We start from the raw sequence: 57,671 nt of genomic DNA, 5'->3' as shown, positions 1-57,671 counted from the left end.
TAAATGTTGGCTTGATCCGCCCCTAATGTTGTCTGACTCTGCGATGCCTTATGTCCATCCTCAATGATTTTCGTACACTGCCGTTCCAGATTGACCACCAGCTGAATCAAGCTCGTGCCCGCCATAAAATCACCAACACTGAGTTCAAGGGAGTCAGAAAACAGCGCTCTCAAACGGGCAATGATCCTCATGGCTTTCAAGGAATCCCCACCGGATTCGATAAAGCTGTCCGTTAGGCTGAGGCGATGGTTGACATTCAAGACCTCACTCACAATGGACACAAACCGCTGTCCAACGTTTGGAGCCAGTGCCTCAAGGTGCTCGCTATCGTGTTGCTTGTTCTTATCACGGGTTAACTCGATGTGCTCCATCTCTCGGAGCCGATGCGTATCCAACTTACCGTTTTTATTTAAGGGCAGTTGGGACACAACAAAAAAGCGATGCGGCACCATGTAGCTCGGTAAATACTGGCGGATATGATGCCTTAAATCGTCTTTTGACACGTGTGAATGCAGGGAGAGATACGCGTAGATATCGGTTTCTTGTGCTTTTATGGCCACACAAGCAGCATGAAGCACGTCCGGATGTGACTGAATACACTGCTCAATTTCAGTCAGCTCGATTCGGTGCCCCCGAACTTTCACTTGCTGATCCGCTCGCCCCAAAAACTCAATGTCACCCTGCTCATTTGCCATGCCGAGATCGCCCGTAAGATAGACATGCTCTTTCAACCAAGGCAAATAAACAAACCGTTCTTCGCTTCTGACCTTATCACCGTAATACCCACGCGCCAACGCAGGGCCAGAGATAGCGATTTCCCCGATTTCGCCACTCAATGCCAGCCTGTTTCGTTCTACGACGACATATACCTGGGTGCGATTAATGCCCTTACCGATTGGCACCCTTGCATCACGGACATAACGATCCAAGTTATCGGGTTGCAACCGATAGCATGCACTGAATGTCGTGCATTCCGTTGGACCGTAAACGTTGTATAACGCTGGATAATCGCTGCCTTCGAGCCCCATATGAGTGGCAGCATCGAAAAAGGGCATGGCATTGCTCGCAACGAAAGCCTCGCCTCCAACCAGTAGATGCTTAATTCGCACAAGGCTTTGTGGACACTCTAACACCATAAGGTTGAACAGCCCTGTCGTCATGAACGCCACATCCAGCGCTGATCGTTCAATTTTGGTGGCTAAAGTGTGGGGATTGTTGATCTCTTCTTGGGTGAACACCACCACCGTTGCGCCGTTGAGCAAAGCGCCCCACACTTCAAACGTTAAGGCATCAAACGAAGGGTTTGCAAAATTGCCGATGCGCTTCCCAGATATCAGCGGTACGTAATTGGGTTGGTGCACCACACTTTTAATGCCGGAACTTAACACAGACACGCCTTTTGGTAACCCCGTGGAACCGGATGTAAAAAAGAGGCAAGCGAGAGTATCGGGATCGCTCATCACTGGCGTGTACTCGATGCCTTTTCCACACTGAACTTGCGACAGAGCTCGGCGAAACTCAGCCTTTACCTCGATCAGTTCCACAACGCTTTCCTCTGCCTCTTCGTTACGCCATGTCTCTATCTGTTCGGCATGGCTCAGTACCGTTTGAATATCGCACTGTTCAAACAGGTAACGCCTGCGGCTAACGGGCATACTTGGTTCAATGGGCACGTAACACGCCCCCAGCTTGATCACTGCGACCATGGTCGCAACCAGTTCCGCCGAGCGAGGGACGCACAAACCGACACGCGCCCCTTCTTGAATACCCAAGCTCGACAAAAACAAGGCTAACGCATTAGAAATGGCATCGAGTTCCGAATAGCAAAAGCTCCGCTCCCCATCTTCCACCGCGATTAGATTGCCGTGGTCCGTTACCACCTGCGTGAATTGTTCAATCATGCGATAACTCCTTCTCGATCATACGTGCAACGGCATCAATGTAAGGTGGCTCCAACAACGTTGAGTGGTCCCCCTGAATGGTTTCTACGCAGAAGGTCGATGCCACTTTGGCAGCCCAAAAATCGCGCATCAATTGTAGGTGTTCTTCGTCTTTATCATCGGTGGCTAGCACCAAAATGGTTGGGGCGTTCGACACGTCGAGAGTCAGATTCTTTAACGTCTCCAGGTGGTGGTTATACAGGCGGTGATAACGTTCAATTTGTTGGTCTTTAATGCCAGGGTACATGCCGTTGTAGGTGACGAGTTTCTGGCGAAATATCGCATTCGAAACCGGCTGGATTTTCGCAAGAGCTGCCCGATTTTCCGTGGCTTCACTGTCCAGAACCACCGCAGTTGAAAATGGGCATCCTCGCTCTTTCATTACCCGTGCCATCTCGAAAGACACGATGCCTCCATACGATGCCCCAACAAAAACATGGGGCGCATCTAATAGTGATTTCACTTGGTCTAAATAGAAGTGAGCCATGGCTTGGACATCGGGTAAAAAATCTTCATCTGTGTCTACGCCCTTGGCTTGAATGCCGTATACCCCATACTCTTCAGGCATGGCTTTAGCAAAAGAAAGGTAGCCAAATGCCGTGCCACCCGCTGGGTGAATGCAAATCACATTCTTGCCATTTTGGCTGGGGCGAAACTCAATCACACCATGAGCCCAATTCGACGATGGCTTAAGTGAATTAGATGACCTAGATTGATTAACTAGCTTTGATTGATTGACTAGCTTTGATTGACTGTCTGGCTTAGATTGATTCGTCCTCTCTGCGCGAACCAATCCCCCTAATGCCTCTATGGTTGGGTGATTGATCAATTCAGAAACCGGAATGCGTACCGCGAACTGCTTCTCAATAAAATGCATCACTTTGATCGCCGCAATGGACGACCCTCCGACATCGAAAAAGTTGTCTCGTATACCGATGTCTTTCTCAAGCAAAATTTCGCGCCATATTCGGTACAACGTCATTTCCACCTCGTCCCGCGGGGCACCGGTATTCACTTGTTTTTGATGGTTGTTTTCCACCAAGGTAACCAGCGACTTCGCGTCTATTTTGCCATTAGGCGTGAGTGGCATGTCCGCTACCACAGCCCACAGCGTCGGCACCATAAAGTGGGGTAAGCTGGCCTCTAAATACGCCTTCAAGTGCGCCAGCTCATCGTCGGAATCCAACGATGCCCTAAATTGAACTGCCGCATAGAGTTGTTTTTCTGTGCCTCGCTCTATCGTTCCAACATGCGCTGCATCGACACTGTTATGGGTCAATATTCGCAATTGAACCTCTGACAGTTCTAGCCTTTGCCCCCGAATTTTGACCTGATGATCCAGACGGGAAACAAACTCCAATTGCCCATCTTGGTTGTACCGCACCAGATCGCCCGTTCTGTAAAGACGCTCCACATGATTCGCACCAAGTGCTTGATGAACAAAGCGCTCTGCCGTTAAGTCACTTCGCCCAATATAGCCCTTTGCCAACCCAATCCCACCGACATACAACTCCCCAACTTGCCCCAGTGGCACCAATTGCTGACGACGGTTCAACACATACGCGGTGGAATTGGTTATCGCCCGCCCCATAGGGTAATCGGGGCGACGCTCGGTGATCTCATAGGTGGTGCATATTGTGGTGTTTTCTGTCGGTCCATATACATTCACTAAATGCTGAGGTTTTCCGTGTTCAAACATGGCATCGATGGTTTTCCGGTTCACAGATTCGCCACCAAATAGAAGGGATTCCACGTTAGCAAACAAATCCGGCTTCAACTCCACTAACTGATTCATTAACGCGGTCGCCATACACAATATATGGATGCTGTGCGTTGAAATCTGCTCGGATAGGCGGTTGACGTCTTGCACCTCATCGTCTTTCAACACCACCACGGTTGCACCGTTGATGAGCGCCCCCCAAATGTCAAAGCTTGACGCATCGAAAGAGAAATTACTGACTTGCCCCACCGTCTTCTCAGGCGTGATCGACACATAATTGGTGTTTTTCAGTAGGCGAACCACACCGCCATGGGTGACTTCGACCCCTTTGGGTTGCCCCGTGGATCCCGATGTAAAGATCACCATCGCGCTGTCATCGAGCTGGCGCTTCACACTGCCAAAGCCGCTAGGCTGTTCCCATGCATGCAAGGATTGGGGGGAGATGTCTATCACGTGGTAATGGGGGTTGCTTTCAAGAAAGTCCGCATGACCATCGGTCAGAATGCATTGTGTCTCCGACAACGAAGCCAACAATGCTATGCGCTCGCGTGGGTATTTTGCGTCCATCGGTACGTACAGCGCCCCGAGCTTTAATACCGCCAGCACACCTAAAATCATCTCTGCCGAACGCGCCACGCACACTCCCACTCGATCATTGTCTTTGACGCCTTTGGATTGCAAATGATGGGCAATGCGATCCGCCGCCAAACTGAGTTCGTGGTAACTCCAGCGTCTATCGCCTTCAATTAATGCGGTTTTCTCTGGTGTCGTCGTCGCAAAGTGCTCCACTAATTCGTGAATCGATTGGGTAGGAATCTCGGCTTGAGTATGATTCAACTCGCGTAAAAGGTAACGTCGTTCTTGTTTACTCAGCATTGGAATATCCCGCAATACCGAGCGCGGATGGCGGGAAAACTCGCATAAGATGTTTTCTAGATGCGTGACAAGTTGCCGCATCTGCCAATCCGAGAATTTGCTGCCATCGTAAGTGACTGATAATTCGAGTTGAGGCGCGGGTTCTTCTGCCTTGGATTGCGTTTTGTAGGCTTGAAGTGACATACCATAGTTGGTGTGTTCAACCGACTCAACTTCGGAAATTTGCCAACTGCCTGCATGTTGTGCATTCCGTGCTTCATCGCTGACGGGGTAGTTTTCCACCACTAAAATGCTGTCAAACAAGGGTTGGGAGGCTCTGTCTGCTTGCGCTTGAATGTCGAACAAAGGCAAGAAACTGAACGCTTCCGATTGCGCGTTTTGGACGTGCAGCGTTTGCAACCACAAGGTTAATGATGCAGACAGATCCACATCGACCACCACAGGTATCGTGTTGATGAACAGCCCCACCATGGATTCTGACCCAGCAAGTGCGGCGGGTCGGCCAGAAACAGTTGAGCCAAAGACCACTTGCTCACTCCCTGAATAGGTCGACAGCAGCAACGCCCAAGCCCCCTGCAATACGGTATTCAACGTGCTTCCCGATTGCCTTGCCAGTGCATCCAAACCTAGAGTTTGCTCTGAAGGCAAGTTCAGAGCCAATGTGTTCAATCGTTGATCGCCCTTAGTGCTGTCTAAAGACTCGCTTACCTGTTCTGAAAACGATTTGGATGGTAAGGGTGTAGGTGCTTCAAAACGGGAGAGCTTCGCCCGCCAATAGTCACGCGCACGTTGGTGATCTTGATGTTGCAGCCAATCAATGTAACGGCGATAAGGCTTGGCTGGCGGTAACATCGACGCAGAGCCACTTTCCAATTCCGCATAACAAGCGCGAAGCTCAGTGATGATGATGGGCAAACACCAACCATCCAAAAGGGCATGATGGGTAGACCAAATCAGCTTGCCTTGATCCTTGGAAAGCGGCACCCAGTGAAATTTCGTCAGCGTCGGTGACGACACATCAAAGCCTTCCGATTTTTCCTGACGGGCAATCGCATTCACCCTACTTTTCAACGCGTCAGCAGAATTACTCGCATCATCACGGCTTTCTGGGTCATATCGAGTTAAATCCGTCTGCTGCCAGCGCAGTATCCCTTCTTTGGCAACACGTTGATATCGCGTTCCTTCCTCAGAAAGGGCAAACGATGTTTTTAGAATATCGTGCCGATGGATAACAGCTTGCCACGCTAACTTAAGAAGGTCGGGATCAACCTTATCCAAGGTGAGCGTAAGTTGAGTGACATACGCTTCTTTGTCCAATTCACTGTGGAACAGCAAGCCTTGCTGCATGCCCGTTGCTGGATACACATCGGTCAATGAAAGGGAGGCGTTTGCATGATCGTTCTCCCAAGCATCGACATCACTTTGATGCAAGTCGGGCGTGCGAAAATCAGACGGGGTACGGCGCGTGTTTTTTTGCGCGACACAATGTTCAATAAGCTGCGTGAGGTGGTTTTGGAATCGGGAGGAAAACGCATCGACCTGCTGATATGAAAGACAATGAACATCAAAGTCGAGATCACATGACAGAACCCCCTCGCTTACACGGCAGTTAAACGCTAGCGCACGCGGCGTCATATGCCCTTGCGAGCCGTCTTCCACTCTGAATCCCGCTACGGCAGAAAAGGCAACATGACGTTTCTCCATTGAGTCTTGCGCTGTATCGTTTCCAAACTGCCCAAGGAAATTAAACAAGATGTCTGGCTGATTCGCACCGCCATCAAGCGAATTCGTGTAAGACTTGAGCCAGCTGTAGCCCATCCCTTTGTTTGGCACACGCCGAACTTGCTCTTTTATCGAGCAGATCAGATCGGAGAGCTGCTCAGTCTTTCCAGACAAGTTTATGGGGTGTATGGATGTAAACCACCCTACCGTTTCGCTTAAGTCGGCGTTGTGTCTATTCTTCGAAGACAAATGCTCGTTCAAGGACAGATGATCAGCGTGTCGTCCATGAGTTTCCAATGCGATGGAAAGGGAAACACCGCTTCCTTCGCCTGTTTTTTCTGCGTCACATTGGTTTTTTCGACCCAAGCTAAGCAGCAAGGCAGCCAATAGGAGATCTTGTGTATTGGTGCCATAAGCTCGGTGGGCAGAGTGAGTCAGCTTACGCGTTTGGCTAGCCTCAATATTAAATTCACAATGCGCCATTTTGGGTTTATCGGAACGGTTAAAACGCGGCTGAATCGCGGCTTCTACTCCTCTCCAATAAGGGATCGTGTCGGCACCACTTCCTTTGGTTATCCAATCGAGGTTGCGCTGCGACCAAGCGGAAAACGGCATGGTTTTGCTGCGGCGGAAATCATCAGGCTGAGACAACAGTGCTTGCAAGTCATCCAACAGAATTCGCCAAGACACGCCATCGATAATCAAGTGATGGGCAACAATGAACAGTTTGGTGCTGTCGTTCGAGGTATCGGTCATTTTCACAAACCGAAACAACGGACCTTGTGTGATATCCAGCTCGCTTATTGCGTGATTGCACACAGCGGCAAGTTCGCTTTGGTTCTCCACCGCTTTATAGCTTAATGCCTGTTGCAGCCACGCTTCGGTGACATCTTGGTGGATGGCACGCCATGCTTTTGCATTTTCACTCTTCGAATTGTCATCATCCAAATGAAAGGAAAGCCTCAGCGCATCGTGTTTGGTCACAAGAGATTGCACCACCGAAATACACTCGTCATCCGTTACCGCCCGATGCAACTCAAGCAAAACCGACTGGTTGAATCGCTGACAATGCTCTGCATTCTCAGCGTAAGCAAAAAATTCCTTTTGAATGGGTAACAACGGCATTTCACCATGAATAGGAAGAGTGTGAGCGAAATGAGAACCCTCCCCTTCGAACGTTTTATCACCGTCTTCAAGTGAGGCAACCTCAGCTAATGCCGCGACCGTCGGTGCTTCAAATAGCTGACGGACCGTATAGCGAACCCCTTCAGAAGCACAGCGCGACACACTTTGCATGGCAACGATAGAATCGCCCCCCAATGCAAAGAAGTTGGCGTTCATACCGATATTTTCCAGCCCAAGCAAGCCTTGCCACACCTGAGTGATAATGCGTTCCACTCGTGTGCTAGGTGCCGCGCCTTGAGGTGAGGAGTCTTGAGGTGAAAAGTCTTGAACATCGCCGCGATCCGATGAGGGGCGTTCTGACCATTGTATGGCTTGGGCGCTCGGTAAGGCAGCGTGATCAATTTTTCCATTCGGGGTTAATGGCCAAGCCTCAACGACAGCCCAAGCACGGGGCATCATATAATCGGGTAACGTGTGTTCTAGCTGTTTTCGTACCGAGAATAAGCACTCAGCGCCAGCTTCTTCCATTGACTCTGTAGAACCCACCGCTTTTGATATCGCGTCTGGCTGAATGTAGGCGTTGATACCAAGTACGCCTCGGTCATTTTTTTCTGCCAACACTTTGGCTGACTTTACCCCTGACAACGACGACATTAGGTGTTCAATTTCGCCAAGCTCGACGCGGTGCCCTCGTATTTTGACTTGATTGTCGGATCGCCCAAAGAATTCGAGTTCTCCCCGTGCGTTCAGCCGAACGGTATCACCACTGTCGTAATAGACGGTATCGCCGTTTTTTAATTTTCTGAACTTATCATGCGTCAGTTCCGGTTGGTTCACGTACCCTCTCGCAACCCCTACTCCACTCAAATACAAACGCCCTTTTGCGCCTTGTGGAACAAGGTGATAACCGTCATCCAATATGACGTAACCAACGCCTGCGATAGGTTTCCCTATCACATGTGCAGCATCACCTTTTTGGTAACGATGAACCGTAGAACAAACGCTGTTTTCCGTTGGACCGTATTCGTTGAAAAGCTGCGTTCGAGTCACTAACGATTGAATAAGGTGCGCGTCCGTGGCTTCCCCCGACACCACAATGCGTGGAATCACATCCCCTTTTGCAGACACATCCAGTGCTTTGAGCAACACCGGAGGAAGATACGCCACAGCGTAGCGCTCCGGTTGATAGAGTGCCGCCTGAAGTTTGGCGATATCAAACCGTTCCGCTTCCGAGACGATATGCAGCGGGCGGCCACTGGCAAGTGCCCCCCAAATGCTGGCGACCGACGTATCAAACGCAAAATTGGTGACGTAAAGGAAACCAGCGGAATCACTGATCTCTGGGTCATTCAAGTTTAAATACGCATTTTGATTTTGAATGTAATTTGCCACGCCTTGGTGCTCGACCATCACCCCTTTGGGTTGCCCAGTCGAACCGGAGGTGTAGATGATGTACGCCAACTGCTTAGGGGACAAACCAGCACACGCTAGTGCTGTCTGATGATGAAGCTTGTCACCCAAAAGTGATTCTGAATCGATGCGGATCAACCGACCTTCTGGCCAATCGGACAATGTGCGTTGAATGACGTCCTCTGAGGTTATAATGAAGGGGGCATGGCTGTCTTCAATGATTTGGGTCAGTCGTTGGCTTGGTTGGCTGGTATCCAAAGGCACATACGCCCCACCCGCCTTTAACACAGCGAGCATCGCGATGATCATCTCTGGCGATCGCGGCAGCGCGATGGCAATCGGGTCTTCCGATTTCACGCCTTTGCTGGTGAGCCTATTGGCGACCTGATTCGCTTGCGCATCCAAACGCTCAAAACTTATCTGACGATCTTCGTACACCAGTGACACACCTTTTGGGTTCTTTGTAACTTGTTTGTCGAACAAGGCTAACAGCGTGGTGTATGGGTGCGCTTGGTGTGTTTCAATGTTTTGTTGAACGTCTACAAGGGCGAGCGTATTCACCTCGGCTTGAGGTTCTTCGATGAGCTTGGTCAGCAACGTCTCAAAGGCCACCGCCATAGATGCGATGGTGGCTTGCTCAAAAATATCACTCGAAAAATTCCACGATAACGCGATGCCATCTTTGGATTGTCGAACCCCCAACGTTAAATCAAACCTAGCTTCGGTAGCACTTGGGGATACCGCTGTCGCCTTATTCAGACCAAAAGCAATGGTTTCATGGCTCTCTTGTTCCATCGAAAGCATGACTTGAAAAATGGGGCTGCAATTGAGCTGACGTCGGTGATTCACCAGCGAGATCATGTGCTCAAATGGCAACGACTGATGTTCAAAATCTTGCAAAAGGTGTTGATGATTTCGTTTGAGTAGCGAATCAAAATTATCGGACGACTCCACCTTTGCTCGAAGCGGTACGTTGTTGACAAAAAAGCCGATCAAAGTATCAAGCTCTGGTCGCTCTCGGTTCGCAACCGGTGTGCCGATGACAACTTCTTCCACACCCGCGTAACGCGTCAGCAAGACAGAGAACGCACTGTAGATAACGTTAAACAACGTCGTGTTGTGTTGCTTGGCTAACGATGTAAGATTTGTTGACCGTTCATGCCCAAACGAGCGTTTGAACGCTTTGCCTTGATAACTTGGTGCATCTGGACGCGCACAGTCTAATGGCAAGGCGTGTTGCTCCGGTGCGGATTCCAGCCTCTGCTTCCAGTAAGACTCTAATCGACGACGCGAACAACTTTCACGGCTGTATCGCGCCCGTTGCCACACCGCATAATCACGGTATTGCAAGGGCAAAGGCGCTATATCATCACTCGGGTGATTGGCACAAAATAAGAGATAAAAATGCTGAAGCTCTTTGAGCAATATGGATAAAGACACGCCGTCTGCCGCGATATGATGAACCACAATAAACAACCGACTCTTGCTGTTTTCTAATTTGGCGACCCCAACTCTGAACACTTCGCCTTTAGTCAGTTCAAAGGGGGCGTCGACCATTGCTCTTTCGAACTCACGCAGCGCCTTTGCTTTTTCCTGTTCTGTTTGATCAGAAACGTCCTCTGCGAAAAAGTGAAATGCTTCTTCGCCCACCGTGACCTGTTTGGCACTCGAAGGCACGTTTGCCTCTTCCACCACTCGATACGCCGTTTGGAGAACGTGATGGCGCTGAATCAACGCCAGACAAGCGCGTTCAAGCGCCTGCTGGTTGATGCTGTCGTTCACATCATATATCAAAGGGATCGCATAGAAACGCCCTTTTGCTTCCAGCGTATCTAACGCCCATAAACGCTGCTGAGAATAGGAAAGTGGTGCAACGCTTTCCGTCCTGTCGCCTTGAACAAGCGGTATGCAGTCGCTGTTCTCGTGATCGGGTGAATTCGTTCGTTGTTCATCAATGACCGCTGCCATTTGCTCAATCGAGGGTGCATAAAACAGGACTTTCAGCGATAAGCGAACGCCCAATTGTTCCTGAATCAGGCTGATCATTTTAATGGCCAGAAGAGAGTGCCCCCCCAATGAAAAGAAGCTCACTCCCACATTCTGGATATCTTGCTCAAGCAATTCCGACCATATGGCACAAAGGGAGCGTTCGGTATCCGATTTGGGTAACTTGGCATCGAGCCGCTGGCAAAACTGTGGAAGAGGCAAGGCTCGCCGATCCACTTTGCGATTGTCTGTAAGAGGAAACTGACGCAACACCACGATGAAGTTAGGCATCATATACCTTGGAAGTGCGCGTTCCAGCCTCAATTTCAACGCTTCTTCAAGTTCAACGTGATTGGCTTGGCTTTTGATGTAAGCCACCAGTATCTGCGGCTCCCCGACCGAAGGTTCATCGCCCGTGATCCGGCTTTTGGGTAAAGCCGTCACAAGGCTTTGCTCCACTTCTGGATGCTGCCTTAGGTGGTGATCGATATCGCCCAGTTCAATTCGAAAGCCATTCACTTTCACCTGAAAATCTTTACGCCCAACAATCTCAATGGTGCCATCTGGCAACCATCTCCCCAAATCGCCTGTTTGATATAAGCGGTGGTTCCCCGTTAGGAAAGGATCGATACGGTACTTTTCGTTGGTCAGCTCTGGTTGCCCAAGATACCCTCTTGTGACGTTGTCACCCGAAAGATACACTTCTCCAACACTGCCAATCGGACGGTGTTGGCGTAACTCATCCAAAACATAGTAGTGGTTGTTCGGGAACGCACGCCCTACGTGAATCCGAGGGTTATCAAGGGAGGCTTCACTCCCTGAACAGTACACCGTGGTTTCTGTTGGTCCATACAAGTTGTAAAACCGAGCCGTGGTTCCGCTGCTTAATAACGTGTCGTGCAGTTGCCTGCCAAGCGCGTCTCCCCCCGTCAGCATCTTCAAACCCTCGTAGGGCTGCCAACCGTCGTCGATAAGCATTTGCCACGTCGATGGCGTACCCTGCATCATGCTAATGCCGTGTTGTTGCTGGCATTGAGCAATCAACGATGGCGAACGTGTTTGTTCCCAGTTCAGCAGAACGACTTTCGCCCCAAGCATGAGCGGCAAATACATTTCCGTGACGTGAATATCAAAAGCGGGTGGTGCAATAGACGCAACCACATCCGTTGAATCCAATTCGACTGTGTCTTGTAATGAAAACAGAAAATTCGAGACGTTTTTGTGTTCCACCATCACGCCTTTTGGCACGCCAGTAGAGCCGGAGGTATAGATCACATACGCAAGATGGTCGGACTGAGACGCGATTCCCTGCTTGCTAGGGTTTGTGAGAGAAGATGGAGGGAGCTCTACCCAAAAATCAGGGTTACTTAAGTCCACCACCGTATGAACGGACCGAGCCGTTGTGCTATCCAATTCAAATGACTCTGCCACCAGCAACACTTCGACCGACGCCAACGACAAAATTTGATTCAGGCGTTGTTCGGGGTGGTTGGGGTCCAACGGTAAATACGCCGCCCCACTTTTGAGTATCCCCAAAATGCCGACCAGCGCCGTGGCAGACCACGCATCAATCAACCCCACGCATTGATCGTATTTCACCCCTTTCTCTATCAAGTAGTTTGCTAGGCCATTGGCTTTTTCATTTAAAGCTTGATAGCTGAGGGTTTCAACGTCTCCATTAGCATGAGACCATTCGCACGCAATCCGGTCGGGGGTTTTGGCGACCTGCTCTTCAAACAACGCAACAAACGTTTTGTGTGAAGGGTAATCTCGACGAGTGTGATTCCAAGTGGCGATCGTCTGCTCAGCGTTTATCGAAATCAGCGGCAATTGATGAATATTGGATTCAGGATTGGCCAATACACCTTGAATCAGTGCATTAAACGCTTCTTGCAATGATGTGATGGTGCTTTCATGGAAGAGGTTATCGGCAAACACCCACGTCGCCTCCAACACCTCCCCTTTATCCATCATATGAAGTTCGAGTTCGAAGTTGATATTGCTGCGCTCAACCACCACGTTTTCACAGGGTATGCCATCAATATCGAGTTGAAACTCTCCTTCCTCATGCAACGCGAACAGCACTTGCAATATCGGTGAAAAGCCGCTTCTTCGTTCATGCCCCAGCTTTTGAACGATGCGCTCGAAGGGCACATCTTGATGGCGAAACGCTTCGGCTATTTTGACTTTTGAATGCTTAAGTAAACTCAGAAATGTGTGGTCATCATCTAGATGAAAGCGAAGCGCTAAGGTGTTTACAAAAAAGCCTATAAGGCGTTCAGAGCCCTGCACCTGACGCCCAGCAACGGGCGTACCCGTGACAACATCGGATCGCTCCGTCCAGCGCCCAATCAACAGCGAAAAGAACGTTTGAAGCAAAGTAAATATCGAGACACCTTGTTGCTGTGCAAACGCTCTGAGTGTCGCGGTTAGGTGTTTATCCAAAATTTGTCGGTTAATGGTACCTGAAAATTCGGGGGTATCGGGACGAGGAAAATCGGGCGTTAGGCTGTTGAGCTCTTCGACGCCTTTCATCTGCTGAAACCAGTACGCTTCCCCTGCTTTCTGAGCCGCTGCTCCCTCACCTTGCTGCCATGCCGCGTAATCCCCGTATTGATAACCGATGGTGTGTGAGAGCTTACCTGAAGACAGGTACTCATTAAGGGCATTGAAAAAAAGTCGGTAAGACAAACCATCAAACACAATGTGATGGAAGACAAACAGAATCAGCGTGTTGTTTGTCTTTTTTTCGCTTCTGGTACTCACTCTGAATAACGGCGCTTCAGATAAAGTAAAGGGGCGGCTGGCTTCTTTCGCCATCCATTCCTCGTCTGTCATAGATTGGACGGAGCTTGCGGTATCCGCCGAATATTCAGAGATAGCGAACGGAACGTCTGGCGAAATCACCTGTTCGGGTATGCCATCGCTCACGCGGAAGTGCGTTTTGAAAATGTGGTGCTGGTCGATAATGGCATGAATCGCGTGTTCAAGTTGCTCAATATGTGGCTTACCAACCATTCGAAACGCGGTCGCCATATTGTAAGGGGCTTTCTCTCCGTATAACGTTTCTAAGTAAAACAAACGTTGCTGTGCAGACGTTAAAGGAAACCGTAACCTGCTGGCATCTTTCTTTGGAAGGCTGATGCTTTTTTTCGCGTGTTGCTGCAAAAACGCAATCACTTCAGATTTACTGCTGCGCAGCGCCGCGGCGAGTTCTTTACTCAGACCCTTCTTGGCTTTGTACTTTAAGGCTCCGTTCTCTAGATAGAGGTGTACACCCTGTGATTTCGCTAGCCGAATCAATTCGTGAGCCATTAGATTTCCCCCTCTTCCATGAGATCTGCATCACTGCTTTCCTCGTCTAAGTCACCACCGCTACCTGCGATACCATCAAACCCATCATCTTGAACCGCGAGAATGCTCTCAATGTAGCTGGCCAATTCACGCACGGTGCTGAATTCGAAAAAGTCACTCATTTGAAGCTCGACCCCTTGCTCCATTCGTATACGAGCAATCATTCGCATGGCTAACAGGGAATGCCCTCCGATCGAGAAAAAGTTGTCGGTCACACTGAGTGAAGGCAGCTCTAAGCATTCCAACCAGAGGGTAAGAATGGCTTCTTCCATCGCACTGCTGGCACTTTCAAAGGTGGTTTCCTCTTCAAACGGTGAAGGCAAACGACGTTTATCGAGCTTGCCTTGCTCTGTCAGTGGGAGAGAATCTAAGATCAACGTAGCACTTGGACGCATGTATTCAGGTAAGGTCTTTTTAAGAGACACACGCACTTTTCTTGCTAATTGACGTTCGTATTTGGTGCGGTTGCCTTTCCATGCCATCGCTTCATGCTCGGTTAGGGTCACGTAAGCGTATATCGCCCCTTGCCTAACGACCACAGCAGCTTGCGCCACCTCTTCAAGTTGTAAAAGTTGAGCGCTAATTTCGCCTAAAGAAACACGATAGCCCCGAACTTTCACTTCATCGTTCAACCGGCCGAGATACTCAAGTTCACCGCTAGGCAACCAGCGAACCCAATCCCCTGTTTTGTACCACCGAACATCAGACGCGAATGGCGACACATCCCCTTGAGAAAAGCGTTCTTGGGTCAATTCTGTTTGATTCAGATAACCATTGGCGACGCCCGCGCCCCCGACGAACAGTTCACCAGGCACACCAATGGGCGCCAACGCCCCATCTTGCATGACTGCCGCCATCGCATTGGCGATCGGTCGTCCTATAGGTGGCGCTGACGATGTCGATTTATCATCCCGTTTTGTTTTAGGAGTCAGCTTGGCAAATGTGGCGTCGATGGTGGTTTCTGTCGGGCCATACAAATTGTAAAAGTCAGCATCGAACCCCTCGGGAAAAACAACATCCCCTAACGCATCGCCTCCTACTAACAGATTGTTGAGCGAACTTGGCCACTGAAACTGGCTGGCACACGCGGCTTCCAGTAACCCTGTTGGCAAGCAGCTGTGTGTCACGTTATGGCGGTTCATGCCATCGGATAACGCCGAAAGGTTGTCCCTATCGTTATCGTCAATCAAAACCACTTGCCCAGCGGACATCAGAAGCGGAAAAACCTCGGCTAAAAAGGCATCGAATCCAGCAAAAGCGAGGCTGGTTCCTACGCTGTCTTCATTCAGTTTGAACTGGTCAATGTGCCAGCAGCATTCGTTATGAAAAGCAGACTGAGACACCTCAACGCCCTTAGGAACCCCCGTCGAACCCGACGTGTAGAGCACATAAGCATTAAGATTATCTTCAAAAATCGGCGTTCGCCAAACGCGGCTGGTGGTGTCTAGTCCAAAGCAAGGGGCAATATCCAGTGTTCGCGGGACCGACAGGTCGTTGCTAGGTTGATGAATCGCATCACGTCCATCAAAGAGCAGAACCGAGAGGTTGGCGTCTTGCGCCATAAATGCTTGCCGCTGAAGCGGCAAACTCGGGTCAATGACCACGGCACACCCACCCAATTTAAATACCGCAAGCATGGACGCAACCAGCGATATAGAGCGGCTTGCCGCAATCCCGACTCGTTCACTTGGCGCTATGCCAAAGGCATCCAGCTCGATGGCAATTTGGCTTGCTGTTCTATCCAGTTCTTCGTAGGTAATGGTTTGAGTTTTAGTCCGTAACGCTACGTTGTGTGGGAAATATTGAACGGCTTTTTCAATCGATGCCACGATGCTCGATTTACCATACTTGTGTTGGATAGGGTAAGATAACGCGCCCCCCATCCCCCACTCCTCAACCATACATTGGGATTGACTCGGTGTGATTACTGATAGGGAAGACAAAGGTTGAGACGCCATGGATTCATCGCTTTCACTCAACTCTAAAAACACATATTGAAAGCTGTCCAAAAATACGGCGATCTCTTCTGGTGAATACACGTCGCTTCGGTATTCCCACAAAAAGTGCACCTCTCCGTCTTGATTGAACGATTCCCCCCGTGGCACCACCAAACAATCCAAGTCGAATTTGGACGTTTCTGAGATCATGGTTTCGTCTTTGTACCAATTGAGATCAGGCAAAGGTTCCACATCGATAGGCGTATCGTGAAAGCCTAGAAGTACATTGAAAAATGGGTTACTGGCTACGGACCTATCTGGGTTTAACGCTTCGACTATTTTGGTGAATGGCAGCTCTTGATTGTCTTGCGCCTCATTAATCACTCGTTGGGTATCGGCAAGAAAATCGGAAATACACTGCGTCGAATCCATCGACTGGCGAAGCACTAAGGTATTCACCAGCATGCCAAGCGTACCATGCGAGTTTTGCCAATTCCGGTTTGCGAAAGCGGAACCAAACGTAAGATCTTTTTGCCCCGAGTATCGCCACAGACAGAGATACAATACGGCAGATGTAAACGCGAATGGCGTCATATTCAGCTGCTGACACCGACGCTCCATGGATCGCCATTGTGCTTGGGTAAACACCATTTTTTGATGCCCACCAGAAAAACCCAGAGAATGGGATTGCTTGCCAAATAACGCGACCCCTTGTGGGCAATCCTTCAGTTTGTCTTTCCAGTATTCAAGCTGTGACGTTGCTTCTGCTGACGTCAGCCATGTTTTCTGTGCGACATGAAAATCATAATATTGCGTGACGGGATCTGGCGACCATTTCTCGCCATCGCCTGCTTGGCTATTCGAGTAAGCGCGGTACGCTTCCATCATTTCGCGGGTAAACTCACTGCCGCTCCAGCCGTCGTGAATAATATGATGCTCTTGGTGAAGCAGTACGTGTTCGTTAGGGCTGAACCGGATTAACACAAACTTCGCAAGTGGCAACGTAGCGAGATCCGAAATCCCCGGCAACTCTTGCGCCAAAACGCGTTCAATGACGGCTTGTTTATCAGACGGATTCGGACCGTTTGAATCGATTTCGGATCGTTCAAAAACGGAGTCCGCGTCAACCACCTTGAGCGTCATCTCATAGCTTGGCAGTGCCGTTTGCCTAGGCTCACCGGATTCTTCTTTAAAAACGGTGCGATAAATATCATGACGTGCAAACAGTGCATTGAGTGCCGCTTCTAGTGCATGAGTGTTCAAATTTCCAGAAAAATGAAGGGCGGCTTCGGCTAAATACGCTTTGCTTTCGGGTTGCTGCTTCGACATGTACCACGCCACGAGTTGTTGGCTGGATAAATCAAACACATCGGGTCTGTTTTCGTGTCGAACTAAAGCTTTCGATATGGCTTCTGCTTTTTGGGATTGAGCCTTGCTTAGAATAAGGCGCTCAACACCAGAGAGAGAAGGATCCTCTCTAAACTCGCGCATGCTCAAGTTACAATGAAAAACGCGGTTTATCTGGTTGATTAACCGAATGGAGGCAATCGAGTCGCCCCCTTTTTGATAAAAATGATCATCATCGGCTAATTCTGACACCCCAAGTTCTGATAGGAACAGCGATTGAAGAACATTGCCATTCTGATTTGCGATCTCTATGGAATCCTGCTGGGCAAGAGGAAGGGTTTGAATCGCCACTCGGTCGACTTTTAAGCTTGCCGTGAGCGGCATGGACTCCAACCATTGAAACACCCTTGGAAGGTGGCTTTCAGGCAGCATTTCCATCAGTTGCTGGCGAACATGATCGGTTTCATCACTTGTGGTTTTTTTGTCTCCGGTGAGAAACGCCGCAAGATACTTATTTCCATCTGAATCAAGCTTTACCACAACACAGGCGTTATCTACTGCCTGAAGCGACTTGAGGCTTTGTTCAACCTCTTCAAGCTCAATCCTATTGCCACGAATTTTAACTTGGTGATCCTTTCGCCCAACAAAATGCAGCTCTCCCTTTGGATCCAATTTCACCAAGTCGCCCGTTTTGTACCAAGTTCGTCCGTCTTGACGTTGCACAAACGCCTTAGAGGTTTGGCTCGGATTGTTAACATAACCTAAAGACAGCCCAATCCCAGTTGCCCAAAGCTCCCCGACTTCATTGGTGCCAACAGGAACGCCATTTTCCCCAACAACCAGAACCTCGGTTCGGTCAATTGGCTTGCCCAAGTTTATAGGCTCAGCATCTTGCACCGAATGTAACGACGTACAAATAGACATTTCCATCGGACCATAACCATTAAACACGCTGCACTTTCGAGTCCATTGCCACAACAAGCTTGGGTCAGCAACGTCCCCAACCGAGGCAATGGCCTTTAACGCGTACGATCGACGAATGTCCAAATAAGGCAGCATGGCAGAAGGAAAAAGGGCATGCGTGATCTGCTTTTGAGCCACAAATTCGGCCAACGTATCCGGTGCCGTGCGGTCGTCTTCCGGAATGATCACTAACTTAGCACCGTTAGTCAGTGCTAAAAGCCATTCAAGTGTCGCGGAATCAAACCCTAACGAGGCGTAATGAAGCACAGTGGAACAGGAGTCCACCCCCATCCCTTTGCTTAGGGCAAAACTGGTGTTGAGTAAGCCAAGGTGTGTTAATGCCGCGCCTTTGGGGGCACCTGTTGACCCCGAAGTATGAAGAATGCACGCCACATCATGCATCGGTATGGCGTGCATTGGGATGGCGCTTTCTTTATAGGCTGAAGTGCTTTCAGAAACCTTTAGATTCTTTATCCATCCTTTTTTAATGGTGGGTCCAACGCCATGGTCAGATAAGTCTCCAAACTCAGTTTCTGCATCACAGATCATGTAATCACAGTTCGCATTTTTGTACATAAAACGCTTTCTGTCTTTGGGCTGATTGGGGTCGATAGGGACATAGACGGCCCCCGCTTTTAACACCCCTATCATGGCGATGATCATGTCGTTACGACGTGGAAGAGAAATACCAACAGACAATACGGGATTCGATGACTCTTTTCGGAAAGAATGAATGTGATAAGCAACGTTGTTGCTAAGAACATCAACCTGTTCATAGGTTAAAATTTCAACATTATCATCTAGAGCGAGCGCATCGGGAGAGTGACGCACGGTTTCATGAAATTTACTTATAATTGAATAGGTTACATTTTTTTTGTTTTTTTTATTATATGAAGTCATCTGCCACTGCCTATCTTTGATACAAAAATTTACATATTCTTATACAATAATTCAGAGGATTGTAAATATTTTGTTAATATTTATAATGATTTGCTCATAAACTGATCTCGCCTTACATCATTCGATTAATTTATACATATAAAACAATAAATTAAGTTAATTTCCTGGAGTGAAAACATGCAATCGAGCTCGTTCTGGTTCGACTATTTTGAAGAGAACCCTTTGGCTGATGACTTAGCAGACGACATCAGGCATAACGGGGCAATCAGCCGATTTTCTCGCCCAGATTGGCATTTACTGATGACACCTGTCGTATATCCCAACGATGTGATTAAAAAACAGACATATATGCTAAGCCAATTGTTTGCCATGATTGAGCACCTTCCTAAAATGGCTTTTGATGACCAAGTGCGAGATTTTCTGGTGGCGGTGGGGTTCCATGATGAAAACGTCATTACCTTGGCAGAACGGCTCTCTACCTACACTGGTTTGATTCCTTGTCGATGGGATATTTTGGACAATGGAACCGATTGGAAAGTCATGGAAGTGAATGTGGGGGGTGCCATCGGTGGGTTTGCTTATGATGGTATTCAAACATTATACGATGACGCATTAGCCCAAGAAAAACAGGACTCCCCTTCCGTCTCTGTTGACGAGTATTGGCAATCGCCCTATGCCCATATTGCACCCAAAGTTGAACAAGAAATGGCAGCACTCGATAAGCCACTGCTGGTTGTTGTGGATGACGCTCTTCAATTTACAGAAAGCCCTTTGGTCGCGAACAGCGCTTCTGGTGCTTTAAGTGCTCGCTTGAACCAAGAAATCGTTGCCATTCCCCATACTAAGCTGGGTGACATCATCGAGTCGCATGATGGTTCGGTATTGGTCTTCGAAGTGTTTACATTAAGTGACATCGCCCGCGCCTCCGACAATAGCTACTCACCTTACTTGGATGGTCTAGAGAGTGGGAAAGTACACTCTGTTATTCACCCGCTAAGCGAAGTGTTCATGAGTAAAGCCATATTGGCGCTGTTGAGGGAAGAGCGCGTTCTGTCAGTATTGTCCAACGAGCAACGTGACATCATTAACACGCTGATCCCCCAAACGTTTATTGTATCAACGGACAATCTCGATCAGCTGCTCGCTTTGAACAAGAATGACTGGGTGATTAAAGATGCCATTGGCTATGGTGGGCATGGTGTTTTTTGCGGTTGGGAATGCGGCAGCGAAGAATGGACAGCCTTGCTCAATAAAGTGGCTCAGGCAGAGTCACCAACCGCCATTATTCAGCACAAAATACGAGGCAAACGAGAGGCCGCCATTTCGATGACACCCAAAGGGGTGTTTGTTGAATCGAACGAAGCCTCGGTGTTAGGTGTCTTTATGTTAGGGGATGAATTTGGTGGGGGGTGTGTGCGCCAGTCCTTGTCGGGCAAGGGCGTGGTATGCACCGCCAATCACGCGGCGCTCGGTGTCATGAGAGTACAAAAATAAGGCTACATAACAGTCAGACTGTATAATGACGTTCCTAAGTTGCCACGTCTGCGGGTTCTGAGGCTTCGTTTAGCTTAGGGCTTCGGTAAAAGAACAAGGCTCCTATGGCAAGCACAATACACATCAGCCAAATGTTCACCAGTCCAATGTAAGCAGCGCCAAATCCGCACATAAGCGATCCAATGACCCCACCGATTCTCATTACCAAAGAATTCAGTGAATCGACTGTCGAACGCACACTGTCGTCGGTGGACTGGTGCAACAGTTGGCTGTACGCCGATTTGCCAAGATGATTGGTAAAGTCGTAACAGATAAAGAGGATCACGAACATCACCACGTTGCCAGATAATGCAAAAAGAGTGGCGGCGAGTAGACGAATGGTGACGCTGATCATCAACACCTTCCCCATTTGCTGCCCTAACTTATCGCATAACCAATTCGTCATTACCGCAGCCACGCTTCCTAAGTACAACGTGACGGCATACGTTAATCCATACACCCATTCCAATGGCTGCCCTGCTGATAATTCTTCAAATCGAACGGGCCAAAACTTTTCAATGGCGCTGCCGATGGGTATGGTCAGAAACATGGCAAACAATATTCGCCAAAGTACAGGATGCTTCGCGGCATTAAGTCCATTTTTCATTTGAGTCGGCACGCTGGCAAGCAACGCGAATGAAAAAGGCTGAAATTCACGTTGCTCTTTAATCCAAGCCCATGCAATGAGAAACACCAACCCCAAACACACCAATCCAATCCACAACGACACATCGTAAAGTTGCCGGGTGTCAAACCCTAATTCAACGCCACCAAACATAATGCCAGCACCGATCAACGCGCCAGTGGCGGCAAAAAAACTGCTTCGAGCACTCACTCGCGCAAACCCCGATTGCAGAGTCATATCTCCTTCACTTTCATTAAAGGTTTCAACAAACCAAGCGGTAAGCGTACCGGAGCTAATGGCAATACTGGCTCCCCACAAGAACATCGAAACCACACCACCAATAAAGCTTGGAAAGAACAAAAGCACTAAATAAGACAACATGCTAAATAACATGGCGATCAAGAAGACTTTCTTACGCCCAACTTGGTCGGCCAAACCACCGGTTGGCAGTTCAAGCAGCATGACTGTAATCCCCATTGTCGCCATGATCATTCCGATTTGAGGGATGTTCATCCCAAACCCCATGAGCAACGGCGTCATGATTGGAATAACCAAGAATTGGGAGACAAAAAACAGCCCCATGAAAAGACCATATCGATGACTAAGTTGAATTCGATTCATCCACATATCCGTAAATTGATGGCATTTTCCGCTCACTTTTTTCTATCCTTATATGGAAAAAAGTGACGTATAACGTTTTGATGATGAAGGTAATTACGCTTAAAAATGCATAACAACACCAATAGAGAATAACGCTTTGATCACAGTTAAAACAACACTAATTATCATTTCATTAAAAAAGGTATAACATTTCGCTAATTGAAATTGAACTGTTCTCAATCAAATGAGACAAATTCCTCACCTTATTGGAGCCAATGTACATGGATGCCGCAGAGAACATAGTGGAAGAACACGTTTTTAAACACATTCCAGGTATGGACTCCGCCCCGCATATTGAAACGGTTTATGCAGACAACCTAACTCCTAAAGCCTTTTACTCCCAATACGTGGCACAAAATCGACCTTGCTTAATAAAGGGGGCAATAAGGCATTGGCCAGCAATAAAAAAGTGGAAAAACGCTGAGTACTTACTAGAGAAATGTCACGACATTCCTACCCCTCACTATCCGCATATGAATTACGAAAGCCCAGAGCGAATGGGGGAAGGACGAGAAGTCAAACCCTTCCATGACGTGCTAGAAATGCTGCAATCACGTGACACAGACATTCTGAGTGCACCTTCAGTTGTGTTGAGCGAGAAGCCCTTTGATGTGCTGTCTGGCGATACCGACGGCTACCGATTTCTTCCCTCCCCAAAAAAACCTATTGCCTACCCACAATCACGAGCGTTTATGTATAAAGGTGCGGGTACGGGTTGGCACTTTCACGTCACAGATGAAACGCTGATGAGCCAAGTGATTGGCACGAAAAAAGTCGGCTTGTTGCCACCAGACAAACTCACCGATGATTTGGTGTTTGATGCGTTTAAGGCGGATGCCTATCTTAAAGATGGGACGTGTTTTGATGCTAAGCGAACGTCTCACTTGAAGCCATATATGGCAATAGTGGAACCGGGCGATGCGCTGTACATTCCGCCATTCTGGTGGCATGGCATTGAGCCGACTGATCATCATTTTGGTATTACGGTGGCTCAATGCTGGCGCTCACCATTGCATGTGATGGGCGATTTGTCTTACCCGACGGTGAGGAAGATTTGGAAAAAAGGCTACACCGAACCGGGAAAGGTTACCTTTCTCATTACGGGGTTTGGCATCGCCAGCTTGTTTGCTCAAGCGTGGCGGTTACTCAGTAGCCCTTTTCGTACATAAACTCGAGCATTGGTTTTGATCATTTAGGCGACTACCGCTTCTGCTCTTTTAGGCTGGTTGAGCGCCCTACTGGCGTAAATCAACAGGGCGCCGGCTGAAATAGCAACACAAACAAGCCATACGTTTGTTAACCCAATATACTGTGATGCAAAACCGCATAACAGTGACCCCACTACACCACCAAATCGTGTCGTGAGGGAAGAGACCGAATCAATGGTTGAACGGATATTATCATCGGCTGACTGATGCAAAAGTTGGTTGTAAGCGGATCCACCCAGCTGGCTGGACATTTCAAAACACATGAGCAATACAATGAACAAATAAAGGTGCCCACTTAAAGCCAAAAGGGAGGCGGCTATCATCCTGAATAACACACTCACAAAGAGCACTTTACCCAATTGCTGATTAAACTTATCCGCCAACCAGTTTGTTAACACCGCTGCTAGACTTCCCAAACTCAATATTGCCGCATAGGTTAAACCATATACCCATCCTAATGGGTTATCGCCCGACAAGGCTTCAAATCGAATGGGCCAGAACTTTTCAATTCCACTGACAATAGGAATGGTTAAAAAGAGCGCCAACAGAATTCGCCATAGCACGGGGTGTTTTATCGCCTTTACGCCACTCGCAATCTGGTTGGGTAATTGAGCAAAGACTTTCACCGAGAGCGTGTCGAAAGTCCGCCCCTCTTTAACCCAAAGCTGAGTGATCACGATAACGACAAGCACAATGAGCAGCGCCAATATCATCAAAAAATTGTAGAGCGTTAATTCGCTGTATCCGAACTTTTCGCCAACAAACATAACCACTGAACCCGATAATGCACCCAGCGCCCCAAACAAGCTCGAACGAAAGCCAACGCGAGCAAACCCTTTTTGAAGCGTCATCTCCCCTTCCGCTTTGTTAAATTGTTCAACAAACCATGCGTTTAAAGTGCCTGAATTGAGCGCAATGCTCGCGCCCCATAGGAACATGCCAATGACACCACCAACAAAGCTAGGAAACAGCAGCAAGCAGAGGTAAGAAAGCACACTAAACCACATCGAAAATGTGAATACTTTACGACGCCCGATTTGATCGGCTAAACCACCAGTAGGCAACTCAAGAAGCATGACGGTTATGCCCATTGTCGCCATGATCATACCAATTTCCGGTAAGCTCATACCAAATGCCACTAATAGTGGCGTGAGTATAGGGAGAAAAAGAAACAAAGAAAAAAGAAGAAGACCGATAATTAACCCCATGCCGTGGCTAAGTTGCAATTTGTTCATTCAGATTCCATTCTGGGAGGATAATGCGTCCATCTATTCTCTTTTAAAAAAGCATATGGACGGAGTTAATAAAAAGGAAAACGATTCTATAGTCCAACTATTTAAAATCCAACTGATTTCACCCAAGATCTGGTCGTTGATAGAAGTCTCATTGGGTTCTGACCAAGCTGACTCGAGACGCAGGTTCAGAAAAAACAAAAGCCCCCTGATCTCTCAGAGGGCTTCAAATTTCAACGATGCGCTTACAGAAAGTGAACCGTTGCGCTCAGGGTGAATGAGCCGATTGAATCCATGTTGTTTTCATCGAATTGGAACTGTTGGTAAGAACCACCTACAGACAACATGTCGATCACAAAGTATTCAACACCAACGCCATACATCAACTTTACTCCGTCGCCAACTTTGCTGCCGTTATTGTCTAGCTTAAAGCTGTGCAAGCCACCTTTCGCATAGACATGCAAAGGACCAAAATCAATGCTTGGTTTTAGAGCAGCATAGACAGAGTTGACTTCTGTGCCGCCATTAAATTTGCCATGGTTCCAAAAACCGGCTTCGACACCAATAATTGGAAGAATACCCGTACCAACATGAGCGCTCATCGCAGTGGCTGTGCTGCCATTAAGATCAGATTGACCAGCGTTGATGCCACCGTACAACCATGAATCTGCGTTTGCCGTCGTGGCTGCACCCATTAGTGCTAAAGCTAAAAGTGTTTTTTTCATTTCGTACAACTTTACTTAAGATCGTGCAAGCCTTCCCGCTACACACGTTTCTGATGACCACCATGATTCACATGAACCACAAAAACATCCCCCAACAGTCGATAACACGTCGCCTGAGTATAGAGAATCTACTCAATAAAAGCAGAGACGAACTTATTCTATGATTAACAAAGGGATTTAACCACACTAAGGGAGAAAACTTTTTAAATTTTTGCTACGTTTTGTGGCCCATTAATGGCTTCTAAAACGTTTCTATTAAAGGCTATATAAAAATGCCAACCTAGGGTCGGCATTTTTCCTACTTAACTCGCCTGTCTGTTACAACTTGAGCTTCTGTTACAACTTATAGCTTCTATTCCATCCTAGACTCTTTTGCAGCCTAAGATTCCTTTACAGCCCAAGCTTGTTTATAAGAAGTGGAAAGTCGCACTCACCGTAAACGATGTAATGTCATTAAGATTGTCACCACGATTGAACGATTGCCATGAACCGCCAAGAGACAAATTGTCGACAAGAAAATATTCTGCCCCAACTCCGTACATCAGCCCAGTGCCGTCACTTCCCTTATCGCGATCCCATGAATGCAGACCACCTTTGGCGTAAACATGAAGAGGACCAAAATCGATACTCGGTTTTGCCGCAACAAATAGAGAGCTGGTATCGTTTCCATGGCTCCAATATCCGCCCTCTATGCCTAAAAGCGGCAAGATGCCCGTGCCCACCTGGAAACCATATGCCGTTTTCTTGTCGGCGCCGCTGCCGAAGTCAGACTGACCGAAATTACCACCCGCATAAAAAAAAGAATCCGCACTGGCGGTTGCCGCAATGCCTGCTAAACCTAGAGCCAACAATGTTTTTTTCATTTCCATTCCCTCAAATACATGTCAGAGAATAACGATTTATCCCCAATGAATTGACGCAACACATTAAAACGACCGTTGTATTTGCGCCGGCTTAATCAGTATCTTGCAAATAATAGACCAAAATTTGAACTCGAGGTCAAAATTTAATCAAAAAGTCGACAAACCCTATGGACATTTAAGTTTTGACCAACATTCTTAAGTTTTGGTCAACATTCTGAAATGGCGTTTTTCACTCGTTTGTCTGAAACGGGGTATGGCGTGCCCAGCTGCTGAGCGAAGAAACTTACGCGCAGCTCTTCTATCATCCAACGCACTTCTTTCACGTTGTCGGGAATCGCAACCCCTTTCGGGATCTTGTTCAGCAACTCTTTGTAGTCGTTGGCCACTGACTCAATTTTCAGCATGTGCAACCGATCCTTATTCGGGTCAATCGGTAGCTTCTCCATTCTGCGTTCAATCGCTTTCATGTAACGCAAAATATCTGGGAGCTTTTTCCAACCGCACTCGGTCGCAAAGCCCTTGAAAATCAACCCTTCAATTTGCGCTTTAATATCCGAGAGCGCAAAGGCCATGGTAAAATCAATTTTGCCTTTCAGCTTCTTGTTAATATTGAACGCCGTCGTCAGGATCGTTTCCACTTGCTGTGCAATGTTCACCACCGTATCGCCTAACTCTGCTCTTACGTGTTCTTTAAGCGCTTCAAACTTATCCGATTCCCACACCAATCCACCCTGCTCTTCGATCAATTTATCAACGCCACACGCAATGCAGTCATCAATAAGATCCAATACCCTGCCGTATGGGTTGAAATACAAACCCAGTTTCGATTTGTTGGGTAAATTGCTGTGTAAGTATTTAATGGGCGATGGCACATTGAGTAGCACCAAACGGCGCTGACCAGCGCGCATTGCTGAAATTTGCTCCTGTTCCGTTTCGAACAGTTTGATTTCAACGCTGTCTTTCGAATCCACAATGGCGGGGAAGGCTTTTACATCGTAGCCCCCTCGCTTCTGCTGATACACCTTAGGCAGTTCACCAAAACTCCATGTATGCAGACCTTGCTGCTCAATATCGTCGTCGGCAACTTTGGACAGCGTTTCCTGAACTTTGTCTTTCAAGCTTTCTTTCAGCTCGTGGAGATCGCGGTTTTCTTTTAACTTGCGGTTCCGATGGTCCACAGCACGGAACGTTACTTTTAGGTGATCGGGCACCTGCGCTAAATTCCAGTCATCACGCAGTACTTCAACCCCTGTCATCCGTCGCAACTCTTTTTCTAATGAGTCGAGCAATGGCGCTTCCATCGCGGTAGCGCGCGCTAAGAATGCGTCAGCGTAATTGGGGGCGGGTACGAAGTTTTTACGTAATGTTTTCGGCAACGATTTTATGAGACTCACAATCAATTCGTGCCTTAACCCAGGGATCTGCCAATCAAAGCCTGCTGGCTCTATTTGGTTCAAAATCGGCAATGGAACATGAACCGTGACGCCATCGCTGTCGTCACCCGGCTCAAACTGGTAGCTCAACTTCAACTTAAGTCCATTTTGATGCCAGAAATTGGGGTAATCCAAATCGGTGATGTGGCTTGCGTCCCCTTTGAACAGCATCTCTTTTTCAAAGTTGAGCAGTTCTTTATTCTCAGACGATGCCTTTTTCCACCACGTATCGAAATGGCGACCCGACACCACTTCGATGCCGACGCGCTGATCGTAGAAATCAAACAGCTCATCGTCGTCCACCAATATGTCGCGGCGGCGCGATTTGTGCTCCAACTCTTCGACTTCTTGGAGCAGTTTTCTGTTTTGTTTGAAAAACGCGTGCTTCGTTTCCCACTCGCCTTCCACCAACGCACTTCGGATGAAGATCTCGCGGCTAATCACGCTGTCTATATTGCTGTAGTTCACCAAACGTTTCGGGACGATAGGCACGCCATATAGCATGACTTTTTCATGAGCCATCACCGCAGCGCGTTTCTTCGACCAATGTGGCTCGCTATAGCTGCGTTTGATCAGGTGTTTGGCTAGTGGTTCAATCCACTCGGGCTGAATCTTAGCGATAATACGTCCCCAAAGCTTAGACGTTTCCACCAGCTCCGCCGACATGATCCACTTAGGTTGCTTTTTGAACAAACCCGATGCAGGGAAAATGTGGAATCGGGCGTTACGTGCGCCTTGGTATTCGTTTTTTTCCTGATCTTTCACGCCAATGTGAGAAAGCAAACCCACCAAAATGGCGCTGTGCACCGCTTGGTAATTTGCCGGTTCATCATTCAATTTAAAATCCATTTCGCGCATGGCTTGATGGATCTGAAAGTACACATCTTGCCACTCGCGCACTCGCAAGTAGTTCAGAAAATCTTGCTTGCATTGTTTGCGAAATTGATTGCCCGTTAACGCTTTCTGCTGCTTTTGGATGTAATCCCAAAGGTTCACCAACGTCAGAAAATCCGACTCTTCATGGAAGAAACGGCGATGTTTGTCATCAGACGATTGCTGCTTATCGGACGGACGCTCACGCGGGTCTTGAATCGATAAGGCAGAAGCAATGACCATTATTTCTTTCAAACAGCTGTATTTAGGGGCTTCTAGTACCATTCGAGCCAAACGCGGATCGATCGGTAACCGAGCCAGTTGACGGCCAGTCGCCGTTAAGCGTTTCTTTGGATCACTCGCTTTGTCGTTAATGGCACCCAGTTCTTCAAGTAATCGGACACCGTCTTGAATGTTGCGTTTGTCTGGCGCTTCCACAAACGGGAACGCTTGAATATCGCCCAGCCCTAACGCCGTCATTTGCAGGATAACTGACGCGAGATTCGTTCTTAGAATTTCTGGATCGGTGAATTCAGGACGTGAATCAAAATCCTCTTCCGAATACAGGCGGATACAAATGCCTTCTTCTACACGACCACATCGCCCTTTGCGCTGGTTTGCACTTGCCTGCGAAACGGGTTCGATCGGAAGCCTTTGTACCTTGGTTCGATAGCTGTAGCGGCTGATGCGTGCGGTGCCCGGGTCAATAACGTATTTGATGCCCGGAACAGTGAGAGAGGTTTCTGCAACGTTAGTCGCCAGAACAATCCTGCGCCCTGCATGTGGTTGGAATATTTTGTTTTGCTCGCCGGCCGACAATCGCGCATACAAAGGAACGATTTCTGTATCACGCAAATTGCGCTTGCCTAATGCGTCGGCGGTATCGCGAATCTCACGCTCACCGTTCATGAAGATCAGGATGTCACCCAAGCCTTCATCACACAGTTCGTCGACGGCTTCGAATATGCCTTCAAGTTGATCGCGATCGTTGTCATCATCACCCGACAATGGGCGGTAACGAGTTTCCACTGGGTAAGTACGCCCAGACACTTCAACGATAGGTGCACCACTAAAGTGGTTAGAAAAACGTTCAGGATCGATGGTCGCCGACGTAATAATCACTTTCAGATCAGGGCGACGCGGAAGCAATTCTTTAAGGTAACCCAAGATAAAATCAATATTCAGGCTACGCTCGTGCGCTTCATCGATAATGATGGTGTCATATTGATTCAAGAATCGGTCGTGCTGAATCTCTGCCAGCAAGATACCGTCTGTCATCAGCTTAACTTGCGTATTCTCGGAAATTTGATCGTTAAATCGAACCTTATACCCGACAAATTCTCCCAGCTTGGTTTCCATTTCTTCCGCGATTCGGTTTGCCACCGAGCGCGCGGCTAATCGCCTAGGCTGGGTATGACCAATCAAACCGTACTTGCCACGGCCAAGCTCTGCACAAATTTTGGGGAGCTGAGTGGTTTTGCCCGACCCCGTTTCACCCGCCACAATCACCACTTGGTTTTCTGCAATCGCTTTCGCGATCACGTCTTTCTTTTGGCTGACAGGCAGAATGTCTGGGTAGTCGATGGTCGGTTGTTGTGAACATCTTTGTTGCACGGTCATCATGGACTTCGCAATATCCAATGCGATGTCATCTAACGCAGCGTTTCGTGATTCTTCTTTTGTGATTTTGCTGGCACCCTGAATTCGTCGGCTAAAACGAAAACGGTCTTTAATCATGCATTCTTTTAATGCAGCTCTTAACTTAGATGGGCTGTTAGGTGCATGATTTGCAGCAGCATTTTGCTGTGACGAGGTCAAAGCGATACCTTCTTTATTGATTGTCTTTCAAAACTGGCGCGATTGTATCACATGAGTAAGACAATGCTCCAAGTCCGAAAGCGCTAGATGTCAATATGCGAAAGCACTGTGTAACAAACTAAGAAATATGCGATTGACCAATCACTAACTTAGACACTCTTTACTGCGCGTGAATCACCGATGTTTTACCCCACTACCTTGGCATAGGTAACAAATCGGCTTCAATGCCATTGCATTTCAATCAGTGGGGCAATGTCCCTCGTACTTTGAGTACCGCTTCGTCGTCCTCTGATTCATTGTTAACCCTTTGTTCAATTTCCAATATTTTTCCGCTGTATCACGCAGTCTAAACACAAGGATGGTCCCTAAACCTGAAGTCGGGTCAAGCGCAATTTGAACAATGGCGCATCTCGCTCCAAACTCCTTCAAAACATGGAACGACTTCATCACGAATGCGGGATGATCTGAGCCTGAGCGATCGCCTAAAGTGGGCTTTCTTTAGTTGAGAAAAACGAGATACATTTAAACCGTTAATATATTTAAACCGTTAATACATTCACACCACGTTCGATCAATTCAGCGATAACCTCGCTGTCGGCTTCCGTTCCTGTAATAACCGTGTGAATTTTGTCAACGCTACAAAACAACATACCTGCTCGCTGACCCAGTTTGCTGCTGTCCGCCAACACAACCAGCTTACCGATATGGTCGAGCATTTTTTGTTCAGCCATTGCGGTCAACATATTCATTTTATACAACCCATCCACATTTAACCCTTTACCACTGGTAAACATCCAGTGACCTGCGTATAGGGATGAGATTTCATCTTGCGGAGCCAATGTGATGGATTGAGTACTGTTGTATTGACCGCCTAAGATCACAACATCTCGGTGCTCTTTTCCTATGAGATAGCTCGCCAAGGGGAAATAATTGGTGATGACCTGTACGTCTTTTCCGCAGACTTCCTGCCCTAGAAGGAAAGCCGTTGAACCGCAATTGATCACCGCACTTTCACCTCTTTGAATAAGATTGGCGGCGGCTTTCGCAATTCGGACTTTTTCATCGAGATGAGAAGCATTATGAATGTTCATCGGTGACCAAAGTGCTTTCTCTTTCTCCTTCGATAATGCTTCTGCGCCATTGCGAACTTTGCGCAGTTTGCCTGAATCGTTAAGTTTATTGATGTCGCGACGCGCCGTGGCAGGAGAAACCTCAAACGCGTCGATAATGTCTGCTACGGTGAGATACTGTTGATCTTGTAGCAAATTCAAAATTGCTGAATGCCTTTGTGCTTCCGTCATCATGTCCAACTTATGACTACTATTGATTAAATATGATTGTATAACTGACTATCCTTGATTAAAAGTGCTCATTCCATCCCTGTGACCAGAACCAAAGCAATATGGCTTAATTTAGCCTTAGCTTAATTTGTACTCATTCAAACTTAATGTATTCATTCAAACTTAATGTATTCATTCAAACTTAATGTATTCATTCCACCTCAACGTATCCATTCAATCTCCGACTTACTTGCTCCATAACGTTCCGTACCCTCCGGCAATACTGGCGTCCGATAACCGTTTCTGAGCTAAGCCAATACCCTGAATCCAACTTTCATCTTTTGCCCACATCTCTATCACCAAAGGACCGGAATACTGAATCTTTGCCAGTGTTCGAAACACCGAGACAAAATCCACGTCTCCCTCACCGATAACCAGATCTCGGAACTGCCCTTTGCTGGTTTCGCTCACTTTCTTGGTATCCTTTAGGTGTACTTGAACCAAATGTGGTGCACTCAGTTCCAGCTCGGTTGGCGTATCGTAATTCCAGCCATTGATATTCCCGACATCGGGGTACGCCATGAAATAAGGCGACGGTATTGCTCGCTTCAGTACTTCAAACTTGCTCAGTGAGTTTAAGTACGTCGTGTCCATGATTTCCACAGCCAACATAACCCCCGCATTTTCAGCCCATTTAACCGACTGTGTTAACCCATCAATAAACCTTCGGTGTGAGGCGTCGGTGTGAGGCTCGTAATACACATCATAGCCCGCCAGTTGAATGCACCTTGCCCCTAATTTGTACGCCAGTGAGATGGCTTTTTGCATGATAACGAAAGCTTCTTGCCGCGTTTCTTCACATTCCGACCCAAACGGAAACTTCCGGTGGGCACTTAAACATATCGACTGAATGGGCATGCCCAAACATTCGCATTGTCTTCGGAGATCGTAAATCGCTTCATTATCCCAATTGAGACGCGAACGTCGTTCTTCCGACTCGTCTATCGACATTTCCACAAAGTGAAAGCCCAGTGCCTTTGCTGTTTGTAATTTGTGTCGCCAATCCATATTGTCTGGCATCGCTTTTTCGTAAATACCTATGCGTGGTGCTGTTACATTCTTTAGCATTGTTGCTCTCCCACCGTGGGCATCTTCATAATGAAATCAGCTGGCATCGCTATAAAAAGGATTTGAACGGCAGCTCTGGTTCATCAACAAAGACATCCTCAAAACCGCGTGGCAATTGGTAATGCATTTTGTCGGTGTCCGTTGGGTAGGTGTACTTCCCTCCTACTTGCCAAAAGAAGGGTTTGAATTGGTAGTTCAGGCGATTTTTCTTCATTTCCCACAACACCTCGATTTCCCGAGGGTCACTTTGAAAATTCGTCCATATATCGTGGTGGAAAGGCATTACGACCTTGGTATTTAAACCCTCAGCGGCTCGTAATATATCTGAAGCCGTCATTTTGTCCGTTACCCCTCTTGGGTTCTCGCCATACGAGAGCATGGCAACATCAATATCGTGGTCGTTGCCGTGTTTCGCGTAGTAGTTGGAGTAATGAGAGTCGCCCGAATGATAAAGGCTTCCTCCTGGGGTTTGAATTAGGTAATTGACCGCTCTTTCGTCCATGCGGTCTAAAATGGCTTTATCTTTAGATGACTCTCCGGCGGGCAATGTAATTAGGGCAGTTCTATCGAACGAATCCAACACCTTAATAACCGCATCGCCGATTTGAATCTCATCACCTACCCTTGCCACCAAACACCGTTCTTCAGGCACGCCCCATCCTCGCCAAATATCAACACACGCTTGAGGACCGATGAATTTCACGTGGTCACCGCAATTTTGTAATACGGCCGCAGCAACATTAACATCAATGTGATCGGCGTGATCGTGCGTTGCCAACACCGCATCCATCTCTTTAATGCCAAACGGGTCCATGACAAAGACCGAATTGCGGAGATTTCGTTGTAAATTTCGTACGCCCGTCATTCGCATCATTTGATGCTGTTTCTTCATGTCAGGATTAGAGAGCGTTTTCTTTCCTGTTCCACACCAGAAATCGATGGAAAGGTTTGTATTCCCTTCTGTTTTTAACCAGATACCAGTACACCCCAGCCACCACATGGAAAAAGTCCCTGGCTGGACGTTTTCCTGTTCAATTTCTTCATTCAGCCAAGTACCCCATTCTGGAAAAGTATTCAGAATCCAAGACTCCCGAGTGATCTCATTAACATTACTCATCTTCTCGTCCTTACATCGCATGTGTTTGAGGCAGTCGCTGCCCTTTAGTGACATTCCATACTTTCACCTTAGTGAGATAAGTCACCCAGATTGGGGGCTCTTCTAATCTCGATTCGGTGATTTCTTTTGACTCCCCATGACCATAACAATCACCAATATGATTATCAATGATAATATTGATTATTTTATGACAAAACATTCAAATTTAATCTTGAGCTTTTCAAAGAAAAAAATGCGCTATTCATCTTGTAAAAAGTGCATTTTTGGTGATTGAAGTCTCAATTAATCCATATTTAAGACAAAAATGCGTGTTGTTACATCACTAATGATAGACGTCACAATGATCAGATCACATTCGAGATCACAATCACACTTAGTCAAATTGTGTCTTTTAATGATTACTTATGATTGTTAGGTTGAAAACGCGAACGGAAAGCAAGCTGAAATGATGAGAACAACAAACAGCGCTTTGCTAAACAAACCGTTAAAAAGGAGCAATAAGGTCAATGCCTTATTCTTTGGAGCACCGCTATGGACACCCTATACAACATCTTTGAAATATTTTATAGCCAAGTAATGACCAAACCCCCGTTACTGCTTGGGTTGGTAACCTGTATTGGTTACATCTTGCTAAAACGTGACGCAACAACCGTGATTAAAGGCACGATCAAAACCATTGTGGGTTTTATGTTGGTCCAAGTCGGCGCGGAGACGCTGGTGAATGGGTTTAAGCCCGTCATCAATAAGCTGTCTGAATTTCACGGCTTAACCGGATCAGTGATTGATCCTTATACCACCATGATGGCAACCATTGAGACCATGGGTGAAAACTACTCTTGGGTTGGGTACTCGGTCTTACTCGCACTCGGGCTGAATATCTTGCTCGTGGTACTCAGGCGCTTTACTGGCATTCGAACCATTATGTTGACTGGGCACATCATGTTCCAGCAAACAGGATTGGTCGCCGTATTTTACTTTGTGCTTGGTGCATCCATGTGGGAAACCATCATTTACTCCGCCATTCTGATGGCGCTGTATTGGGGAATTTCCTCCAACATCATGTATAAGCCAACCGAAGCAGTGACAGGTGGGGCGGGATTCTCTATCGGACACCAACAACAGTTTGCTTCTTGGATCGCCATAAAAGTCGCACCCAAATTGGGGAACAAAGACGACAGCGTGGATAAAATTGATCTCCCAAAGTGGCTGCATATTTTCCACGATAGTATTGCGGCCACCGCCATCGTCATGACCGTGTTCTTTGGCATTATTCTGACCTCCTTTGGGTTGGATAAACTGCAACAGATGGCGGGAGAGACACACTGGACGCTGTACATATTGGAAACGGGTCTAAAATTTGCCGTCGCGATTCAAGTGATTGTGGTCGGCGTGCGTATGTTTGTTGCGGAGTTGTCTGAAGCTTTTAAAGGGGTATCAGAACACGTGATCCCGAATGCGGTGCTTGCCATAGATTGCGCCGCGATCTATGCCTATTCCCCAAATGCAATGGTATTTGGGTTTATGTGGGGTGCCATTGGGCAGTTCACTGCCGTACTTGTTCTGCTCGCGGTGGATGCGCCAATAATGATCATTCCGGGCTTTATTCCGATGTTTTTCTCCAATGCCACGATTGGCGTATTTGCCAACCACTTTGGCGGTTGGAAAGCAGTGATGAAGATCTGCTTCATAATGGGCATTGTCGAAGTTATCGGTTCCGCATGGGCCATATATTTATTGGCAGAGCAAGGCACTCCGTTCAGTGGATGGATGGGAATGGCTGACTGGGCGCTGATCTTCCCGCCCATCATGCAAGGTCTTTCAGCTTCGTCGTTATTCTTCTTTGTTATTCTTGCACTCTCAGGGGTGTACATGTATTTCGCTTCACGCACATTACGAGCGGAAGAAGACCGTACTGTCCCCAATTCTGACATGGCTGCTGCAAACGAGGAAATAAAGGAATCTTCCCTTCTCGACCCATCCAGCGCTGATTCAACACAAGCTGTTTCAACGCAAGCTATTTCAACACAAGCTGTTTCAGCACAAGCTGCTTCAACAGAGGCTATTCCAGCAAAAGCCATTCGTATCCTCGCGGTGTGTGGTAATGGTCAAGGCTCATCGATGATGATGAAGATGAAAATTGGGAAGTATTTGGAAAAGCAAGGCATTCCGCATGTCTTGGATTCTTGTGCTATCACGGACTACAAATCGAAATTGTCCGCCACTGACATCATCGTCTCTTCAAAACACTTGGCCGGTGAAATGCAGCCTGGAGAAGGCAAGTTTGTCCTCGGTGTGCAAAACATGCTGAACCCCAATTCATTCGGAGAAGAATTACTCGGGATCATACGCAATATATTGGCTGGCGAGTCATTTTCACCCCATTAGCATTTTTCAAAAAATTAGCGTTTTTCAAAAACAAACATATACCGTTGTCCGTTTTCAAGCGAAAACGAGCAACCACAAGAGGAATTTATGAAGTTTAAACAATCATTAATCGAAAACAATTCTGTACTGCTGCAAGCGCATGCCTCCGACTGGAGAGCCGCCATAAAGCTAGGCACAGATATGCTGTTAAATTCAGGGGCCATTTTGCCTTCTTATCACACAGCCATCATCCGTAGCATTGAAAAGCTGGGGCCTTACATGGTCATAGCCCCTCAACTGGCCTTGCCGCATGCTCGCCCTGAAGATGGCGTAAACAAAACCGCTTTTGCACTCGTTACCTTAAAAGAACCCATCTATTTTGAAGGCGAAGACGAACCTGTAGACGTGTTCATTACTCTCGCGGGAAGTAACGCCGACGAGCATCTGGAAGGCTTAATGGAAGTAACGCAAGTACTGGAAGACGAGGACAGCGAGACAGGCGTGGACCTAGAAAAAATCCGCCGATGTCAGAATGTTGCCGATGTCATGTCCATGATTGATAAAGCACTAACCGAAGCCGCTTAAAGACGACATAATCTACGCAGCCATGGCGACTCTGTGGCGGCAGGAGAAAATCATGTATCAGGAACTCAGGCAGCGCGTCCATGAGGCGAACCTGCTTTTGCCCAAATTTCACCTCGTCACCTTTACTTGGGGCAACGTTTCAGAAATCGATCGAGAGGCGGGCGTCTTTGCCATTAAGCCATCGGGTGTGGAATACGACAGCATGACCGTAGATGACATTGTGGTGTTGGATTTAGACGGCAACGTGATAGAGGGACACCTCAACCCATCCAGTGATACTCCTACGCATTTGGAAATATACAAAGCCTTCGATCAGGTTAATGGTGTCGTTCATACCCATTCCCACAACAGCACGATTTGGGCTCAAGCTGGGCTAGACATTCCCGCGTTAGGCACCACGCACGCGGACTATTTCTATGGCAACATTCCGTGCACCCGAACGCTCAGTGATAAAGAGATTCAGCAAGAGTATGAAAGAAATACGGGATTAGTGATCATTGAGGAATTCTCAAAACGCGGCTTAGATCCAATGGCAGTCCCCAGTGTGTTGGTCGCCGGACACGCCCCTTTCTGTTGGGGCAAATCTGCCGACGAGGCGGTTCACAATGCCGTCGTTTTAGAGGAAGTAGCCTCTATGGCGATAGCCACTCGCTCCTTGAATAAAAATGCGACATTCCAGCAAGCACTTTCCGATAAACACTACTTCCGTAAGCATGGTGAAGATGCCTATTACGGTCAGAAAAACAACGTTCGAGGCAGGTAATAATGACGAGACCCATGATTCAAATCGCGCTGGATTCCCCCCATTTAGAAACAGCGGTAGAAACCGCAAGCCATGTTGCTGCCTACGTCGACATCATTGAAGTTGGCACCATTCTCGCCTTTTCAGAAGGAATGCCGGCGGTTCGGCTTTTAAGACATCGCCATCCCAACCACTTGTTGGTGTGTGACATGAAAATTACCGATGGCGGCGCTATATTAGCGAAAATGGCATTTGAAGCGGGGGCAGATTGGGTGACCGTTTCAGCAGCCGCACACATGGCAACGATTGAAGCCTGCCATAAGATCGCCCAAGAGTATGGTAAGGAAATACAAATCGAACTTTACGGAAATTGGACGTTGTATGATGTACAAGACTGGATCGACCTTGGCATCAAACAAGCGATCTATCACCGGCCGCGTGACGCAGAGCTAGCCGGAGTGGGCTGGAGAAACAGAGACATCGATAGAATGCGTTCGCTTTCTGAAATGGGATTAGAACTCTCGATTACGGGGGGCATTGTGCCGGATGACATTCAGATTTTTAGGGGCATCAACACCAAATGCTTTATTGCGGGGCGCGCATTAGCCAATGAAAATGGCAAAAATACTGCCGATGCCATCCGAGTACAGATCAGCAAACACTGGGGTTCATCGCAAAAGACCAATAGACTGAGCTAAAGACGCATAAAGCGGAACGAACTATCGCCCCGCTTTGTGCTTTTCACTGGGTTTAATCGGCATTAAAAATCGTATTGCAGATACACCGTATTGTAGTTACTGCCGCCTTTTATTCGACCAAACTGCGAGGCCTTTTCAAATATTGAAGAACGGTGGTGTAAGCCATACCCAATCCAAAGATGATCCCATTTGGGTTTCCCCAGCACATCACCAATGTTAAAGTCGAATGAAATATCCAGATAGTTCATTAAGTTACTCATGTTTTCGTATTTACCTTCCAGCTCACTGCTTTCGATATAGGTAATATTCTCAACATAAGAAATCCCTTCCGCCACACCGAATTTCCAACGTAATGGCCATTCAAAGGTGTGATACGCTTTTACCGCAATCACATATTCAGGGCTGGCGCTTTGCGTAGAACTGCTCCAGTGCCATACAGCGCCTGGGGTCAAGTAAATATCAATCGGTGCACCAAAGAGTTCGTCGGTTAAAGGGTGACCATAGAAAAACGAGGTCATCTTATTGCCGTTGACATCTGGCTCACCTTGCAACCTAAATATGTCCCCCATATCCGATGGCGTGGCAAACCCTTGTGCGACACGAAGGTATGGACGAGTAGTGATGTCTGATCGAGAAGTGGCATTCTTGTCGTTAAAGAAACCGAACCCGACAAAATATTCCTGCCCCCACCGCTCTTTTACGGTGATGTTATCGTATGCATTATCGTCGAGCATCGTTGCGTAAGCACTGCCTAACAAGTACAAGTTAGACGCCACGCGATAACGTGTTTCGAAACCCACTTTAAACTCAACACCACCACCAATCTGTTGACCAAAACCAGGAGAGCCCTCTAAACCACTGGCTCCGTAGTAATAGGAGTTATAGTTGTCTGATTTGAATGTCAGTTCAGCACTGGGTTTAAAATCCCAATTTTCTGTCGAGCTTTTCGCCGTCGCACGCACACTACCAAACAGACGCGCGTTATCATCGCTCATCAGCTCGGCATCCACATGCCAATCAGAATCTTGGAAAAAGTGTCGATACTGGACACCCAAATCAAACGAATGTCCACCATAACGGTTTTGCTGAGAGGCAGGTAAATCCACAAAACGCAGACGAGATAAAAGGTTAACTTGATGAACATCCTGCTTATAAAGGTGCACCCCACCTTCGAGGCCGTCTAAATAGGCACTGTCGCCGTTGTAGTAGAAAAGAGGAACAAACGTCGAGACGGAAGTATCCGTTTCACCAGGAAGGTTGTAGACAATGGATGCACCTCGGTAGACCATGGCTACGCCCCATTCTTGTTCTTTTACCTTGTCTTCTGACGCTGTCGCAGGGAAAGTCATCGCCCCGAAAAGCAAAACGATTGGAGCTAGGTAGGTTGAAGCATGCATAGAAGTCGAGCACCTCAATTTAGTAAAGCATTGAATATTTTTCCGCAAGTACACTCAAGATGCTGAAAAAATCACCGCGAAAGATCAACAGACCTTAGAATCGGCTTTTATTCATTCTGACTAAGAGCTTTATTGAGTTACTTGCCAACAATCGTAGTAAAATCAGAGAAATTACTTTAAGATTCACGCAAAATTGCCGCTACACTTATTAGAGGCGTACAATATAACGAATCATTGTGAAAGTATCTGAATTATTGCAAATATTAAGTAAATTCTCCGATAGCAACGATCCCCAAGTTGTGACGGGAGAAGAGTGGTTGCCAGAACGTTTACTCACAACCAAGCATGACGACGATCTGCTGTTCTTGCATTTCGACCACCAACCCGCTGATCAAGGGGGAGATGAAGAAGGGCGAGGATTTGTCGAGCATGAGATCTCAATGCTACGCGATAAGATTCGTACCATTGTTGAAGAAGAAGGCGACACTAACATGAAAACAGAAGCGTTCCTTGCTCTGTTTCTGATTGGGCATGAGCGTTCATCTTCTGAAGTAATTGAAATTCTAGAAGAAGATGTCGATTGATACGCGCTAGCAACATACCTTGAACGCTCAAATCTCACGCATAACCATCACCTAAGTTCAAATCTGAACGACTAGAATCATACGTGGAACACGATAATCACTTAGGTGCGGAGGTGCTTTCTCTTACCACCAGTTGCGTTGGCACCTCGATATGCGTTGCGGACTCTCGGCCTGCAATTTGATCCAAAATAAAATCGGCGGCTCTTTCACCCATCATTTGAGACGGAACGCGAATAGTGGTCAGGCTTGGCGAAAGGTGTTCGCACAAAGGTAAGTCATCAAAGCCCGTTATCGACACTTGATTTGGAACCGAAATACCTAATTTATCGCATTCGGTTAAACAACCGAAAGCCAACACATCGTTACCACACATTAGAGCGGTCGGTCTTGTTCGCTCTCGCTTGCCCAACAAATGCCGACATGCATTCCTGCCTTCCCATATATCGTATCGGCATTCAACAACGTCTTGAGGTCGTAGAAAGATACCCGCTTTTCTCAGTGATTCTTTTGCCCCTTCTAAGCGCGCGGTTGCTCTGTCGTTCCCTTTTGTTATTCCTGAAATAAAGCCAAAGCGAGTATGCCCCTGATTCAGAAGATACTCTGTGACTTGCTGCGCTGCTGTGAAATTGTCAAACCCAACACAGGGATAAGGGCTTGTTCGGTCCAACGCCCAAAGATTGGCAAATATCTGATTGTGTTGCTTTAAAATGGAATACGTTTCCGGTGCATGATCATTTCCAACCAGCAGTAACCCATCAACCCCCTGCTCCATGATATCGCGAACCTGTTTGAGTTCGTGTTTGGGATCATAGTTGCTGACAGCCAGCATAAGGGTGTAGCCCTCTTCGTATAAACGGCGTTCCAGTGCATTAATGCCCGAAGCAAAGATTGCGTTATCAATGGTTGGAATGATCGCACCTATCATACGCTTTTTGTTGGAAGCGAGCGCCCTTGCCGCCCCATCTCGCACATAACCAAGCCTATTAATTTCGTCTTCAATGCGAATCCGCAGAGTTTCTTTAACTTGATGAGGTTGATTAAGCGCACGTGAAACCGTAGCAGTGGAAACCCCAGCCGCTTTGGCTACATCACCCAACGTTGGCTTGTCTGAAGATTTACGTAAGCGCTTACCTTTAACCATATTTCCCCGCCACTTAACCAAGACGAATATCAGTATAAACTTTATACAACTTTATATCAGATTGACTATAGCAAACTGTGACTAAGCTTAAACTCAAACTGTGCACCAGTGACGAGAAAATCAAAATAATCATTAAAATTCAATAAATTAAGATGTGAATCATTAGAAATAATCAAACTTAAGGTGAAACAGATTGATTATAAAACCATCAGATTTCGTGATCAGCATTGAAAATATTGATTAACTTTCATTCTAATTGAATAAATGTAAGCGCTTACAGTTGACTATTATTTAACCGATAAATAAGGTGGTGTTAATGAGTTGTTAATCAAGCCTCACGAGGAGGATAGCCATGCCTACGTCGATATCAGAAAAGTCATCAGGTACACCACAACAATCAGCAAGATCTCATTCCGTGCCTCTTACTGCCGGAAGTCGAAAATATTTGGCATTCAGTATGGTTTCCTTTGCCCTTTATCTCTCTAACATTCTTGTGGGATGGGCTGCCATTCGACATGACTTTCCTATTCCACCTTTAGACGTAGTGCCAGAGGCTCTGCTGCTTGCCGCAGGCGCTGTGTTTGGTGTCATTTTTATTTTGCAGCAAGAAAAACAAACAACCTAAGAACTCAGTTTTGAGTAAATGGCCGACGCCCCCACCCGCAGCAAAGCGTTGCCAGTGCTAGACGCTAAAACAGGTTCGTAGACAACAATCCAACGTCATCTCAATCACGTGAAAATGGAGTCAAAAAATGAAAGGAATCAACGAAAGCGACCAACTCGAGTCTATCGAGCGTCGGAAATTCTTTGAAGTTGCAGGTAAAGCCAGTGTCACTGCCGCGATAATGGTAGGGGCAGCAGGCGCTTTAATGAGCCCAACGGCCGCTGCTGCTATCTCAAAAGAAGATCGAGAACGTCAAAAAGCCGCAAAATACACCATGACGATTGCAACCGCTTACATTCTGGGCGCATCTCGTGGCTACCCCATTATGCAGTTGGATTTCAAAGAGAATATCCAAAACATGACCAACGGTCAGGTCTACGTGAAATTGGCGCCTGGTGGCCAACTTGGTGCGGGGGGCGCGCTCGCTCAGAAAGTACAACAAGGCACCATTCAGGCTGCACAACATTCGCTTTCTAATTTCTCTTCTTTCGCACCTGTTGTGGACTTAATCAATATTCCCTATTGGTGTGGTGAGAACCAAAAGTTTGTCAATTTGGTCAATTCAGATGCGTGGAAAGCGGAAGTTAACCCTAAGCTTGAAGAACGTAACTTCAAGGCATTGTGGTACGTCACCATCGACCCACGTGTCGTCGCCCTTCGTAAAGGCAGAGATGAAATCATAAAAACCCCAGATCAAATGGAAGGCATTAAATTCCGCGTTCCGGGTTCCAAAATTCTTCAGCAGTTTTACCACTTGCTCGGTGCGAACCCAACGCCAATCGCTTGGGGAGAAACGCCTTCTGCCATTAAGCAAGGTGTCGCCGATGCGCTGGACCCGAGTGTTGAAGCGTTAAACATTTTTGGGTTTAAGGACGTACTTTCTTCTGTCACTTTCATACGCTCAGTACCCGATGCTCAAGTATTCTCTTGTAATTTGCAGTGGTTTAACAAGCTGCCAAAAGACGTGCAAGAAGCGATTGAAGCCGCAAGTGAAGTAACGGCACATCAAAACCTCGCTAAAGTCCCTGCTGCAAGGGCGTACGCAATGTCAGAACTTGCCAAAAACGACGTTCAATTTTACTCCCCTACGCCTTCAGAGCTTGCGCAATGGCAAGAAAAAGCAGGGCATCAACTCGCGATTTGGGATTCCACGAAGAAGTCACTGGCGGGCTCACTGGACACGTTCGACAAGTTACTTGAAGCCGCGAACACGAAAGGACGTTACTACGTCCATGACGTCTAGGGCGTTGGCAGCCGTAGTCAACGTTGCGGCTGCCCTTTTCTCTTTTTTCCATTATCAATGGTGTAAAACATGCAACAAAGTCGGTTTTCAACCATAGAGCAAAATCTAGAGCGATGGCTTTGCCTAATGTTCTATTCCATGATCGTACTGACGATCATCTCCGAAGTCACCAGACGATTTGTGCTCAGTTATTCCTCCATTTGGGGAGAAGAAGTCGCTCGATATTGCTTTATCTATTTGGCTTGGATTGGCGCTTCACTCGCGGTTAAAAACCGCGCTCACATACGCATAGATGTGTTGCTGGGGTTCTTACCAAATCGCGCACAAATTGCCATGTATCTGTTCAGCGACTTTCTTACTTTGGGGCTTGCTGTGATTTCATTGATCGTCTCTATCGGACCGGTAATAACGTCTCTCGAATACGGCTCCGTGACCCATGGTTTACGCATTAGCCAAGTTTGGTTTTTATTTGCGGTTCCCTTTGGCTTCACCTTAATTGTGTTGCGCGTGCTTCAATCCATTAGAAGGGATGTGAAAGCACTGCTCAACAACGGACAGGTTTACCAAGGCGAACGCTTGATCGATTAGGAGGAAAAATGAACAACTACTATTTGCTCGACCAAGCCTCCGCCGCCTCTTATGGCATCGCTGTTTACGGCCCGGTTATTGCCATGGTGATCATGATTTTCTTAGCCGTACCGATATGGGTGGTTCTGGGTTTAGGCTCTGTCGCCATGTTGGTGTTTACCGATGTGCTGCCACTTTCCCTTATAGGGGAATCGTTATTTGATGGCATTGACGCCTTCGCGCTTATCGCCATCCCATTGTTTATCTTAACGGGTGACGTGCTGGTAAGAACGGGGCTGTCCAATAAACTGCTGGATGTTGCAGAAGCCTCAACGGGCAGTGCGAAATCGGGCTTAGGGACATCTACCGTTTTAGGGTGTGGTTTTTTCGCCTGTATATCCGGATCCGATGCCGCTGGCGCGGCCGCGGTAGGCAGAATGACGATTGATCGCTTAGTCGACAGAGGTTACCCAAAAGCGTATGCCTGTGCCCTTGTCGCAGCGGGTGCTTGTACGGGTATTCTTATTCCCCCCTCTATCGCTTACATCATTATTGGTTTGATTTTGGGTATTTCAGCCTCAACGCTGTTTTTGGCTGCTGCTATCCCTGGCTTGCTCATCATGATTTCTATTATGGCGACCAATGTTGTGCTTAACGCCATTAATGGGTACGAAAATTCAAAAACCGGATTCTCTCTAAAGCATTGGTTCGCCACTATTTATAACTCTCGCGATGCATTAATGATCCCTTTCATTATTCTCGGAGGTATTTATTCCGGTATTTTCACGCCAACTGAAGCGGCAGCGGTTGCCGTGCTTGTAGGCTTGGGCATCGGTTTATACCAGCGAACCATTACTTGGCGTGATTTCCCTAAAATGCTTTACAGTTCAGCCAAAGTGAACGGAATCATTCTGCCGATTATAGCGATGTCACTGCCTTTGGCACAAACCTTGGCCGTGTTGGAAATTCCGCAAAGTTTCGTGACTCAGATGACCAATATTACGGAAGATCCGGTTTACCTAACACTGATTATGATTGGAATCTTAATTCTGGCTGGGTGCGTCATGGAAACCACACCGAATATTGTTGTGCTTTCCCCCATTTTGCTGCCTTTGGCTCAATCGATAGGCATGGATGAGATTCAGTTTTGCATCATGATGGTGACCGCACTTGGCGTAGGATTCATCACTCCTCCCTTAGGTTTGAACCTGTTTGTTGTTTCTGGCGTTACTCAGACACCGGTTTTGCAAGTGGCCAAATACGCCGCACCGTACGTATTGTCGATGTTAATTGTGGTTTTACTCTTGGCATTTATTCCGGAAATTTCACTATGGGCACTCACATTTAACTGATTCCAATAATGTATTACGTCACGTAACTAATCACGTAATAAGCCACTTTAAACGTGCAGCGATCGCTGTAGGGGTTACTGCACGCCAAATTTTAGAAAGAAGCACATTTCAAAGGAGATAATAATGGCAATTCAATATAAGAAAAAGGCGATAAAAACGGCCTCAACGGGCGAACAAGATACCAGCCGAATCGTCAGCGAGATGCTCGCTAACATTGCAGAAGGCGGCGAACAACAAGTCGTTGAATTCACAAAATCCTTCGACAATTGGGATGGCGATATCCTAGTCAGTAAAGAAGCCATCCAAGCCGCAGAAGATCAACTGACAGACGAGATGAAAGCGGATATCAAGTTTGCTTACGATCGAGTAAAACGATTCGCACAAGCTCAACTGGACTCTCTGAAGGAATTCGAAGTGGAGCTATCTCCTGGTCTGTATGCAGGGCAAAAACTTATCCCAATGAATACCGCGGGCTGCTATGTACCCGGGGGACGATACTCTCATATTGCTTCCGCCATCATGAGCATCACCACCGCCAAAGTGGCGGGTGTAAAAAATGTGGTGGCTTGCTCGCCTGCTCGTCCTGAAGTCGGCATTAACCCTGCGGTGCTTTACACCATGAAACTGTGTGGTGCTGATTACATGTTGGCGCTGGGTGGCGTTCAGGCTATTGCCTCTATGGCGAATGGTTTATTCACTGGAAATAAAGCCGACATTTTGGTGGGTCCAGGCAACCGCTTTGTCGCAGAATCCAAGCGCCAGTTGTACGGACAGGTGGGTATCGACATGTTTGCTGGTCCGTCTGAAATTGCAGTGATTGCGGATGAAACCGCTGATCCGGAAATCGTTGCGGTTGACTTGGTTGGTCAGGCAGAACATGGCTTCGATAGCCCTGCTTGGTTATTCACAACGTCTGACTCGCTTGCCGAAAAAGTGATGAAACGAGTACCAGAGCTGATCGCCGATCTGCCAGACACAGCAAAACAAGCCGCGACCGCCGCTTGGGATGATTATGGTGAAGTGATTGTTTGTGATACACGTGAAGAAGTGGTTCAAATCAGCGACGAATACGCCTCGGAGCATTTGGAAGTGCAAGCAGCCGACCTCGATTGGTGGCTAGAAAACTTAACGAACTACGGATCACTTTTCTTAGGAGAGGAGTCCACCGTAGCATTTGGCGACAAATGTTCTGGACCTAACCACATTCTTCCGACCAAAGGGGCAGCAAAGTACACCGGAGGATTATCGGTCAGTAAGTTCATTAAGATATGTTCTTTCCAGCGTTTGACCGAAGAAGCGAACCGTGAGGTTGCCGCCGTTACCGCGCGTATTTCTCGCCTAGAAGGTATGGAGGCGCATGCCAGAACGGGGGACGCTCGCCTAGCAAAATACTTCCCTGAAGAGCGTTTTGAGTTGGGATACAAGTAATGAGTACAACCGCGAATTTCTCTATTGAAGGGCAAGTCGCACTGGTCACTGGCGGCGGTTCCGGTATTGGTCGCCAGTTTGCCAAAACGCTTGCGGCCGCTGGTGCCAAGGTTGTCATTATGGGCAGGCGTGATTCTCCCCTTAAAAACACAGTGGCAGAGATCGAGATGGAGGGAGGGTCAGCAAGTTACATTCGCTGCGATTTAACGCATTTTGACCTGCTAGAACAGCATATAGCGCAGTGCAAAGCCATCTATGGTGCACCGGATATATTGGCGAATGTTGCAGGTCAGAACTTACGCCAACCCGCTGATGAGGTGGATGAAGTGAGCTGGGATAGCACTCTTGATATCAATCTAAAATTGCCCTTCTTTCTTGCCAAAGCGGTGATACCAGACATGAAAGAAAAGGGATACGGAAAGATCATCAATATCGCCTCGCTGCAAAGCGAGCGTGCGTTTGCTAATAGTGTGCCTTACGGCGCATCCAAAGGCGGCGTATGCCAGCTTACTCGTGCCATGGCGGAAGCTTGGTCGAGTTACGGCGTCACGTGCAATGCCATCGCTCCTGGCTTCTTCCCAAGCGAATTGACGCAACCCTTGTTTGAAGACACTGACAAACTTCACGCACTCGCCCAACAAACGGCGATTGGCAGGAACGGGGAGATGGAGGATTTAACAGGTCCTATGCTGTTTTTTGCTTCACCCGCTTCAGACTATGTAACCGGTCAAACCTTGTTTGTAGACGGTGGCTTTACAGCCAAATAAAGGTGAGTTTAAAAAGGATCGAATCATGAAAGCACTCGTTTATACCAACAAAAACGAAGTAACCTTTGACGTGCAAAACATGCCTTCCCCACAGGAAGGTGAGGTATTGGTGAAAATAGAAAAAGCGGGCATTTGCGGGTCCGATATGCACGCTTATCATGGACACGACCCAAGGCGCGTCCCCCCTTTGATTCTTGGGCATGAAGCCTGTGGCATTGCCATGAATGGAAAATACTTAGACAAGCGAGTTGTCCTTAACCCTTTGATTACGTGCATGGAGTGCGCCGACTGCTTAAGCGGTAGAACAAATTTGTGTGAAAACCGAACGGCCATTGGGTTAAAAATGCCAGGGGCGTTTGCGGAATATACGGTGATACCAGAAACCAACCTGATTCCAGTTCCTGAGGGTATGAAACCAGAACACGCGGCCTTAGCCGAACCCGCAGCCACAGCTTTACATGCCATAGCGCTGGTGGAACAACACATGCATCGAACATTAAGTGAAAGCACCACAATGGTGATTGGTGGCGGCTCCATTGGGTTGCTTTGCGCCCTTTTTCTTAAACTAAAGGGCGCGAGACACATTATTCTGAGTGATACGAATGCACAAAGACTCAGCACCGCTAGGATTTCTGGTATTACTGATTTACACAACCCCGCTCAAGATGATCCTGTTACTGAATCTAGCATTGATGTGGTTATTGATGCGGTGGGCTCTAGCCATACACGCAATGCAGGGATGAAAGCCGTTAAACAAGGCGGGGTATTCATGCATGTGGGGCTGCAAGATTCATACGGCGAATTCGATGTACGAAAAATGACCCTTCAAGAAGTTGCCGTTTTGGGTTCATTTTCTTACACACAATTGGATATGATTTCAGCCGTAAACGCGTTGCACCGTGGCGCATTGGGTGAGTTATCTTGGATTGAAGAGCGCCCGTTGAGTTTAGGCAGCCAAGCGTTTGATGATCTTGATAACAATCGAACCGCAGCGGCCAAAATCATTCTCGACGTCAGCACCTAATCCATTGAAATTTTCCTCAAGAATCCCTAGAAAACCGCTAGGGATTTTTCTAATTGGTATCACGCCTAAATTAACGCAAAACACTGTATTTCTTCCATTCCACTACAGACAGCTTACCTCTTGATTGTTAATATGAAGCTTAAGAAACGAACGAGTAAAGAGCATACATCCCATGAATAAACCCACCCACTTTCTTCCTTTGTACATGCAAGTTAAAGAGCTTTTGATACAAAGATTGATCGACAAAGTGTGGTTACCGGGTAGCCCCTTGCCCAGTGAGTTTCAGTTAGCGGATGAATTGCAAGTCAGCCAAGGCACCGTGAGAAAAGCCCTTGATGCATTAGCCGCTGAAAAGCTGGTGGTTCGCCGACAAGGTAAAGGCACTTACGTAGCCGAACATACACAAGAACAGCCGCTCTACCATTTCTTTCGCTTGGTTGATTTACAAGGGAAACGTCATCTCCCTGAAAGTACGATACTCGACTTTAATCGCTACCCTGCCACTCTTCTCGAAAGCGAATCGTTGGAGTTATCCGATGAAGAGCAAGTCATTCGTATTACTCGAATTCGCGCGCTCGAAGGCGTTCCTGTCATATACGAAACCATCTCTCTACCTGAAAAATTATTTTCTAATATGCCGCTAACCGACGAGCTCCCCAACACGCTGTACAGCTATTACCAGCGTGAATTTGGGTTGTCTGTCGTTAAAGTGATTGAAAAGTTGAGAGCCGATTTGTCGAATGAAACAGAACAAATTCATCTAGAGCTCAAGGCTGGAACACCACTGCTAGAAGCCAAACGCGTGGCATACGCTTTGAATGGTGAAGCGGTGGAACTTAGGGTTACACGCTGCCATACCGATCAGCATTGTTACTTGAACGAACTGAGCTAGCACCGCTTTTACCCTGCCAAAAGCCGTAGTTTCGCGGAAGAACAGCCTCTGACTGGAAAGGAAGGGAAATGCAGCTTTCAGTGAATTCAAAGTTACGCTGTTTTCATCCCAAACTGAGGTTAAATCGCCATATTGTTTGAGGACAGTTTATCTTTCGAGATGATTTTCACGGCAAGTTGTGGGTTATAAAAAAGCCTTTCTAAACGAAAGGCTTGGGAGTGAAATCAGGGACGGTGGATTCAAAGTCGCTATGCGCTTCGATACAACTTTGTGAGTGAAAACTCAACATGCCCCAGCACTTCAGCACAGGTATTACGACCGTTTGCTGTGTCTATGACCATTTCGATCAATTCATCTCCAGCTTCATCCAACGTCATTTCGTGTCGCAAAATTGCCGACACATCGTGATCAATGTGCTCGCTCATTGTACGTACTGTTCTTGGGTTTCCGGTGATCTTAATCACCGGCATGATGGGATTGCCAATCACGTTGCCTTGCCCCGTTGGGAATAGGTGAACCACATAGCCACCAGCGGCTTGTAGAGTATTACATTCTGCGGCGGCTGAAGAGGTATCCATAAAGTACAAACCTGGACCTTTCGCTGGTGTTTCAGCCGGTTCTAACACATCAATATACTGTGCTTTCTTACCGATTTTTTGCACATTACCGAGTGCTTTCTCTTCAATGGTGGTTAAACCACCTTCGATGTTCCCCTTTGTCGGTTGCGAGTCAGAAAGATCGTTCGTTTTCTCTGCTAGGATAAAGTCGTTATAGGATGACCAAGTTTTCATAAACTTCTCGCCCGCTTCAGGGGTAGCAGCACGACCTTTTACGATCTGCTCGGCACCTGTGATTTCCGACGTTTCCCCGAAGCACGTTGTGGCACCCGCTTCGTTCATCTTATCGATGAAGTTACCCACCGTTGGGTTAGCCGATAGGCCAGAAGTCGTATCCGATTCACCACATTTCACGGCAACCCATAGATCGCTAATTGGGCACTCTTCTCGGCTTAATGCTGTCGCGTAGTGAACGAATTCTTTTGCCGTACGGGACGCCGCCGCTACGGTATTAATGTCACCGTTTTGTTCAATCGAAAACCCTTTGACTGGTTTGCCTGTTGCTGCGATACCGTCGACCACTTTCTGCGTCCAACCTGGCTCGATACCGATGACCACTACCGCAGCAACATTTGGATTAGAACCGGTTCCAATGATGGTTCGAAAATGCAAGTCAAGATCGGCACCAAACTGCAATCGTCCATAGGCGTGTGGGATCGCGATAGTGCCTTTGATGTTATTGGCAACCGACTCACACGCTGCGTTTGAAATGTCATCCAGCGGAAGAATCAGTACATGGTTTCGCACGCCCACACGACCGTTTTCACGACGGTAACCCATAAATGTATTACGTTTCATTTTTATCACTCCTTTGATTACCAGCGCTTGGTTTTAATGTTGTGAACATGAGCGTGACCACCTGCAGAGATGGATTCCACTACCTTGCCCATGTCTTCGTTGTACTTAATGATGGTGTCACCAATATCAAGATCCCTCAGAGCAATTTTGTGACCAAGAGGAATGTCATTCAGTGCGGTCAAAACGATCTCTTCATCGGTATCCATCATGTATCCGGTGACTTGCATGCCTTTTACAACATTCTCAACCACCATTACGCCCACGCTATCGTTTACGTCGTGAACTAGGAAGTGTGTTTCGCTCATATCTCTGTCCTTAGTTGCGTTAATCAAAAGTTGCGTTATTCAAAAGTTTCGTTATTCAAGCCACCTGAAAAATCCTCGCTCAGGCTTATGTTCTTCTGACTTATTAATGTTGAGATACAAACTACCAATCGATTAATTTACAAGCAATATGATTTTATATCTTATGTCTTATATAAGACATAAGATATAAGGTGAGATTGAAAATTAAACTGTTATTATTCAATGAACTATTGATTATCTAATCTATTAATATGCCATTTAGCCAATTTCAATAATCGTGATTTACTTCAAATTATCATTTCATCCAAATCAGCATGAGAGGATCAATACCTTGATCATTTACCCTCACAACTTGCAATTGACTTTCTTTGCCCCAAAGTTAATCAGAGCTTCAAGTCTAAATAATGCCAATCGTTGGGAGATAACGATGATCTCTACCCTATCTAAAATCTTTAAGCAGCTTACCGAAGGCAGTGATCTGAGTTCTGGTGAGTCGACCAATCCAAACTTAGCCGTTACCTCACTGTTCGTTGAAGTGTCTGGAGCCGATCACCACATGGATGAATCGGAAGAAAAAGCCACGTTGTCCATGCTAAAAAAAGTGTTGGAGGTGGATGAAGCCGAAGCGAAAGCTTTATTGGAACAGGCTACAAATCTGTCTAAAGAAGCTTCTTCTCTCTATGAATTTACTTCTCAACTCAGACACCTTGATCAACCAGAACGCATTGCTGTCATCAAAGCATTGTGGGAGGTCGCCTACGCCGACAAGCATTTGGATCCTCTAGAAGAATCCGTTATCCGTAAAGCGGCTGAATTGCTCTACGTTGACCATAAAGATTTCATTAAAACTAAACTGGAAGTGACGGGAGACAGGTGATACCTCCCCCTACTACGATAGGTTAATGGTGGCCTAGAGGAACTTTTCTATCATGATCTCATCTATCAGCTTGCCACGCATTTTTGCATGACCTTTTGCTGTGCCGATGACTTCAAATCCTTGATTGAGATACGTTGACAGCGCCCTGTCGTTGTCTCCTCTCACGTACGCAAACAACTTCTCGTACCCTTTCTCTTTCGCTGAATAGAACGTTGATTGAAACAATCGCTTTGCAATACCTTGCCTTCGAAATTGGCTATCCACGAAAGTACCGATAACACCAACATGATCAAATGCTTTCGTGTAAGTGGCAAAGGGTTCCACATTTTGAAAACCGACCACAGTATTGCATTGTTCTAATACCGCGACCTGAAACACACCGCGTGTTGAACATTGTCGAATAAACGCTTCTTCTTCCTTCAGAGAAAAGGTTTTATCCAATATGGTGAAGCGCCCCTCTTTAATGATCGGATTCAGTATGTTGATGATGCCGAATGCGTCCGATACCTTTACTTCTCTAATAATGATGTTCAATGTTTCTTCACCTGCCAACTCACAATTCATGTTAAATCCATTACTTTGCATTTATAAGCCAATAGAAATAAGGTCTCTCGCCTTCCCATCGCTCAATGGTTGCACCCAGACCTACATAAAACTCATGAGCACGTTTATTCAATGGGCTTGCCGTCCACGAAATATGGGAAACCGAGTGCTCTTCGGCGATGTCAGATAGGGTTTGAAGAATATGACGACCATACCCTTTAGATCGATGCGCTCCTACAACCAATAAATCGTCGAGCCAAATAGAAGGTGTGCCGCTAAATGACGAATACCGATAATGGTACAAAGCAAAACCCTGAACACGATTATCTACCTCAAGCAAAATGGCATGAGCAAAGGGCTGGGGACCAAATAGTGTTGATTCGATTTTGTCTACGGTTGTTGTAACTTCACCAGTGAACCCCTTCATTTGGCGATCAAATTCTGCTTTTTCCTTAATCAAATCAAGTAAGAGGCTGGCATCTTCTACCGTGGCTTTCCTTATCCGCACTCCGTTTCTCCTTCAATTTAATTGAAGGTTTGGATATAAAGAGACTCGACTTTGTCGCGAGCCCATTGGGTTTTTCTTAGAAATTTGAGTGACGACTTGATTGAAGGATCATTGCAAAAGCAGTTCACATTGATTTCGTTATATAACCCATCCCAGCCGTAGTGCTCAACAAGCCGCGTGAGTATTTTTTCCAACGAGAGTCCGTGAAGTGGGTTATTTGGTTGAGATTGAGTCATGAAGCGTTATTCCTATCAACATACAGTCTGAAATGGCACAAAGCACGCATCATATCAGGCATTGAGTGGCTACCCACGCGTTTTGTTTAGCGCTCGAAGCTTTTGTTTCGCCTTTGAAGCGATCGAACGAGAGCGTCATTAAGGAAAAAAGCATCCGCGGGTAAACTCAGTGCGATTTCTTCGGTGACACCGTGCTCTTCTATGTATTGCGCAATTAAGTTGAAACCAACCCAATACCCAGCGTATTTAGGAAATCTTCCGTTATCGGTACCAAAGAAATATTCAGCAAAATTAAAATCTTTGCTAGTCAGCTTAGGCTCCATTTCTTCAAGTAGATTGCGCCAACATACGTCTTCCATGCCAGGAAACAGTGATGGAGTCACGCCCCCATTGAATTTTTGTTCAAAGTGACACGCTAAGCCTTCGTAAACTAAGTTTTCAGCCAACGTATCTCTAGGAAGCCCTAACTTCATACGTTCGATATGGTTTACTTCGTGTGCCAGAACTGCTCCAACTTCTTTCGCAATGATGCTTTTGACGTCATCTCTGTTGGTATCCAACATGATTTCGATACGATAACGATTGATCGCCCATCCACCAACACCTGAGTTCGGTGCTTCTCCTTTTTCATAGGGGCTTAACGTAACGTCGACATCATCCAAATCGAAATATTTGCATAATGGTTTAGACGCGAGGTGAAAGTAGTGTTCTAATTCTGTATGCAGACCATCAAGCTTCCCCGATGCATTTAAAATCGTTAGTTTCACCTAACACTCCCTTTCACTTTGCTTTGGTCATCGCAAATCAAATTTGAATCCAAAAAGACTTGTTTAAGCCTTGATTTTGCTTTGTCGAAAATGGCTTGGTTGATCTCGGGAACTGTTTTGCTCTCCCACCCTTCACTCGGTAAATAATTGGTGTAACGCAACTCAACTTGAATGGCTTCAACATTTGGGTTATTGCAGTATTTTGCAGTGATATACCCTCCAGTGAATACATTGTTTAACTCGGTTTCAAAGCCATTACGTTCAAATGAGGTGTTTAGTTTCTCTAAAAATTCCGGTGAAGAGCTTTTTCCTTGAACATTGCCTAGGCAAATATCACAGCTCAAAGGTCCCATAAAACTGTGTAAGTCAATTAGGTAGGCAACGCCGAATCGCTGTATAGCGCTTTCTATCAGTTCATCCAGTGCGGAATGATAAGGAAGATAAAAGGATTCGATTCTCTTAGAAATTTCAGAGGTAGAAGGTTTTACTCGGTATATCTCCTCACCCCAAGTATTTCGCTCGTAAACGATGGCTTGTTTAAACTCGCCAAACGAATCTTTTTTTAGCTCTCTATTTAGGTCGACCACATATCGACTCATGCTCGTGGAAATAATGTTTACGTTATATTCATCGAGAAAATCATATAGCTCATTCAAGTGCCAATCCATATTGGGTAGGGAGCATCGACCTATGTCAGATAAATTGTTGAGTGCTTCTTCACACAGCTCGACACCGCTGTGAGGAAAGCTAAATATATAAGGTGATGAAGGGTCTTTCTTTACTTTCAGCCAATGCAATTATTCACTCCTTGAGGTCATCCATCGAATAGCTTGGTTGTATTGGGACGAGCGAAGACGCGGAGAAACCAGCCACCTCAAACTCATAGGTATTTAATGGCGGCAATCATACTCACACTCTGTATACACAGCTAATCACATCAAAAATATTCATAGAAATTTTGATAAGCACATCGAAGAACTAAGAAAGAGTGATTTCTAGCTAAGCTCAGAAAACAAAAAGCTTCTGCGCTGGATTGACGCAGAAGCTCTGGAGTACCGTTGCTATTGGGCATAGATCATTATCGGCTTTATAAAGCAATCGGGAAGTCGAGTCTTAAATGTTAAGAGCCAGTCGACCTAGTCAGCAAAAACCAGTTTATTCTTATCGAGATCCCTAACATACGCAGAAAAGCGAGGACCACGCTGGTTTGGCTCTCCTTCACAAGTACCACCTAATTCAATGGCTTTTTCATAGAGCCTTTTTACTTCATTGGTGGATCCAACACTAAAACCAACCATTGTTCCATTTCCATTTGTGGCTGCTTCCTTATCAAAAGGGATAGCTACTGCAAACGCAAAGTCTTGGTTTTCATCTTGCCAGTAGGTCATTCTATCTGTCGCCAATACTTGGCTTAGCCCTGTATTTTCGAATAGCGAATCATAGAATGTGTTTGCGGCTTCAATGTTATTGGTTCCTACAACGAAATAGTTCATTTTCATAATTTGATGCATCCCTCTCAAGAGGATACCGATTATGGCAACGCTATCTGACAAACCTTGTCAGTAACGATGTAGAAACAGAGCGACAGTGTACGCCGTCATGATCAATTTGCTATGTGCATGTTTCACTAATAAATTTCAACGTTTGTTCTACATTTTCATGCCGAATACTATCAATCCCATTGATTGAGCTGCTTCAACATTATTTGAACTGTCGTCGATCAATATACAGTTGCTCGCTACAGCCTTGGAGCCTAAGTGCAATTTGGAAAAATAACGCCCAATTAAGCTGCAAAAACGTACAAATGCCACTTCTACACACTACCGTAAACACAAAACTCAATTTGAACCAATAATGCCACGCATTACGAATCGGATTCATTGCCTTGAATTGTTTGTTATACGAAGTCAGCCAAAGCTGATTTGTACGCCTTTTGCGCCTCAACACTTAGGTAAACATCCATACCTTGGAACAATTCAACTAGTTCCGCTCCGTATTTTAATTTGAAATCTTCACTGCTGTATACGAGCTCCAACTCATTGGCGACGGTTAGCTCGCAAAACAATCTCACAAGCGAATCATCAAGTTTAAAAACTGAGCCATTAAACCGATCTCTAAATTGGATTTCTTGAGCCTTACCAAATTGTGGGAAAACATAGTCTCGGTCGCACGAGCAGTACAAATAAACTAACGCTTCTTCTTCACTACCAATAACGCGAGCAATTTCCTGACGCTGGCTTAGCGAAACCATATTTTCGTCAAAACCCGCAGTTCCATAAGCGGCGTGAAAAAGGCCGGCTATTTGAAGTGATTCACTACTGCCCCAGCTTTTTAAAACTTTCTCCGTACCTTTTAGGTGTGCTTCCAATGAACCATTGAGGTGCTGAAAATCACCTGCACCAAGCCCCTGAAGCATGCCAAATTTATCCATAAACCTTAATTTCCTTTACACACTGTTAAGGTGAACAACGCAACATAGATGCTGCCGCAAACCACCTTAAGCACTAAAAGCAACACGTCATAAAGCACCACGCGGTGCAAATCAATTTTAAACAGTTTGTTATTGCTCAGTTCACTAAATACCGGATTTTACCATCGCCATGATCTTGTGTGCTTTTTCGAAATGATCTAATTGGTGTTCTTGTATCCACCATGTTGCCGCTTCCATTAATAAATCTGGGTCATCATTTTTATTAGCAAAAAACGCATAAAATGAAACACCTACATTATCACCCTTCTGTTCAATCTTCTTGGAACATACTTGAATTACCTTTTCTCTCAATGAACTACGCACTTGTTAATTGCCTACCTTGTTAAAAGATGATGGGTAACTTACACAGACTAATGCATGAAAACAAGAAGAACTGTTTTTATATACAGTCCAAGTTAATTGAATGAGCCAAAACACCCTCTTAAACTGCAGACAACGCACAAATCAAAAGCGAAGCTTCAAAGGACGTTAACCTCAATGAGCTTGGACATGCTTCAGCGACTTAGCTTACGACGGCTTTCCCACTTTGATTACGATTGAGAAATCGAACTCAAAAACACGGAAGCCAGCAACGTTCGAGAACCTTACAACACTAAAATTACTGCAAACTAAAAATGCCACGCGTTGTTTGTCGGTTTGAAGCTTTTGTTATAACACAACGAATAAAGGACCCATTTTGGCTCGAAGCGCATAACTTGCATGTGATGGGTAGCATCTTAACCAGCAAGATATTTTGCTGCCATTCCACGGATCTCAAAACACCAAATCAGTCGAAAAATTCAAAAGAACAGACAGCAATCAAAAACACGAAAGTCAACGTTGATTGAGGACGTTACAACCCCCGAATTATCAAAGCGATATAACGCTACCATATACCACAATCGACCAGAATATTTTTTTGGGCTAATGAAGCACTTCGCTTGCATTCAATGAACGACATCTTAGACAACAAAATCCTCTGCAACCAGACCACTGAACTTAAAACACCAACTCGATCGGAGAATTTAGAAGAACAAACGAAAAACGAAGCTTCAAGGTACGATGACCTCAATTGGTTTGGAAATCGGCTTTGTTGCGTAATTCAGTTCAGAGACAGAATCGTCCCATGTCGTATATTTATTAGTCAATACGACAAGTTTTAGGCATACCTAACCCAGTAAGCTTATTCAGCGCCTTAATCATCGCGTAAGTCTCGCCCACTTGTGCATTGTAATTCCTTAAGCTCAGCCTTCCCCCTAGCAGCTGTTTAACTCTATACATCGCTGTTTCTGACAAAGATCGTTTGTGGTATCCATACCGCTCTTTC

Annotated in this window: 39 protein-coding genes and 1 pseudogene (1 of these 40 running past the window's edge); 16 read left to right on the top strand and 24 right to left on the bottom strand. The window is 46.6% G+C overall.

The genetic code is table 11. The features are described from left to right. The 3 genes in view from HC752_RS18000 to HC752_RS17990 are tightly spaced (each overlapping or abutting the next) and all read right to left on the bottom strand, a layout consistent with a single transcriptional unit that may run on beyond the window. Positions 1 to 1,901 carry the beginning of a non-ribosomal peptide synthetase gene (locus tag HC752_RS18000; protein WP_190336554.1) on the bottom strand. It extends 7,183 nt beyond the left edge of the window, so the window shows 1,901 of its 9,084 coding nt (coding positions 1–1,901); its start codon is at positions 1,899 to 1,901; its stop codon lies off the left edge, out of view. Next, the gene (locus HC752_RS17995) at positions 1,894 to 14,094 is read right to left on the bottom strand and encodes a non-ribosomal peptide synthetase (RefSeq protein ID WP_190336553.1); all 12,201 of its coding nucleotides are present in this window, start codon (positions 14,092 to 14,094) and stop codon (positions 1,894 to 1,896) included. Before HC752_RS17995 ends, HC752_RS18000 begins: the two co-directional genes overlap by 8 nt. After that, the gene (locus HC752_RS17990; protein WP_190336552.1) at positions 14,094 to 19,211 is read right to left on the bottom strand and encodes a non-ribosomal peptide synthetase; all 5,118 of its coding nucleotides are present in this window, start codon (positions 19,209 to 19,211) and stop codon (positions 14,094 to 14,096) included. Before HC752_RS17990 ends, HC752_RS17995 begins: the two co-directional genes overlap by 1 nt. 246 nt (positions 19,212 to 19,457) lie before the next feature. Between HC752_RS17990 and HC752_RS17985 the strand changes: the two genes are divergently transcribed. Further along, a complete protein-coding gene (locus tag HC752_RS17985; RefSeq protein WP_190336551.1) occupies positions 19,458 to 20,774 on the top strand; it encodes a hypothetical protein in 1,317 nt (438 codons plus the stop codon). Between the two features lie 34 nt (positions 20,775 to 20,808). Here HC752_RS17985 and HC752_RS17980 read toward each other — a convergent pair whose 3' ends face one another. Then, positions 20,809 to 22,095, bottom strand: coding sequence for an MFS transporter (locus HC752_RS17980; RefSeq protein ID WP_342029491.1), 1,287 nt, complete (start codon positions 22,093 to 22,095; stop codon positions 20,809 to 20,811). Between the two features lie 218 nt (positions 22,096 to 22,313). Between HC752_RS17980 and HC752_RS17975 the strand changes: the two genes are divergently transcribed. After that, the gene (locus tag HC752_RS17975) at positions 22,314 to 23,267 is read left to right on the top strand and encodes a cupin-like domain-containing protein (protein WP_238930552.1); all 954 of its coding nucleotides are present in this window, start codon (positions 22,314 to 22,316) and stop codon (positions 23,265 to 23,267) included. A gap of 23 nt (positions 23,268 to 23,290) precedes the next feature. Here HC752_RS17975 and HC752_RS17970 read toward each other — a convergent pair whose 3' ends face one another. The 7 genes from HC752_RS17970 to ulaG all read right to left on the bottom strand — a co-directional run bounded on the left by HC752_RS17970 (position 23,291) and on the right by ulaG (position 33,775). Continuing rightward, positions 23,291 to 24,541, bottom strand: a complete 1,251-nt coding sequence (locus HC752_RS17970; protein WP_190336549.1) for an MFS transporter — start codon at positions 24,539 to 24,541, stop codon at positions 23,291 to 23,293. Between the two features lie 242 nt (positions 24,542 to 24,783). Next, a complete protein-coding gene (locus HC752_RS17965; RefSeq protein WP_190336548.1) occupies positions 24,784 to 25,263 on the bottom strand; it encodes an outer membrane beta-barrel protein in 480 nt (159 codons plus the stop codon). Positions 25,264 to 25,670: 407 nt separating this feature from the next. Further along, a complete protein-coding gene (locus HC752_RS17960) occupies positions 25,671 to 26,126 on the bottom strand; it encodes an outer membrane beta-barrel protein (protein ID WP_190336547.1) in 456 nt (151 codons plus the stop codon). A 206-nt stretch (positions 26,127 to 26,332) separates the two neighbouring features. Next, positions 26,333 to 30,250, bottom strand: coding sequence for an ATP-dependent RNA helicase HrpA (gene hrpA, locus HC752_RS17955; protein ID WP_190336546.1), 3,918 nt, complete (start codon positions 30,248 to 30,250; stop codon positions 26,333 to 26,335). 539 nt (positions 30,251 to 30,789) lie between these two features. After that, positions 30,790 to 31,551 (bottom strand): HTH-type transcriptional regulator UlaR, encoded by a 762-nt coding sequence (gene ulaR, locus HC752_RS17950; RefSeq protein ID WP_190336606.1) that lies wholly within the window; start codon positions 31,549 to 31,551, stop codon positions 30,790 to 30,792. A gap of 225 nt (positions 31,552 to 31,776) precedes the next feature. Next, complete coding sequence (locus HC752_RS17945; RefSeq protein WP_190336545.1) at positions 31,777 to 32,658, bottom strand: L-ribulose-5-phosphate 3-epimerase; 882 nt, start codon at positions 32,656 to 32,658, stop codon at positions 31,777 to 31,779. A 49-nt stretch (positions 32,659 to 32,707) separates the two neighbouring features. Continuing rightward, the gene (ulaG, locus tag HC752_RS17940) at positions 32,708 to 33,775 is read right to left on the bottom strand and encodes an L-ascorbate 6-phosphate lactonase (protein WP_190336544.1); all 1,068 of its coding nucleotides are present in this window, start codon (positions 33,773 to 33,775) and stop codon (positions 32,708 to 32,710) included. 531 nt (positions 33,776 to 34,306) lie between these two features. On the opposite strand from ulaG, the gene HC752_RS17935 reads away from it, so the two are divergent. From HC752_RS17935 to HC752_RS17920, 4 genes are all read left to right on the top strand, one after another. Next, positions 34,307 to 36,160, top strand: coding sequence for a PTS ascorbate-specific subunit IIBC (locus HC752_RS17935; RefSeq protein WP_190336543.1), 1,854 nt, complete (start codon positions 34,307 to 34,309; stop codon positions 36,158 to 36,160). 87 nt (positions 36,161 to 36,247) lie between these two features. Further along, positions 36,248 to 36,724: a PTS sugar transporter subunit IIA gene (locus HC752_RS17930; protein ID WP_190336542.1), complete on the top strand. Its 477-nt coding sequence runs from the start codon at positions 36,248 to 36,250 to the stop codon at positions 36,722 to 36,724. 52 nt (positions 36,725 to 36,776) lie between these two features. Continuing rightward, positions 36,777 to 37,487: an L-ribulose-5-phosphate 4-epimerase gene (locus HC752_RS17925; protein ID WP_190336541.1), complete on the top strand. Its 711-nt coding sequence runs from the start codon at positions 36,777 to 36,779 to the stop codon at positions 37,485 to 37,487. A 2-nt stretch (positions 37,488 to 37,489) separates the two neighbouring features. Next, on the top strand, positions 37,490 to 38,164 hold the full coding sequence (locus tag HC752_RS17920; RefSeq protein WP_190336540.1) for a 3-keto-L-gulonate-6-phosphate decarboxylase UlaD: 675 nt from the start codon (positions 37,490 to 37,492) through the stop codon (positions 38,162 to 38,164). 62 nt (positions 38,165 to 38,226) lie between these two features. Here the strand turns inward: HC752_RS17920 and HC752_RS17915 are convergent, their stop codons facing one another. Further along, on the bottom strand, positions 38,227 to 39,561 hold the full coding sequence (locus tag HC752_RS17915) for a MipA/OmpV family protein (protein WP_190336539.1): 1,335 nt from the start codon (positions 39,559 to 39,561) through the stop codon (positions 38,227 to 38,229). A 236-nt stretch (positions 39,562 to 39,797) separates the two neighbouring features. Between HC752_RS17915 and HC752_RS17910 the strand changes: the two genes are divergently transcribed. Continuing rightward, complete coding sequence (locus HC752_RS17910; protein ID WP_190336538.1) at positions 39,798 to 40,145, top strand: hypothetical protein; 348 nt, start codon at positions 39,798 to 39,800, stop codon at positions 40,143 to 40,145. A gap of 97 nt (positions 40,146 to 40,242) precedes the next feature. On the opposite strand, the gene HC752_RS17905 is transcribed toward HC752_RS17910, so the two are convergent. Further along, on the bottom strand, positions 40,243 to 41,286 hold the full coding sequence (locus HC752_RS17905) for a LacI family DNA-binding transcriptional regulator (RefSeq protein ID WP_190336537.1): 1,044 nt from the start codon (positions 41,284 to 41,286) through the stop codon (positions 40,243 to 40,245). A 352-nt stretch (positions 41,287 to 41,638) separates the two neighbouring features. On the opposite strand from HC752_RS17905, the gene HC752_RS17900 reads away from it, so the two are divergent. From HC752_RS17900 to HC752_RS17865, 8 genes are all read left to right on the top strand, one after another. After that, the gene (locus HC752_RS17900) at positions 41,639 to 41,911 is read left to right on the top strand and encodes a hypothetical protein (protein WP_190336536.1); all 273 of its coding nucleotides are present in this window, start codon (positions 41,639 to 41,641) and stop codon (positions 41,909 to 41,911) included. 127 nt (positions 41,912 to 42,038) lie between these two features. Then, entirely contained in the window at positions 42,039 to 43,193 is a 1,155-nt protein-coding gene (locus tag HC752_RS17895; protein ID WP_190336535.1) for a TRAP transporter substrate-binding protein, read from the top strand. A gap of 69 nt (positions 43,194 to 43,262) precedes the next feature. Next, positions 43,263 to 43,781, top strand: coding sequence for a TRAP transporter small permease (locus tag HC752_RS17890; protein WP_190336534.1), 519 nt, complete (start codon positions 43,263 to 43,265; stop codon positions 43,779 to 43,781). A gap of 8 nt (positions 43,782 to 43,789) precedes the next feature. Next, on the top strand, positions 43,790 to 45,112 hold the full coding sequence (locus HC752_RS17885; protein WP_190336533.1) for a TRAP transporter large permease: 1,323 nt from the start codon (positions 43,790 to 43,792) through the stop codon (positions 45,110 to 45,112). A gap of 123 nt (positions 45,113 to 45,235) precedes the next feature. Next, positions 45,236 to 46,540 (top strand): histidinol dehydrogenase, encoded by a 1,305-nt coding sequence (gene hisD, locus HC752_RS17880; RefSeq protein ID WP_194717406.1) that lies wholly within the window; start codon positions 45,236 to 45,238, stop codon positions 46,538 to 46,540. Continuing rightward, positions 46,540 to 47,307, top strand: coding sequence for an SDR family NAD(P)-dependent oxidoreductase (locus HC752_RS17875; protein ID WP_190336532.1), 768 nt, complete (start codon positions 46,540 to 46,542; stop codon positions 47,305 to 47,307). The genes hisD and HC752_RS17875 overlap by 1 nt, the downstream gene beginning before the upstream one ends. A 25-nt stretch (positions 47,308 to 47,332) precedes the next feature. Further along, positions 47,333 to 48,331: an alcohol dehydrogenase catalytic domain-containing protein gene (locus tag HC752_RS17870; RefSeq protein ID WP_190336531.1), complete on the top strand. Its 999-nt coding sequence runs from the start codon at positions 47,333 to 47,335 to the stop codon at positions 48,329 to 48,331. Positions 48,332 to 48,503: 172 nt separating this feature from the next. Next, positions 48,504 to 49,223 (top strand): GntR family transcriptional regulator, encoded by a 720-nt coding sequence (locus HC752_RS17865; RefSeq protein ID WP_190336530.1) that lies wholly within the window; start codon positions 48,504 to 48,506, stop codon positions 49,221 to 49,223. A 248-nt stretch (positions 49,224 to 49,471) separates the two neighbouring features. Here HC752_RS17865 and HC752_RS17860 read toward each other — a convergent pair whose 3' ends face one another. After that, complete coding sequence (locus HC752_RS17860) at positions 49,472 to 50,638, bottom strand: UxaA family hydrolase (protein WP_194717405.1); 1,167 nt, start codon at positions 50,636 to 50,638, stop codon at positions 49,472 to 49,474. A gap of 17 nt (positions 50,639 to 50,655) precedes the next feature. Beyond that, on the bottom strand, positions 50,656 to 50,943 hold the full coding sequence (locus tag HC752_RS17855) for a UxaA family hydrolase (protein ID WP_190336529.1): 288 nt from the start codon (positions 50,941 to 50,943) through the stop codon (positions 50,656 to 50,658). Between the two features lie 427 nt (positions 50,944 to 51,370). On the opposite strand from HC752_RS17855, the gene HC752_RS17850 reads away from it, so the two are divergent. Continuing rightward, positions 51,371 to 51,820, top strand: coding sequence for a tellurite resistance TerB family protein (locus HC752_RS17850; protein ID WP_190336528.1), 450 nt, complete (start codon positions 51,371 to 51,373; stop codon positions 51,818 to 51,820). Positions 51,821 to 51,853: 33 nt separating this feature from the next. Here the strand turns inward: HC752_RS17850 and HC752_RS17845 are convergent, their stop codons facing one another. From HC752_RS17845 to HC752_RS17805, 9 genes and pseudogenes are all read right to left on the bottom strand, one after another. Further along, positions 51,854 to 52,354, bottom strand: coding sequence for a GNAT family N-acetyltransferase (locus tag HC752_RS17845; RefSeq protein WP_190336603.1), 501 nt, complete (start codon positions 52,352 to 52,354; stop codon positions 51,854 to 51,856). Between the two features lie 40 nt (positions 52,355 to 52,394). Next, entirely contained in the window at positions 52,395 to 52,871 is a 477-nt protein-coding gene (locus HC752_RS17840) for a GNAT family N-acetyltransferase (protein ID WP_190336527.1), read from the bottom strand. A gap of 17 nt (positions 52,872 to 52,888) precedes the next feature. Next, positions 52,889 to 53,107, bottom strand: a complete 219-nt coding sequence (locus tag HC752_RS17835) for a VF530 family protein (protein WP_190336526.1) — start codon at positions 53,105 to 53,107, stop codon at positions 52,889 to 52,891. Positions 53,108 to 53,193: 86 nt separating this feature from the next. Then, positions 53,194 to 53,874: a DUF2268 domain-containing putative Zn-dependent protease gene (locus tag HC752_RS17830; protein WP_190336525.1), complete on the bottom strand. Its 681-nt coding sequence runs from the start codon at positions 53,872 to 53,874 to the stop codon at positions 53,194 to 53,196. Next, positions 53,871 to 54,671, bottom strand: a complete 801-nt coding sequence (locus HC752_RS17825; RefSeq protein ID WP_190336524.1) for an N-formylglutamate amidohydrolase — start codon at positions 54,669 to 54,671, stop codon at positions 53,871 to 53,873. The genes HC752_RS17830 and HC752_RS17825 overlap by 4 nt, the downstream gene beginning before the upstream one ends. A gap of 339 nt (positions 54,672 to 55,010) precedes the next feature. Next, positions 55,011 to 55,373: a VOC family protein gene (locus HC752_RS17820; RefSeq protein ID WP_101113677.1), complete on the bottom strand. Its 363-nt coding sequence runs from the start codon at positions 55,371 to 55,373 to the stop codon at positions 55,011 to 55,013. Between the two features lie 398 nt (positions 55,374 to 55,771). Then, positions 55,772 to 56,305 carry a DUF6817 domain-containing protein gene (locus tag HC752_RS17815; RefSeq protein ID WP_190336523.1) on the bottom strand — a complete coding sequence of 178 codons (534 nt, stop codon included), beginning with the start codon at positions 56,303 to 56,305 and terminating at the stop codon, positions 55,772 to 55,774. 144 nt (positions 56,306 to 56,449) lie between these two features. Beyond that, a complete protein-coding gene (locus HC752_RS17810) occupies positions 56,450 to 56,668 on the bottom strand; it encodes a DUF6500 family protein (protein WP_190336522.1) in 219 nt (72 codons plus the stop codon). An 816-nt stretch (positions 56,669 to 57,484) separates the two neighbouring features. Continuing rightward, positions 57,485 to 57,671 (bottom strand): annotated as a pseudogene (locus HC752_RS17805) (IS5/IS1182 family transposase); the annotation flags it as partial.

It is taken from the genome of Vibrio sp. S9_S30 (genome assembly GCF_014694455.1).
GTDB lineage: Bacteria > Pseudomonadota > Gammaproteobacteria > Enterobacterales > Vibrionaceae > Vibrio.
This window is presented reverse-complemented; position numbering and strand designations above follow the sequence as displayed.

Excerpts from the sequence above, each read along its gene's own strand:
- HC752_RS17875 (WP_190336532.1), top strand. The coding sequence starts at position 46,540 with ATGAGTACAACCGCGAATTTCTCTATTGAAGGGCAAGTCGCACTGGTC.
- ulaR (WP_190336606.1), bottom strand. The coding sequence starts at position 31,551 with ATGACGGAAGCACAAAGGCATTCAGCAATTTTGAATTTGCTACAAGAT.
- ulaG (WP_190336544.1), bottom strand. The coding sequence starts at position 33,775 with ATGAGTAATGTTAATGAGATCACTCGGGAGTCTTGGATTCTGAATACT.
- HC752_RS17985 (WP_190336551.1), top strand. The coding sequence starts at position 19,458 with ATGCAATCGAGCTCGTTCTGGTTCGACTATTTTGAAGAGAACCCTTTG.
- HC752_RS17855 (WP_190336529.1), bottom strand. The coding sequence starts at position 50,943 with ATGAGCGAAACACACTTCCTAGTTCACGACGTAAACGATAGCGTGGGC.
- HC752_RS17895 (WP_190336535.1), top strand. The coding sequence starts at position 42,039 with ATGAAAGGAATCAACGAAAGCGACCAACTCGAGTCTATCGAGCGTCGG.
- HC752_RS17920 (WP_190336540.1), top strand. The coding sequence starts at position 37,490 with ATGACGAGACCCATGATTCAAATCGCGCTGGATTCCCCCCATTTAGAA.
- HC752_RS17945 (WP_190336545.1), bottom strand. The coding sequence starts at position 32,658 with ATGCTAAAGAATGTAACAGCACCACGCATAGGTATTTACGAAAAAGCG.
- HC752_RS17965 (WP_190336548.1), bottom strand. The coding sequence starts at position 25,263 with ATGAAAAAAACACTTTTAGCTTTAGCACTAATGGGTGCAGCCACGACG.
- HC752_RS17850 (WP_190336528.1), top strand. The coding sequence starts at position 51,371 with ATGATCTCTACCCTATCTAAAATCTTTAAGCAGCTTACCGAAGGCAGT.
- HC752_RS17935 (WP_190336543.1), top strand. The coding sequence starts at position 34,307 with ATGGACACCCTATACAACATCTTTGAAATATTTTATAGCCAAGTAATG.
- HC752_RS17900 (WP_190336536.1), top strand. The coding sequence starts at position 41,639 with ATGCCTACGTCGATATCAGAAAAGTCATCAGGTACACCACAACAATCA.
- HC752_RS17835 (WP_190336526.1), bottom strand. The coding sequence starts at position 53,107 with ATGACTCAATCTCAACCAAATAACCCACTTCACGGACTCTCGTTGGAA.
- hisD (WP_194717406.1), top strand. The coding sequence starts at position 45,236 with ATGGCAATTCAATATAAGAAAAAGGCGATAAAAACGGCCTCAACGGGC.
- HC752_RS17885 (WP_190336533.1), top strand. The coding sequence starts at position 43,790 with ATGAACAACTACTATTTGCTCGACCAAGCCTCCGCCGCCTCTTATGGC.
- HC752_RS17975 (WP_238930552.1), top strand. The coding sequence starts at position 22,314 with ATGTACATGGATGCCGCAGAGAACATAGTGGAAGAACACGTTTTTAAA.
- HC752_RS17915 (WP_190336539.1), bottom strand. The coding sequence starts at position 39,561 with ATGCATGCTTCAACCTACCTAGCTCCAATCGTTTTGCTTTTCGGGGCG.
- HC752_RS17820 (WP_101113677.1), bottom strand. The coding sequence starts at position 55,373 with ATGAAAATGAACTATTTCGTTGTAGGAACCAATAACATTGAAGCCGCA.
- HC752_RS17930 (WP_190336542.1), top strand. The coding sequence starts at position 36,248 with ATGAAGTTTAAACAATCATTAATCGAAAACAATTCTGTACTGCTGCAA.
- HC752_RS17865 (WP_190336530.1), top strand. The coding sequence starts at position 48,504 with ATGAATAAACCCACCCACTTTCTTCCTTTGTACATGCAAGTTAAAGAG.
- HC752_RS17860 (WP_194717405.1), bottom strand. The coding sequence starts at position 50,638 with ATGAAACGTAATACATTTATGGGTTACCGTCGTGAAAACGGTCGTGTG.
- HC752_RS17890 (WP_190336534.1), top strand. The coding sequence starts at position 43,263 with ATGCAACAAAGTCGGTTTTCAACCATAGAGCAAAATCTAGAGCGATGG.
- HC752_RS17815 (WP_190336523.1), bottom strand. The coding sequence starts at position 56,305 with ATGGATAAATTTGGCATGCTTCAGGGGCTTGGTGCAGGTGATTTTCAG.
- HC752_RS17995 (WP_190336553.1), bottom strand. The coding sequence starts at position 14,094 with ATGGCTCACGAATTGATTCGGCTAGCGAAATCACAGGGTGTACACCTC.
- HC752_RS17905 (WP_190336537.1), bottom strand. The coding sequence starts at position 41,286 with ATGGTTAAAGGTAAGCGCTTACGTAAATCTTCAGACAAGCCAACGTTG.
- HC752_RS17870 (WP_190336531.1), top strand. The coding sequence starts at position 47,333 with ATGAAAGCACTCGTTTATACCAACAAAAACGAAGTAACCTTTGACGTG.
- HC752_RS17925 (WP_190336541.1), top strand. The coding sequence starts at position 36,777 with ATGTATCAGGAACTCAGGCAGCGCGTCCATGAGGCGAACCTGCTTTTG.
- HC752_RS17970 (WP_190336549.1), bottom strand. The coding sequence starts at position 24,541 with ATGAACAAATTGCAACTTAGCCACGGCATGGGGTTAATTATCGGTCTT.
- HC752_RS17960 (WP_190336547.1), bottom strand. The coding sequence starts at position 26,126 with ATGAAAAAAACATTGTTGGCTCTAGGTTTAGCAGGCATTGCGGCAACC.